This is a genomic window from Arthrobacter sp. BL-252-APC-1A (assembly GCF_009696625.1).
Classification (GTDB): domain Bacteria; phylum Actinomycetota; class Actinomycetes; order Actinomycetales; family Micrococcaceae; genus Arthrobacter_B.
Genome location: NZ_VULS01000001.1, coordinates 225963 through 282750, shown reverse-complemented (window position 1 = coordinate 282750; position 56788 = coordinate 225963). Strand labels below are relative to the sequence as shown.

The 56788-nt window shown below is 65.4% G+C and carries 50 protein-coding genes, 1 tRNA gene, 1 pseudogene and 1 riboswitch (1 of these 53 running past the window's edge); of the genes and pseudogenes, 19 read left to right on the top strand and 33 right to left on the bottom strand.

Going from position 1 to position 56788, the window contains the following annotated elements; translation table 11 throughout:
- Both FYJ28_RS01355 and FYJ28_RS01350 read right to left on the bottom strand, forming a co-directional pair.
- On the bottom strand, positions 1–829 hold the 5' portion of the coding sequence (locus tag FYJ28_RS01355; protein ID WP_154578021.1) for a methionine ABC transporter ATP-binding protein. Its footprint begins 200 nt before the window's first position; the window shows 829 of its 1029 coding nt (coding positions 1–829); the start codon lies at positions 827–829; its stop codon lies off the left edge, out of view.
- A gap of 69 nt (positions 830–898) precedes the next feature.
- On the bottom strand, positions 899–1774 hold the full coding sequence (locus FYJ28_RS01350) for a MetQ/NlpA family ABC transporter substrate-binding protein (RefSeq protein WP_055241353.1): 876 nt from the start codon (positions 1772–1774) through the stop codon (positions 899–901).
- A 73-nt stretch (positions 1775–1847) separates the two neighbouring features.
- Positions 1848–1966: riboswitch (SAM riboswitch) on the bottom strand.
- 116 nt (positions 1967–2082) lie between these two features.
- Between FYJ28_RS01350 and FYJ28_RS01345 the strand changes: the two genes are divergently transcribed.
- On the top strand, positions 2083–2991 hold the full coding sequence (locus FYJ28_RS01345; RefSeq protein ID WP_154578020.1) for a macrolide 2'-phosphotransferase: 909 nt from the start codon (positions 2083–2085) through the stop codon (positions 2989–2991).
- A 25-nt stretch (positions 2992–3016) separates the two neighbouring features.
- Here FYJ28_RS01345 and FYJ28_RS01340 read toward each other — a convergent pair whose 3' ends face one another.
- From FYJ28_RS01340 to FYJ28_RS01330, 3 genes are all read right to left on the bottom strand, one after another.
- Complete coding sequence (locus tag FYJ28_RS01340; RefSeq protein WP_154578019.1) at positions 3017–3511, bottom strand: hypothetical protein; 495 nt, start codon at positions 3509–3511, stop codon at positions 3017–3019.
- Positions 3512–3598: 87 nt separating this feature from the next.
- On the bottom strand, positions 3599–4855 hold the full coding sequence (locus FYJ28_RS01335; protein WP_154578018.1) for a sensor histidine kinase: 1257 nt from the start codon (positions 4853–4855) through the stop codon (positions 3599–3601).
- Positions 4852–5520: a response regulator transcription factor gene (locus tag FYJ28_RS01330; RefSeq protein WP_154578017.1), complete on the bottom strand. Its 669-nt coding sequence runs from the start codon at positions 5518–5520 to the stop codon at positions 4852–4854. Before FYJ28_RS01330 ends, FYJ28_RS01335 begins: the two co-directional genes overlap by 4 nt.
- A 122-nt stretch (positions 5521–5642) precedes the next feature.
- On the opposite strand from FYJ28_RS01330, the gene FYJ28_RS01325 reads away from it, so the two are divergent.
- Both FYJ28_RS01325 and FYJ28_RS01320 read left to right on the top strand, forming a co-directional pair.
- On the top strand, positions 5643–6365 hold the full coding sequence (locus FYJ28_RS01325; RefSeq protein WP_326831428.1) for a TetR/AcrR family transcriptional regulator: 723 nt from the start codon (positions 5643–5645) through the stop codon (positions 6363–6365).
- Complete coding sequence (locus FYJ28_RS01320) at positions 6349–7092, top strand: SDR family NAD(P)-dependent oxidoreductase (RefSeq protein WP_055241363.1); 744 nt, start codon at positions 6349–6351, stop codon at positions 7090–7092. Before FYJ28_RS01325 ends, FYJ28_RS01320 begins: the two co-directional genes overlap by 17 nt.
- Here FYJ28_RS01320 and FYJ28_RS01315 read toward each other — a convergent pair.
- The 4 genes from FYJ28_RS01315 to FYJ28_RS01300 are packed head-to-tail and all read right to left on the bottom strand — an operon-like array spanning position 7079 to position 10182.
- The gene (locus tag FYJ28_RS01315; protein WP_154578015.1) at positions 7079–8176 is read right to left on the bottom strand and encodes a sulfate/molybdate ABC transporter ATP-binding protein; all 1098 of its coding nucleotides are present in this window, start codon (positions 8174–8176) and stop codon (positions 7079–7081) included. The two genes, FYJ28_RS01320 and FYJ28_RS01315, sit on opposite strands and share 14 nt — an antisense overlap.
- Positions 8176–9018 carry an ABC transporter permease gene (locus FYJ28_RS01310; RefSeq protein WP_326831427.1) on the bottom strand — a complete coding sequence of 281 codons (843 nt, stop codon included), beginning with the start codon at positions 9016–9018 and terminating at the stop codon, positions 8176–8178. Before FYJ28_RS01310 ends, FYJ28_RS01315 begins: the two co-directional genes overlap by 1 nt.
- Positions 9008–9775 (bottom strand): molybdate ABC transporter substrate-binding protein, encoded by a 768-nt coding sequence (modA, locus tag FYJ28_RS01305; protein WP_326831426.1) that lies wholly within the window; start codon positions 9773–9775, stop codon positions 9008–9010. The genes FYJ28_RS01310 and modA overlap by 11 nt, the downstream gene beginning before the upstream one ends.
- Complete coding sequence (locus FYJ28_RS01300; protein ID WP_055241372.1) at positions 9772–10182, bottom strand: TOBE domain-containing protein; 411 nt, start codon at positions 10180–10182, stop codon at positions 9772–9774. Before FYJ28_RS01300 ends, modA begins: the two co-directional genes overlap by 4 nt.
- A 115-nt stretch (positions 10183–10297) precedes the next feature.
- Here FYJ28_RS01300 and FYJ28_RS01295 point away from each other — a divergent pair, with 115 nt between their 5' ends.
- The gene (locus FYJ28_RS01295; RefSeq protein WP_154578013.1) at positions 10298–11089 is read left to right on the top strand and encodes a putative protein N(5)-glutamine methyltransferase; all 792 of its coding nucleotides are present in this window, start codon (positions 10298–10300) and stop codon (positions 11087–11089) included.
- Here the strand turns inward: FYJ28_RS01295 and FYJ28_RS01290 are convergent.
- From FYJ28_RS01290 to FYJ28_RS01280, 3 genes are all read right to left on the bottom strand, one after another.
- On the bottom strand, positions 11086–12378 hold the full coding sequence (locus tag FYJ28_RS01290; protein WP_154578012.1) for a pyridoxal phosphate-dependent aminotransferase: 1293 nt from the start codon (positions 12376–12378) through the stop codon (positions 11086–11088). The genes FYJ28_RS01295 and FYJ28_RS01290 overlap by 4 nt on opposite strands.
- An 81-nt stretch (positions 12379–12459) precedes the next feature.
- On the bottom strand, positions 12460–13887 hold the full coding sequence (locus FYJ28_RS01285) for a YhgE/Pip domain-containing protein (protein ID WP_154578011.1): 1428 nt from the start codon (positions 13885–13887) through the stop codon (positions 12460–12462).
- Positions 13888–14035: 148 nt separating this feature from the next.
- On the bottom strand, positions 14036–14500 hold the full coding sequence (locus FYJ28_RS01280; RefSeq protein WP_154578010.1) for a MarR family winged helix-turn-helix transcriptional regulator: 465 nt from the start codon (positions 14498–14500) through the stop codon (positions 14036–14038).
- 118 nt (positions 14501–14618) lie between these two features.
- Between FYJ28_RS01280 and FYJ28_RS01275 the strand changes: the two genes are divergently transcribed.
- Positions 14619–14939: a hypothetical protein gene (locus FYJ28_RS01275; protein ID WP_154578009.1), complete on the top strand. Its 321-nt coding sequence runs from the start codon at positions 14619–14621 to the stop codon at positions 14937–14939.
- Here the strand turns inward: FYJ28_RS01275 and FYJ28_RS01270 are convergent.
- On the bottom strand, positions 14936–15418 hold the full coding sequence (locus tag FYJ28_RS01270) for a GNAT family N-acetyltransferase (RefSeq protein ID WP_154578008.1): 483 nt from the start codon (positions 15416–15418) through the stop codon (positions 14936–14938). The genes FYJ28_RS01275 and FYJ28_RS01270 overlap by 4 nt on opposite strands.
- Positions 15419–15603: 185 nt before the next feature.
- On the opposite strand from FYJ28_RS01270, the gene FYJ28_RS01265 reads away from it, so the two are divergent.
- Positions 15604–17460, top strand: coding sequence for an ABC transporter ATP-binding protein (locus tag FYJ28_RS01265; protein WP_154578007.1), 1857 nt, complete (start codon positions 15604–15606; stop codon positions 17458–17460).
- A 61-nt stretch (positions 17461–17521) separates the two neighbouring features.
- On the opposite strand, the gene FYJ28_RS01260 is transcribed toward FYJ28_RS01265, so the two are convergent.
- Entirely contained in the window at positions 17522–18034 is a 513-nt protein-coding gene (locus tag FYJ28_RS01260; RefSeq protein ID WP_154578006.1) for a MarR family winged helix-turn-helix transcriptional regulator, read from the bottom strand.
- Positions 18031–19698: an MFS transporter gene (locus FYJ28_RS01255; RefSeq protein WP_154578005.1), complete on the bottom strand. Its 1668-nt coding sequence runs from the start codon at positions 19696–19698 to the stop codon at positions 18031–18033. The genes FYJ28_RS01260 and FYJ28_RS01255 overlap by 4 nt, the downstream gene beginning before the upstream one ends.
- A gap of 190 nt (positions 19699–19888) precedes the next feature.
- On the opposite strand from FYJ28_RS01255, the gene FYJ28_RS01250 reads away from it, so the two are divergent.
- The 3 genes from FYJ28_RS01250 to FYJ28_RS01240 all read left to right on the top strand — a co-directional run bounded on the left by FYJ28_RS01250 (position 19889) and on the right by FYJ28_RS01240 (position 24214).
- Entirely contained in the window at positions 19889–20683 is a 795-nt protein-coding gene (locus FYJ28_RS01250) for an IclR family transcriptional regulator (protein WP_154578004.1), read from the top strand.
- A gap of 124 nt (positions 20684–20807) precedes the next feature.
- Positions 20808–22730, top strand: a complete 1923-nt coding sequence (locus FYJ28_RS01245; RefSeq protein WP_326831425.1) for an FAD-binding monooxygenase — start codon at positions 20808–20810, stop codon at positions 22728–22730.
- Between the two features lie 77 nt (positions 22731–22807).
- Positions 22808–24214, top strand: a complete 1407-nt coding sequence (locus tag FYJ28_RS01240; RefSeq protein ID WP_326831424.1) for a cryptochrome/photolyase family protein — start codon at positions 22808–22810, stop codon at positions 24212–24214.
- On the opposite strand, the gene FYJ28_RS01235 is transcribed toward FYJ28_RS01240, so the two are convergent.
- The gene (locus tag FYJ28_RS01235; RefSeq protein WP_154578001.1) at positions 24211–25308 is read right to left on the bottom strand and encodes a tartrate dehydrogenase; all 1098 of its coding nucleotides are present in this window, start codon (positions 25306–25308) and stop codon (positions 24211–24213) included. The genes FYJ28_RS01240 and FYJ28_RS01235 overlap by 4 nt on opposite strands.
- 227 nt (positions 25309–25535) lie before the next feature.
- Between FYJ28_RS01235 and FYJ28_RS01230 the strand changes: the two genes are divergently transcribed.
- The gene (locus tag FYJ28_RS01230) at positions 25536–27164 is read left to right on the top strand and encodes an SLC13 family permease (protein ID WP_055241406.1); all 1629 of its coding nucleotides are present in this window, start codon (positions 25536–25538) and stop codon (positions 27162–27164) included.
- A complete protein-coding gene (locus FYJ28_RS01225; RefSeq protein WP_154578000.1) occupies positions 27154–28524 on the top strand; it encodes an LssY C-terminal domain-containing protein in 1371 nt (456 codons plus the stop codon). Before FYJ28_RS01230 ends, FYJ28_RS01225 begins: the two co-directional genes overlap by 11 nt.
- Here the strand turns inward: FYJ28_RS01225 and gap are convergent.
- The gene (gap, locus tag FYJ28_RS01220) at positions 28521–29531 is read right to left on the bottom strand and encodes a type I glyceraldehyde-3-phosphate dehydrogenase (RefSeq protein ID WP_326831423.1); all 1011 of its coding nucleotides are present in this window, start codon (positions 29529–29531) and stop codon (positions 28521–28523) included. The genes FYJ28_RS01225 and gap overlap by 4 nt on opposite strands.
- A gap of 110 nt (positions 29532–29641) precedes the next feature.
- Between gap and FYJ28_RS01215 the strand changes: the two genes are divergently transcribed.
- The 3 genes from FYJ28_RS01215 to FYJ28_RS01205 all read left to right on the top strand — a co-directional run bounded on the left by FYJ28_RS01215 (position 29642) and on the right by FYJ28_RS01205 (position 32844).
- Positions 29642–30874 carry an ROK family protein gene (locus tag FYJ28_RS01215; RefSeq protein WP_229780077.1) on the top strand — a complete coding sequence of 411 codons (1233 nt, stop codon included), beginning with the start codon at positions 29642–29644 and terminating at the stop codon, positions 30872–30874.
- 36 nt (positions 30875–30910) lie between these two features.
- Complete coding sequence (locus tag FYJ28_RS01210) at positions 30911–32020, top strand: winged helix DNA-binding domain-containing protein (protein WP_154577998.1); 1110 nt, start codon at positions 30911–30913, stop codon at positions 32018–32020.
- An 89-nt stretch (positions 32021–32109) separates the two neighbouring features.
- Entirely contained in the window at positions 32110–32844 is a 735-nt protein-coding gene (locus FYJ28_RS01205) for an SDR family oxidoreductase (protein ID WP_154577997.1), read from the top strand.
- Here FYJ28_RS01205 and FYJ28_RS01200 read toward each other — a convergent pair.
- The 3 genes from FYJ28_RS01200 to FYJ28_RS01190 all read right to left on the bottom strand — a co-directional run bounded on the left by FYJ28_RS01200 (position 32841) and on the right by FYJ28_RS01190 (position 35282).
- Positions 32841–33314, bottom strand: a complete 474-nt coding sequence (locus tag FYJ28_RS01200) for an NUDIX domain-containing protein (protein WP_154577996.1) — start codon at positions 33312–33314, stop codon at positions 32841–32843. The genes FYJ28_RS01205 and FYJ28_RS01200 overlap by 4 nt on opposite strands.
- A 93-nt stretch (positions 33315–33407) precedes the next feature.
- Complete coding sequence (locus tag FYJ28_RS01195) at positions 33408–34232, bottom strand: SDR family NAD(P)-dependent oxidoreductase (RefSeq protein WP_326831422.1); 825 nt, start codon at positions 34230–34232, stop codon at positions 33408–33410.
- A gap of 81 nt (positions 34233–34313) precedes the next feature.
- Positions 34314–35282 (bottom strand): bile acid:sodium symporter family protein, encoded by a 969-nt coding sequence (locus FYJ28_RS01190; protein WP_154577995.1) that lies wholly within the window; start codon positions 35280–35282, stop codon positions 34314–34316.
- Positions 35283–35387: 105 nt separating this feature from the next.
- Here FYJ28_RS01190 and FYJ28_RS01185 point away from each other — a divergent pair, with 105 nt between their 5' ends.
- Complete coding sequence (locus tag FYJ28_RS01185) at positions 35388–36320, top strand: 5'-3' exonuclease (RefSeq protein ID WP_055241420.1); 933 nt, start codon at positions 35388–35390, stop codon at positions 36318–36320.
- Positions 36321–36414: 94 nt separating this feature from the next.
- On the opposite strand, the gene FYJ28_RS01180 is transcribed toward FYJ28_RS01185, so the two are convergent.
- Positions 36415–37365 (bottom strand): zinc-binding dehydrogenase, encoded by a 951-nt coding sequence (locus FYJ28_RS01180; RefSeq protein ID WP_154577994.1) that lies wholly within the window; start codon positions 37363–37365, stop codon positions 36415–36417.
- A gap of 188 nt (positions 37366–37553) precedes the next feature.
- Here FYJ28_RS01180 and FYJ28_RS01175 point away from each other — a divergent pair.
- A pseudogene (locus tag FYJ28_RS01175) lies at positions 37554–38723 on the top strand (MFS transporter); the annotation flags it as partial.
- A gap of 71 nt (positions 38724–38794) precedes the next feature.
- Here the strand turns inward: FYJ28_RS01175 and FYJ28_RS01170 are convergent.
- Positions 38795–38879 (bottom strand) — tRNA-Leu (locus tag FYJ28_RS01170).
- A 130-nt stretch (positions 38880–39009) separates the two neighbouring features.
- Between FYJ28_RS01170 and FYJ28_RS01165 the strand changes: the two genes are divergently transcribed.
- Positions 39010–39615, top strand: a complete 606-nt coding sequence (locus FYJ28_RS01165; protein ID WP_055241428.1) for an ANTAR domain-containing response regulator — start codon at positions 39010–39012, stop codon at positions 39613–39615.
- Positions 39616–39689: 74 nt separating this feature from the next.
- Here FYJ28_RS01165 and pyk read toward each other — a convergent pair whose 3' ends face one another.
- The 11 genes from pyk to hisI all read right to left on the bottom strand — a co-directional run bounded on the left by pyk (position 39690) and on the right by hisI (position 54722).
- Positions 39690–41201: a pyruvate kinase gene (gene pyk / locus FYJ28_RS01160; protein WP_154577993.1), complete on the bottom strand. Its 1512-nt coding sequence runs from the start codon at positions 41199–41201 to the stop codon at positions 39690–39692.
- A 106-nt stretch (positions 41202–41307) separates the two neighbouring features.
- Complete coding sequence (locus tag FYJ28_RS01155; RefSeq protein ID WP_326831421.1) at positions 41308–42765, bottom strand: glutamate synthase subunit beta; 1458 nt, start codon at positions 42763–42765, stop codon at positions 41308–41310.
- Entirely contained in the window at positions 42758–47344 is a 4587-nt protein-coding gene (gene gltB / locus FYJ28_RS01150; RefSeq protein WP_154577992.1) for a glutamate synthase large subunit, read from the bottom strand. The genes FYJ28_RS01155 and gltB overlap by 8 nt, the downstream gene beginning before the upstream one ends.
- Before the next feature lie 254 nt (positions 47345–47598).
- Positions 47599–48651: a prolipoprotein diacylglyceryl transferase gene (gene lgt, locus FYJ28_RS01145; protein ID WP_154577991.1), complete on the bottom strand. Its 1053-nt coding sequence runs from the start codon at positions 48649–48651 to the stop codon at positions 47599–47601.
- A 2-nt stretch (positions 48652–48653) separates the two neighbouring features.
- Entirely contained in the window at positions 48654–49454 is an 801-nt protein-coding gene (trpA, locus tag FYJ28_RS01140) for a tryptophan synthase subunit alpha (protein ID WP_055241435.1), read from the bottom strand.
- Positions 49451–50803: a tryptophan synthase subunit beta gene (trpB, locus tag FYJ28_RS01135; RefSeq protein ID WP_229780075.1), complete on the bottom strand. Its 1353-nt coding sequence runs from the start codon at positions 50801–50803 to the stop codon at positions 49451–49453. Before trpB ends, trpA begins: the two co-directional genes overlap by 4 nt.
- Positions 50804–50879: 76 nt before the next feature.
- Positions 50880–51713 (bottom strand): indole-3-glycerol phosphate synthase TrpC, encoded by an 834-nt coding sequence (gene trpC / locus FYJ28_RS01130; protein ID WP_082413558.1) that lies wholly within the window; start codon positions 51711–51713, stop codon positions 50880–50882.
- Positions 51714–52004 carry an HGxxPAAW family protein gene (locus FYJ28_RS01125; protein ID WP_055241437.1) on the bottom strand — a complete coding sequence of 97 codons (291 nt, stop codon included), beginning with the start codon at positions 52002–52004 and terminating at the stop codon, positions 51714–51716. It lies immediately after the preceding gene.
- Between the two features lie 100 nt (positions 52005–52104).
- Positions 52105–52725: a Trp biosynthesis-associated membrane protein gene (locus FYJ28_RS01120; RefSeq protein ID WP_055241439.1), complete on the bottom strand. Its 621-nt coding sequence runs from the start codon at positions 52723–52725 to the stop codon at positions 52105–52107.
- Positions 52722–54308, bottom strand: coding sequence for an anthranilate synthase component I (locus FYJ28_RS01115; protein ID WP_154577990.1), 1587 nt, complete (start codon positions 54306–54308; stop codon positions 52722–52724). The genes FYJ28_RS01120 and FYJ28_RS01115 overlap by 4 nt, the downstream gene beginning before the upstream one ends.
- Before the next feature lie 30 nt (positions 54309–54338).
- Positions 54339–54722, bottom strand: coding sequence for a phosphoribosyl-AMP cyclohydrolase (hisI, locus tag FYJ28_RS01110; protein WP_055241443.1), 384 nt, complete (start codon positions 54720–54722; stop codon positions 54339–54341).
- A gap of 91 nt (positions 54723–54813) precedes the next feature.
- Here hisI and FYJ28_RS01105 point away from each other — a divergent pair, with 91 nt between their 5' ends.
- Together FYJ28_RS01105 and FYJ28_RS01100 are read left to right on the top strand one after the other, a co-directional pair.
- On the top strand, positions 54814–55458 hold the full coding sequence (locus FYJ28_RS01105; protein WP_154577989.1) for a TIGR03085 family metal-binding protein: 645 nt from the start codon (positions 54814–54816) through the stop codon (positions 55456–55458).
- A 115-nt stretch (positions 55459–55573) separates the two neighbouring features.
- Complete coding sequence (locus FYJ28_RS01100; protein WP_154577988.1) at positions 55574–56761, top strand: serine hydrolase domain-containing protein; 1188 nt, start codon at positions 55574–55576, stop codon at positions 56759–56761.
- Positions 56762–56788 lie beyond the last annotated feature (27 nt).

Sequence of the window (56788 nt, the reverse complement as noted above, 5' to 3'; positions counted from 1 at the left end):
CACGGAAGGAAAGAGTCACCATCCGCCCCTCGTGCCGGGAACGCAGCGTACGCACCTCCTCAGCTGACGGAATCCCCCGGACCACGGTGGAGACGAACCGGCGCGAGGACTCTTCCCGCGGGTTGGAGAAAACCTCGAACACGCCGCCCTGTTCAACGATCCTCCCGGCGTCCATCACGGCGACCCGCGTGGCGAGGTCCTTGATGACCTCCATCTCGTGGGTAATCACCACAATGGTGATCCCCAGCTCCCGGTTCACCCTGCGGAGCAGGGCCAGGACTTCCTGGGTTGTTTCGGGATCCAGCGCCGAGGTCGCTTCGTCCGCGAGCAGAATCTTCGGGGAGGCTGCCAGTGCCCGGGCGATGCCCACCCGCTGTTTCTGCCCGCCGGAAAGCTGTTCAGGATACCTGCCGGCTTTATCCGTGAGCCCAACGAAGGCCAGGAGCTCATTGGTCCGGGCAGTGATCTCGTCTTTGCTGCGCCCGGCAACACGAAGCGGGTACGCGATGTTGCTGCGAACGGTCTTGGAGTTGAAAAGGTTGAACTGCTGGAAGATCATTCCAATGTCCAGCCGCAGGCTTTTAAGTTTGCGCTCGGGCACACCGGATACCGCGCGGCCATCCACTGTGATCTCTCCCCCGGTGGAAGCCTCCAATCCGTTGATGAGCCTAACCAGGGTGCTTTTGCCTGCTCCGGAATACCCGATGATGCCGAAGATCTCCCCGGCTTCTATTTCAAGGCTGATGTCCTGCAGCGCCGTAACCGGGGGCTCGCCCCGGCGGGCAGGCGGATAGGTCTTGGAGACGTTCCGCAGTGAAATGAGAGCCATTGCTGTTCCTTGTCCGACAGGCTGCGCGGGCCGGTCCGGCAGCGCCGAACCGGCCCGCGGGCGGATTGCCTACTGTTCTTCGATGTCCTTCTGGACGTCGGCCAGTGAACTGCGCAGGTCTTCGACCGGCACCTTGAGGAACTCAGCGGTGTTGCCTGAAGCCTTCTGCACTCCGTCCTGCACGGCCTGCGTGTTCTGGTAGATCTCCACCAGCTTCAGGTAGGTCTCGTTGTTCTCTTCCCCGGAACGTGCAGCGAAAACGTTCACATACGGGATCGCCTTGGGATCGGAGGGATCGTCCTGGGCAATGGCGTCAGCGGCACTGAGCCCGGCATCCTCGACGAAGTCGTTGTTGATGATCGCCGCGGCGACGTCCGGAAGCGACGTCGGTGTGAGGGATGCTTCGAGCGTAGTGACCTTCACCTTGGACTTGGCCTCATCGACGTCATCGAGCGTGGAGAAGGCGCTTCCGCCGTCGGCCAGGGTCACCAGTCCTGCGGACTGCAGCACCAGCAGCCCGCGGGCCAGGTTGCTCTCGTCATTGGGCACCGCCACAGTGGCGCCGTCGGGGATCTCCTCCACCGAGTCGTATTGCGTGGAGTACAGACCCAGCGGGTAGATGGCGGTGGATCCCACCGGAACCAGGTCCTCCCCGGCAGAGACGTTATACCGGGCAAGGTAGATGATGTGCTGGAACTGGTTCAGGTCCAGTTCGCCCTCGGTGAGAGCGGGGTTGGGCTGGGTGTATTCCGCGAAGTCGATGATTTCGACGTCGATGCCTTCCGCTTCGGCAGCTTCCTCGTAGGTTGCCCAGTACGGATCACTGGCACCCACGACGCCGATCTTTACGGTTCCTTCGTCACCTGCTGCAGAGCCGCAGGCTGCGATGCCCAGGACTAAGAGGGGTGCAGCGGCCAGAGACAGGAGTTTCCTGCTGATTTTCATGGTTCGGTTCTCTCCGGTGGGTTCACGGCGGGCCGTGAACGATGGGGCGCAGGCCGCTGTGAGGGCAGTGCCGGCGCCGTACTTGCCCCGCGGGGATGTCCGCGGCAGGGCCGAATCTTCACCTGGAGCACCCCGCTACGACGAGAGGGTTGCTGTCCAGCCGGCCAGGGCCGATGGCTGGAGCTCTTGATTCTTCCCCCACAGTAGGGACCGGAAGATACGATGGCCACCGGCGCGACATCCGGCGTCGTGCGGCGTCACACGGTGAATTCCAGCGAAATGCAACGTCTCACAGGAGAGAAGGAAAAATGAGCCAGCTGCCCGAAACACAGCCGAGCCCCGGGGATATCTTCGACTTGGCCGCCTCTCATGGCCTGACGCTGGATCCGGGCAGTGTCAGCTTCAATGAAGCCGGCCTGGATTACCGCGTCGCCTTCGCCACGGAGGCCGGCACTGGCCAGGAGTGGGTACTGCGGCTCCCGCGACGCCCCGACGTCGCAGCAAACCAGGCGCGTGAACAGGCAATCCTGGACTTTGTGCGTCCGCGGCTGGGTGTCGCCGTGCCGGACTGGAAAATCCAGGAATCCGATCTGGTGGCCTACCCTCTGCTGCCTGGAACGCCGGGCCTCACTATGAACGCGGAGAACCAGCCGAACTGGCATTTCGATCCGACCTCCGCGAAATACCTTGAGTCCCTGGCAGCGCTGATAGCTTCCCTCCACACGATGGATCCCGCTGCCGCCGCGGCAGCGGGTATTCCGTCAGAGAATCCTGAGGCAGTCCGCGGGTACTGGGCTGAGAACCTGGAAAGGGTGGAGGGCGAATTCCGGATCGATTCTGCCCTGCTCTCCGGCTGGCGGCGGTGGCTGGACGAGGACGGTCTGTGGCCGCAGCGGGTGGTCCTGACCCACGGGGAGCTGTACCCGGCGCATCTGCTGCTCGATGAAACAGACCGGATCGTCTCCGTTCTGGACTGGACCACGGCCAAGGTCAGCGATCCGGCACTGGAGTTCATGTACGTCCAGCTCATCTCGCCGGACTCTTTCGACGCTGTGGCGCGCGCCTACCAGGACGCGGCCGGCGTTGCCGAGCCGCGCCTGGCAGAACGCTGCACCGCTTTGATCGCTGCAGGGCCGCTGAACTATGCAATGTTTGCGCTGACCACCGGTCAGGCCGAACATCGGGAAGCTGCCCAGGCCCAGCTGCTGCAGGTCTAGGAACCGCAGCTGCCGGGCACGGCACCTAGCTCCGGGCCGGAGCATCCTCAGCCGGTGCTTCGCCTTCGCTCTCGGGGAGCCCGTGGTGCGGGCCGTGGCCGCCACGTTCCCCGTGGCCGTCTTTGCTGTTCCCCTGGCCGGCGTCTTCCTTGCCGGAGCCGTCCTTGCCGGACCTGCCGTCATCGTCCGGCCCGCCGTCACGCTCCGGCCGGTCCGGCCGCGCCGAGCCGCTGTCCTGCGAGTCCTCGTCCTGAATGTCCTCGTCCTGAATGTCCTGGCTCCCTGAATCCTTATTTTGGGAATCCCTGCCCTCAGTATCGTTGTCCTGCGGCAGGTCTCCGTGATCGCCGTGCTTAGGACGCTCCGGACGCTCGCCGTCGAGTTCGGACGTGACCGACGCAGGTTCCGTGTTATCCGCAACGGCCATACCCGTGAAGAAAGTGCCGGTCAGCAGGCCGGCAGCTGCCAGGCCACTGGCACTCCAGACAATGATCTTCTTGGCTTTGCTGCCAATCTCCATGGTTGCTTTCACCTTCGCAAACAGAGTGTGGATACCTACGTTTTCTATCCAACCGGGTCTTTCTTCGAAGTTTCTTAGAAGTCCGCCTTAGTCCAGCGGAAGGCGAACCGTCAGCGAGGCGCCCATGCCGTGGCCCGGTTCAGCCTGCACCGTCCCGCCGAACCTGCCGGCAATCTCAGCGACCAGGGCAAGGCCAAGTCCATAGTGGCGGGTATGCCCGCCGGAGGTCTCCCGCACAGAGGCGAAGCGTTCAAACACCCGCCCGCGGAGTTCGCTGGGCAGGCCCGGGCCGTCGTCGGAAACCCGGAGGACACCTTCGCGCCCGCTTGCCGATACCTGGACCCAAACGGTGGAACGGGCGTAATCGGACGCGTTGGCCAGCAGCGCAGTGATTACCCGCTGCACCGCTGCCGGCGCGGCACGGACTCGAACCGGCGTACCTGGGACATCAAGCTTCAGCTGCAGGCCGTTGGCCCTTAACGCGGTGGCGAATGTCTCGGCCCCCTGCCGCGCCGCGGCGCCCAGGTCAACGGGCTCCGGCGGGCCCGCCCGGCGGGGATCGGCGGACTCGAGCAGATCCTCCAGGATTTCGGTCAGCACTCCCGTGTCCGCGATAATTTCATCCAGGCCGGACTCCACGAACTTCTGCTCAGGCGGTTCGAACCGTTCCGCCGGACCACCTTCCGCAGGCCGGGCGCCCAGACGGCGCCGAAGCAGCTGCGCCCGGGTACTGAGCAGAGTTAGGGGTGTGCGCAGTTCATGGCTGGCATCGGAGACAAACCTGCGCTGCAGCGCCAGCGCCTCCACCAGCGGACGCATCGCAGCCCGTGCCGCCAGGCCGGAAAAGAGCGCCGCAACCACTGCAGAAAGCAGGACGGCTGAAACGAGGGCGAGCACCAGCCGGTCCAGCTGCCCGCGGGTTTCGGAAGTATCAATTGCCGCCTGGACTACGTCCCTGCCGTCAGTCCTGGTCAGCACACGAAACGTAGTACCCGACGCGTCGACTGTTTCCTCGACTTCCCCGCCGCCGGCAGCCACGGATGCAAGTGATGTTTCAACCGGAAGGCCCTCGGGCATGTCCCTCGATACGCTCAGCCGGCCACGGTCATAGACAGCAAGGAAGATGTCCAGCGGAGCATCCCGCGGGTTCTTCAGGGCTGCCGCCGATTCAAGGCGGTCCTGCAGCGCCCGTTCGGCACCGGCGGCCGCCAGATAGTAGACAACCGCTCCGGCCAGGGAGAGGAGTACAACTGTCAGTGCCGTGAACTGCAAAGCCAGACGGCGTGCCGCCCGCCGCGGATCGGCGTCGTTCCCCCGCTCCGTCCGGAACCAGCGCCGCGTCATGCTGACTTGCCCAGCCGGTAGCCGATTCCCCGTACCGTCAGGACCGAGGCCCTGCCGAGCTTGCGGCGCAGGTAATGGACGTAGGTATCCACAACGCCGTCGTCATCGGCGTCCGGGAACACAAGGTCATGCAGGTCCTCACGGGGAAAGACCTGCAGGGGGCGGCGCGCCAGCACTTCCAGAAGAGCTGCCTCCCGCTCGGAAAGCACTGCCACCGCTCCATCGCTTTGCGTCACAGTCCTGCCGCCGGTATCAAACATTCCGCCGGGTACAGGCAGCACGGGCACCTGCGGCGCTGTGCGGCGACGCAGCGCGCGAAGGCGGGCCAGCAGCTCGTCGACGTCGAACGGTTTGCCCATGTAATCCTCTGCCCCGCGGTCCAGCCCTTCGACCCGGTCGGAAGGGTTTCCAAGGGCGGAAAGCACCAGGGCCGGCACAGCAACTCCCCTGCTGCGCAGCCGCGCCAGGACATCCAGGCCTTCGATCGCCGGCAGGCCGCGGTCCAGCAGAAGTACGTCAAAGTCCTGGGTGAGGCCCACGTGAAGGGCCCGCTGCCCGTCATAGGCTGCAGTTACTGAATAACCCTCTGACTCAAGGATCTCCGTAAGCATCTGTGCCAGGCGCACGTCATCTTCCACCACCAGGATCCGCGGTTGGCCCTCCATTGCGCGAGTATATGAGCGGGCAGAACCGGATGTACGCGCCCTTGCGTGTTTACACTGTAAACAACCCGGATTCCGCGAGTGGTTCCGGCAGTAACTCAACACCACCGTTCGGAGGAAGTTCCGTGGCAGCAGACCAGTCGCTAAGTTCGGCAGTGATTGCCCGTACTGCTGCCCGGATCGCGGATAACGAAGGGCTGGAGGCCGTCAGCATGCGCCGGGTCGCCGGTGACCTGGGCGTTTCGGCGATGGCTCTCTACCGCCACGTGGCCGGCCGGCAGGAACTTCTCCTGTTGATGGCCGACGCCGTGAAGAGCTACTCCCTCCTGCCGGAGGGAGAACACCGGTGGCAGGACATGCTGGCGCACATGGCCGGCTCCCTGTGGCATACCTTTACCACCCACCCCTGGCTGCTGGGCATCATTCTGAGTCCGCGGCGCCTGGTCAATCTGGCTGACCCGGCAGATGTGGAACGCCTGCTCTCCAGTCTCTGTGCTGCCGGCCTGACGGAAGACGAAGGGTTCGACTGCCTGCTGGGAGTCTCAGCTGCAGTCATAGGAACCGTGTCCGTTGCCGCGGCGGCTGATTCAACGCCGGCAGTTCCTGCCACGCCTGTTTCCGGTCCCGACGGGTCAAAGCGGGAATCCGGCAGCCTGCAGCCGCACAACCCGGAACCCTATCCGCGGGCAGAACGCTTCCAGCACCGCCGCATCAATGACGAGGTTTCCCGGCAGTCCCTGGACTTCCTGGTGGCCAACTTCATCCGCGGCATCGAATTCAGCGCCCAGGCACCGGGTCCTTCCCGGGAGCCGGTTTTACGGAAGGAAGATCATGCAACTGAAGAATAAGACCGCGATCGTCACCGGCGGTGCAGGAGGCATTGGCCGGGGAATCGTCCGGCGGTTCCTCGCCGAAGGGGCAAGGGTCGCCGTCGTGGACATTGACCAGGATCAGGGTGAGAAGCTGCTGGCTGAGCTCGACGGCGAGGCGATTTTCATTGCCAGGGATATTTCGGTCGAGGCGAACGCCGCTGCAATCGTCGCCGAGACGGTGGAGCGCTTCGGCGGCCTGGACATCCTGGTAAACAATGCGCACGCTTCCAGGCAGGCCTCCATCCTGGAAACCACCAAAGAGATCTGGGACTTGTCCTTCAACACCGGAACGATGGCCACTTTCTACCTCATGCGCGCCGCCTATCCGGAACTGAAAAAGACCCGCGGCAGCATCATCAATTTTGCTTCCGGAGCCGGTATGAAGGGCCTGCCCAACCAGGTGGCCTACTCCGCGGCGAAGGAAGCCATCCGCGCCATTACCAGGACGGCCGCCACCGAGTGGGCAGCTGACGGCATCCGGGTCAATGTAGTTTCTCCCGTTGCCCTGACTCCGGGAATCGTGCAGTGGAGCAAGGCATTCCCGGACGCTTACCAGGAAGTCCTCGACGGTATTCCGCTCGGCCGCCTCGGTGATCCGGAAACGGACATTGCCCCCGTCGTTGTGTTCCTGGGCAGTGAAAACTCCCGCTATATGACGGGACAGACCCTGATGGCAGACGGCGGCTCCATCAAGCTGTACTAAGCGGCTGCCAGCCCGGCACCGCCGTCGCCGCATAACTGGTCACCGCTGAGGTATCGAGAAGGAACTCCGCCTGCTCTCCCACGCCCAGGGACAGTTCGGCTGCGGCGGCCGGGCTGATGTCCGCAGCCAGGCCCGCGCCCCGCACCCGAATCCGGTCCCCCTGCGGTTCAAGATCCGTTACGGTAACGCTCAGGACTTCCCGGCCCGGGTCAGCAGTGCCGGGTGCGCCCGGCCTTCGGACCGCAACGGCCGACGGCGGGAACGCCGCCAGGAGCGCGCCGGCGGCCTGCGCTGCAGCACCGGCGTCCGGAACTGTGATCTGCAGTCCATCGGCGGTCACGAGACGGCCGCCGCTAACCCCTCCACGGATTAGATTGAGTCCGGCAAGGCTGGCTGTGAAGGGATTCTGCGGGCGCCGCAGCACCTCGGCGGGCGGGCCGGATTCAACGATCCGTCCTTCCTGCATCACCAGGACCCGGTCCGCGAGGGTGAGGGCATCGAGCACATCGTGGGTGACGATCAGTGCGCTGCGCCCGGCCAGGACACGCTTGAGCAGCCTGCGCATCACTGGAACCGTCTCAACGTCCAGGGCCGCCATGGGTTCATCCAGCAGCAGCAGGTCCGGTTCCGCCGCCAGGGCGCGGGCCAGGGCCACCCGCTGCGCCTGGCCGCCGGAGAGCTCACCCGGCCGTTTGGAGGCGAATGCAGCGGCATCCGTTTCGGCGAGCCAGCGCCGGGCAGCTGCCCGGGCCGCCCTGCGTGAGGTGCCCGTGCTGCGCGGGCCGAAGGCAACGTTCTCCTTGGCACTCAGGTGCGGAAACAGGAGCGCTTCCTGGGCGAGGAGGGACGTTCCGCGGCGGTAGGCCGGGAGGGACAGTCCTTTGCCGTTGGAGAGGCTGAAGAGGATGGTGCCGTTCAGCTCCGCGCGGCCGTTCCATGCCTGCACCAGGCCGGCCAGCAGCGATACAACGGTCGATTTCCCGGCCCCGTTGGGACCGAGCAGAGCCACGGTCTCCCCGTCCCCGATTTCGAAGGCGACGTCCACCCCGCGGTCCGGAAGCTCCGCCTGGATTCGCAGTGCCATCAGCCCGCTGCTCCTGCCGGTGCTGAACGTCCCGCAGCGGACCGGGTGGAAGCGGAGCGTCCCGGCGCAGACCGGTAGGACAGCCCCACCACTGCCACAGCCACCACGACCAGTACGAGCGAGAGTGCCACCGCGGCGTCGGCGTCGGCCTCCCGCTGGAGGTAAATCTCCAGCGGAAGGGTCCGGGTTACACCCTGCAGGCTGCCTGCGAAGGCCAGGGTGGCACCGAACTCACCCAGGCAGCGGGCAAAGGAAAGCACTGCCCCGCTCGCCAGTCCGGGCAGAACCAGCGGTACGGTGACCCGGCGGAGGACCGTCCAGGGGCGGGCGCCGAGCGTTGCAGCAACGGCTTCGTAGCGGGTTCCTGCAGTCCGGAGGGCTCCTTCAAGGGTCAGGACCAGGAAGGGCAGTGCCACAAAGGTCTGAGCCAGGATCACCGCCGTGGTTGAGAAAGCGACCTGAATGCCCAGCAGGTCCAGCGTCCCGCCAAGCAGCCCCTGGCGTCCAAAGGTATACAGCAGGGCGATGCCGCCCACCACCGGAGGCAGCACCAGAGGAAGCAGCACCAGGGACCGGACGAGCCGCTTTCCCGGGAACCGCGTCCTGGCCAGGACCAGGGCCAGCGGTACGCCGAGCAGGATACAGAACAGGGTGCTCGCGGCTGCGGTGCGCAGGCTCAGCGACAGGGCAGCGAGCGAGGCGTCCGACGTCACCAGGGGGATGAACTCTGCCCAGTTGACCTCAGCGGTCACCGCGGCCAGCGGCAGCAGCAGGAACAGCGCTCCGGCGACGGCGCCGGCCAGCACCCAGCGCGGCAGCGGCACCGTACTGCTAGGGGGCACCAAAACCGGCCTCCTCCAGCGCCGCCTGGCCTTCGGCGCCCCGGATGAACCGGACAAACGCAGCTGCCAGGTCTGCATCGGCGGGGCCGGCGAGCTGAACCAGCGGATACCGGTTCACGGCCTGCTGCGCCTCGGGAAACGGTACCTCCTGGACACTCTCTCCAGCCGCAAGGACGTCAGTAACGTAGACCAGCCCGGCATCGGCTTCTCCGGAAGCCACCTTGCCCAGTACTCCCGTTACCGAAGTCTCTTCACTGACCGGCGAAAGGCGAAGGCCGGCGGCTTCTTCCAGCTCTGCCGCAGCAGCGCCGCAGGGAACCTGCACGGCACAGACCACCACCTGCACACCCGCGCCGGCCAGATCGGCAAATCCAGTGATGCCCGCCGGATTTCCCTTTGGGACGGCGATGGTCAGGGTATTCGTTGCGATGTCCCGGGGTTCACCGGCCGTGAGCCCTCCGTCCACCACTTTGGCCATGTTGGCCTCATCAGCGGAAGCGAAAACGTCCACCGGTGCACCGGCAAGGATCTGGGCGGCGAGGTCTGCGGACCCGGCCACGTTAAGCCGCACCGCAGTCCCGGGATTAGCCGCCTCGAAGTCCTCCGCCAGCCGGGTGAAGGGAGCGGACAGGGACGCTGCAGCAAACACGGTCAGTTGACCGCTTTCCCTCTGCTGCGCGGCCGTGTTGGAGCACCCGGCCAGCACGCCGACGACCAGTGAGGCCTTAATGACCGTACCGAAACGGCACCGGCTCACGGAAGCTTCTTTCCCGGCGGCGTTTCGACGATGACGTTGGTTGCCTTCACCACCGCCGTTGCGGTGGAACCGGGTTCGAGTCCCAGTTCGCGGACGGCCTCGGTGCTCATGAGGGAGACAACGCGGAACGGTCCGCACTGGATCTCGACCTGGGACATCACCTTGTCCGAGATGATCTCGGTAACCAGTCCCACGAACCGGTTGCGGGCGGAGCTCGCGATTTCCGTTGGATCCTCGGGCAGCTGGGACTGCCGGCGGGCAAGCTGGGCCAGTTCCAGGCTGTCGATGACCTGTCTGCCACTGGCGTCCCGGTGTCCAGTCAGGGTACCGTTCTCAATCCAACGGCGCACAGTGTCGTCACTGACACCAAGAAACCGTGCAGCTTCGGCAACTCTTAGGCTAGGCATGCAACGACAATAAACCGCAGACGCGTTCATTTCCATTCAGTGCGGAGATATTTGCGGCATCACATCCGGTAGGAGAGCTGGGTCAGTGGCCTACGCAAAGGGAAGGAGCGGCGGCATGGAAGCCGACCAGCAGTTCCGATTCGCGGCGCAGCTGCAGCAGGCTGGATGCGTCTTTGCACTGGAAGAGGCGGACCTGCTTCTACGCGGTGCTTCCTCAGCGAGCGAGGCAGAGAGCCTGCTTCGGCGGCGGCTCACGGGCGAACCGCTTGAATATGTGCTGGGCTGGGCAGAGTTCCTGGGACGGCGTGTGCACGTGTATCCGGGTGTCTTCATTCCGCGCCGGCGCACGGAGTTCCTCGCCGCTGCGGCACTCGAGTCCGCGAACCGCCGGAACGCCCCTGTAATCCTGGATCTGTGCTGTGGCAGCGGCGCACTAAGTACCGTCTTTGCCGCGGCCATCCCCCAGGTGGAACTGCACGCGGCGGATCTTGCGCCGGAGGCCGTCGCCGCCGCCCGCACGAATCTGGGTGTGCAGGCGCAGGTGTACCAGGGGGACCTGTTCGATGCCCTGCCCCGGCACCTGCGCGGGAGGATCGACGTCGTTGTTGCCAATGCTCCCTACGTTCCTACGGAGCAGCTGCCCTTCCTCCCCCGGGAGGCCCGTATTCATGAACCCGCCGCCGCGCTGGACGGCGGCAGGGAGGGGCTGGAACTGCTCCGCCGGATCGCTGCCCAGGCACCGCAATGGCTAAGCCGGGGCGGGGAACTGCTGGCTGAGTGCAGCGGCGGCCAGGCCACGGACCTGGCTGAGGATTTCGCCGCCGCCGGGTTTGACGCAGCAGTCCGCACCGACACGGACACCGCCACAGCGGTGGTGTCCGGCACGCTGAAGAACCGTTACGTCTAGGCTGCGGGCGCGGCCTGTCCGGCTTCGTTCCCGGCATCGGCCACAGTCCCGGTGCCGGCATCCATTGCTGCATCCGGCACCCGGTGTCCGGCGAGGAACTCGGCAATCCGGTTGACTGCGTCGCGGATGTCTTCCTCGGCCGGCAGGATCACGAACCGGAAGTGGTCAGGGGCAGGCCAATGGAACGCAGTGCCCTGCGAGACCAGGATCTTCTGTTCCTCCAGCAGGTCCAGGACAAACTTCTCGTCGTCGTCGAACGGATACATGCCCCGGTCCAGTTTCGGAAACAGGTACATGGCACCGGACGCGGGCACACAGCTGACGCCGGGGATCTGATTGAGGAGCCGGCAGGCGAGGTCGCTCTGCTCAGCGAGGCGGCCGCCGGGCTTCACCAGGTCATTGATGCTCTGGTATCCGCCCAGGGAGGTCTGAATTGCATGCTGTGCCGGCACGTTGGGGCACAGGCGCAGGGACGCCAGCAGGTCCAGTGACTCCCGGTAGCTGGCGGTGTCCGCCCGCTTTCCCGTGATCGCCACCCAGCCGGCCCGGTAGCCGGGCATCCGGTAGGCCTTCGACAGTCCGGAGAAAGTCAACACCGGAAGGTCACCCGCCAGCGAGGCCGTATGGATGTGTTCTGCACCCCGGTAGAGGATCTTTTCGTAGATCTCGTCCGAAAAAAGCACCAGGTTGTAGCGGCGGGCCAGGTCGACGAACTGCTCAAGGATGTGCCGGGGGTAGACCGCGCCGGTGGGGTTGTTCGGATTGATGATGACGATCGCACGGGTGCGGTCGCTGATCTTGGCTTCGAGGTCGGCCATGTCCGGCCACCAGTTGTTCTCCTCGTCGCAGGCATAATGAACGGCTTCTCCGCCGGAGAGCATCACCGAGGCCGTCCACAACGGATAGTCCGGTGATGGAATCAGCACCTGGTCGCCGGCCTCCAGGAACGCCTGCAGAGTCATTGAGATCAGTTCACTGACCCCGTTGCCAACCCAGATGTCATCGACGCCAATCTGCATCAGTCCGCGGGTCTGGTAGTACTGCGAGATCGCGGTCCGGGCTGAGTAAATGCCCTTGGAATCGCTGTAGCCCTGAGCTCCGCGCAGGTGGTGGATCATGTCAACCACGATTGATTCCGGAGCTTCGAGTCCGAACGGTGCCGGATCACCGAGATTCATCTTCAGGATGCGCTGCCCCGCCGCCTCCATCTGCTTGGCGACGGCCTGTACCGGCCCCCTCAGGTCGTAGCGGATGTTCTGCAAACGGCTGGAATTCTGCATCAGGGGCATGATCGGATTTTCCCACCGCGGCGGCTCCGAACCAAACCGGCACAGGACAAAGCGGTTCCAGGCACCCCACGGCCTGAGGTGTTAGGCGGCGCGGGGAGCGTGCTTTTCCACGTCCGCCGCCGCTTCGCGGACTCCGCGCATCCGGTCGTAGAGGAACGAGAACAGCAGGGCCAGCACCACGGCGATCAGAATGATGATTCCCATCCCGATCAGCCCTGCCTGCAGGCCGGCGGAGGCTTCGGCGTCGTAGTAGAGGATCGCTTTGTTGGCGATAGTCATCTGGTACAGCGGCTCGCCGCGGGCAATAAAGGCGAAGAATCCGGGGAGCGTTTCCAGCGGCACCACACCGGTAGCAGCCGGAAGGCCCATGAACACCACGTAGATCAGCGACAGCACCATGCCTGCGCTGCCGAAGATCGTGATCAGGGCAAAGGTCACTGCGGACACCGTGACGATGGACAGCCAGGTGCTGAAGAAGAACCACCCGCCGTGCGGGATGGGCATGCCCACGGCGTTCGCCACCCACATCATCAGTCCCGCCGTGGGAAGTCCGGCGACGACGGCGATGCCCCACTTGAGCAGGAAATCCACCCAGCGTGCCGGGAGCAGCCTTGGGCCCAGGACGTAGCGCGGCCCCAGCTCCACGGGAAGGACGCCCACGCGGGAGTCCACCAAAAAGTGCAGCGTCACGGACCCGCTGAGGCCCACCACCATCAGCAGGACCGAGTAGAAGAAGGCACCCATGCCCAGCGCGGCGCCGTCGGGAGGTTGCTGGAAGGCCGTTTCGGTGATTTGGATCGGATCCCGCAGCACCTCGGCGGAGGTTCCGTCGATCTTCGGTGCCAGCTGTTCCTGCACCTGTGTCGGGACTCCTGCCTCGGTCAGCTCGGCGTCCTGGCGTTCGGTTGCCTCACCCTGGGCCTGGCGGGCGGTTTCCTCCAGCTGTTCGCCCACACTGGTGCTGGCCTGCTTCAGCGCCGGTTCGACGGCCTCGGCCGCGAGCTGGCTCGCCAGCGGGCTGGCCAGCGGATTGGTGTAAAGGGTGATCTGAGGGCGGCTGGCGTCGCCGTCGGTCAGCGAGGAGGAGACGAGTGATACTGCGGCTTCGGAGAAGTCCTCCTCCACCACCACCGCAGCAAAGACCTGCCCGGAACGGAGCTGGGACTGCGCCTCATCCCAGCTCAGCGGGCGCAGCTCAATTTCATCCGACGAGGAGAAACCATCCTCCATAGTCCTGGTGAGGTTCTCGCCGAAATTCTCCTGGCCGGTGGGGGTGTCCGCACCCTGGTCGCGGTTCACGACGGCGACCGGCAGGTGGTTGAGGTTGCTCTCCGGACTGCCCAGCCCGCCGATGTACAGCGCGGAGCCGGCTCCGCCCAGGACCAGCAGGACCAGCAGCGGGAGCAGCCAGGTGCGCGGGGAGAAATAGGCTCCTGCGCGGCTGCCGTTGTACTGGGGGCGCGCGCTGGGTTCTGTGCCGCGGCGTGAGCGTGGTTCGTGTGCGGGCATGGGAACTACCTCCAGGGATGCCGCGCGGTGTTACCGCACGTGCCGAACGTTGGGGGAAGCGCTATCCCTATGAACGGTACGTGCAGCCTTAGCCGGCGCACAGGTCCAAGGCTGCCCCCGCGGCGTGTGCGGCAGAACTTTCCCCGGGTTAACCGCTGTGGTGCCGGCTGCCGTGCGGCTTCTCTTGTGCCAGCTGCGCCAGGATTCGTTCGAGTTCGGTACGGTCTTCCTCGGAGAGAACGGCAAAGTATTCATCGGCCTGCCGTGCTCTGTCCTCGCGCACTTCGGAGCGCATTTTTATGCCTTCGTCCGTCAGCGAGATGAGGGTGGCGCGCCGGTCGGAGGGATCCGGTCCCCGCTGCACCAGGTTCTTGGATTCCAGCTGATCCACGACTTCCGTGGCCGACCGCGGCGCTATGCGAAGCATCTCTGCCAGGTCTTTGAGCCGCAGTCCGCCCTCGCCTCCGCTGCGTGCCACGGCGTTGAGCGCGCGGAACTGGTGCGGAGTGAGGTCAAACGGTGCCAGCTGCTTCATCCAGCGGCCGCGCAGGCCCCGGAAGGCAGCGTGCATCAGTTCGCCCAGGGCGGCGGAGTCGGCGTCGGGGTGCGGCATGTCCCCAGTCTAGCCATTCAATGTATAACCACACTTTGAGGTAGCCGCCGTACTTGTGTGCGGATGTAGACTCCGGCAGACCAGCCAAGCCCAGCCAACCGACTGAGGATAGGACACCGTGCGAGAATTCGTGAAGCTCCCCCGGATGGTCTGGAGCATGGTTGGGTTTACTATCGGGTGGCTGATCCCCTTGGGCATCATGCGGCTGGTCGAGGGCGCCGGGCCGCGGCCGGTGGCACTGGCTCTCCTCCTGTCCGGGATCGCGCTGGCTCTGATTGCGTTCATTCATCGGGCCCAGTGGCGCTCCTCCGTGCGGCTTGCCGATAAACGACGGGAGGACGAGGAACGGCGCCGGCAGGCAATGGCCTACCAGGAAGAGCTCGAGGCTCGAAAGAGAGAGTATGAGGCGTTTCGGTGCCGGAATAGCCCGGAGCCCTAGGCGGGACCGGACGGCGCAGGAAGCGCCAGACTCAAATACACGCTGTTCGGATCCTCGTTGTACCTGCCAAAGGGAGGGCACGCAACGAACCCTGCACTTTCATAGAGCCGACGCGCAGGAGCGAAGAAGTCCACGCTTCCGGTCTCCAGCGAGATCCGCTGAACCGAGCGGGCAGCTGCGTCCTCCAGCAGATGCTCCAGCATCAACCGGCCGACGCCGCGGCCGCGCGCTGCGGGGGCTGTCCGCATTGACTTGAGCTCCTCGTGCCCCGGCTCCAGGACGGCAAGGGCACCCGTCGCGGCAATGGACTCGCCGTCCCAGGCTACCCACAGTCGAACGGAGGAATGGCGGAGGGCGTCCAGATCCAGGGCATGCCGGCTCTCAGCAGGTGCTGTGGGACGCAGCTCATCCAGGTGGGCCTGCAGGAAAACTGACAGGCGCGGATCCGAGAAGTCCGCGCGGCGCAGCGAAATCGTCATACGGTTCAAGCTACGGGCCGGCACGTGGTGTATGCCTACTGTGACAAGGCGCCCACATATACCCGTAAACCACATAATGAGGTAACCTCTACATATCCGCCGGCAGTCAACCCGCCCGCAGCGGACATCCCGCAGGAGGAACCTTGGCAACAACCCACAGCACCCGAGAACGCCCAGGCGCCGGCATGCCCGACGGACCTGGCGCAGTCCCCGGAACCAGCGGCCCCGGCGGAGGCGGCGGAGGACGCGGACCGGCGCGCCTGAACCCTGCCGATAAGAAACAGCTCACCCGCCATCCGGTCACCCTGCGCCGCATCGCAGCCCTGTTCGCACCGCACACGCGCACCATCGCCGTCGTTGTGCTTCTGATCTCCGCAGCCTCGGTGGTCAACCTGGCCCAGCCATTCCTGGTACAAGCCGTCATCGATGACGCGCTGCCCAACCAGGACCTGCGCCTGCTGGCCATCCTCACCGCCTCCATGGTTGGTGTAGCGGCCCTGACCAGCGTGATCGGCGTGGTCCAGACCTGGCTTGCCACCGCCATGGGCCAGCGGGTCATGCACACCCTGCGGACCAAACTCTTCACCCATCTGCAGGCGCAGTCGCTGGGATTCTTCACCAAAACCCGCGGCGGCGAAGTCCAGTCCCGCCTCACCCACGACATTTCCGGCATGCAGTCCGTCGTCACAACCACCGCAACCGGCGTAGCCTCCAACCTGACAACCACCATTGCCACGGCCATCGCCATGGCTGCCCTCTCCCCCGGACTGAGCCTGATTTCATTGGTGGTCCTCCCGCCGGCCATCTGGCTGTCCCGGCGCGTAGCCAAGCTGCGGCGGAGCATCACCGACGAACGGCAGCGCGAACTCGCCGCCCTGCACACACAGGTTGAAGAGGGCCTCTCCGTGTCCGGCGTCCGGCTGGCAAAGACACTGGGCACCGTCCCGCGCGACGCCGAACGCTTCACCGCACGTTCGGAGAACCTGGTGGGCCTGGAACTGCGCAGCCAGCTTGCCGGCCGCTGGCGGATGGCCACCATGCAGATTGTCTTCGCCGCCATTCCCGCTGTGATCTACCTGGCCGCCGGCTTCCCGGCGACGAGCGGAGGCATGACCATCGGGACCCTGGTCGCGTTCACCGGACTGCAGGCAGCGGTCTTCCGGCCCGTAATGGGCCTGCTGGACATCGGCGTGCAGTGGGTGACCGCACTGGCCTTCTTCAGCCGGATCTTCGAGTACCTGGACCTCGAACCGCAGCTGAAGGCACCGGAGGATCCGGTGCGTCTGGAATCGGGCCGGGTGCGCGGCGAGGTTCGCTTTGAGGACGTGGATTTCGCGTACGACGGCGGCACACCGGTGCTGCGCAACATTAAGCTGACGCTGGCATCGGGAACAACCACCGCGGTGGTGGGAGCGACCGGGTCCGGCAAGTCCACTCTGGCTTCACTGATCCCGCGGCTGAACGACCCCGCCGCGGGACGGGTCACCATTGACGGAGTTGATGTTCGGGATATCCACCCGCAGGACCTGTCCCGGATCGTGGGCGTCGTTTCGCAGGAGACCTACCTGATTCATGCCTCGGTGCGGGAGAACCTGCTGCTGGCTGCCCCTGAGGCTGCTGATGATGAACTCTGGCAGGCACTGCGTGCGGCCCAAATCTCGGCGGCCATCGATTCACTCCCCGAAGGCCTGGACACGCTGGTCGGAGCCCGCGGCCACCGCTTCTCCGGCGGGGAGCAGCAGCGCCTGGCCATCGCGCGGACAATCCTGCGCAATCTCCCGGTGCTCGTACTGGATGAGGCGACCTCAGCCTTGGACAACACCACCGAGGCACAGGTGCAGCTGGCTCTGGAGCAGCTCTCCGCAGGACGCACCACGCTCACCATCGCGCACCGGCTTTCCACGGTGCAGAACGCAGACCAGGTGGTGGTGCTCGACGCCGGGCAGATCGTTGAACGCGGAACTCCGGCCGAACTGGCAGCGGCCAATGGACCGTTTGCCCGGCTGGCCGCACGCCGGGCCGAGGCGCCCGCGTTGAGCTAGAACAGCGGAAAGCCAGCCCGATGATGGGGCCGCCTTCCGCTGTTTACGTCGGGACGTGCGCCTAGGCAGGTTCCTCCAGCACCGCCGTCGTGCCCTGTGCCTCCTGGCGGGTCAGGGAATCGCTGATCCCTGGACGTCCACCGCCGAGCCGGGCAAGGTACCCGGCGAAGCGGTGCAGGTCCTCGGTGGACCAGGAGCCCAGCACAGCCGGATCGAGCATGATCCCCGTCTGCACGGCCGTCACCCGTTCGGCGGCGGCTGGTGTCAGCACCAGCACCCGGACCCGCCCGTCCGCAGGATCAGGCTGGACCTCGATCAGGCCCAGGACCTCGAGCTGGCGCGACTGCCGGCTGATGACACTCTTATCCACCATCAGCAGTTCAGCCACAGCACCTGAGTGCAGCGGCCCGAACCGCTTGAGCAGCTGGAGCACTTTCAGTCCGAACAAGGACAGCGACGGATCCACGCCCCGGGCGGCTTCACGCATCCGGGAGCGGACAACCTCGGTCAGCAGGCGCAGATTCTGTTCAACCTCGCGCTGCGCCTGCTCACGGGAGAGCTCCTGGGAAGTCACTTTCCGGCGTGTTCGCCGCCCGGCTGCCCGGCCGGTGAGGACGGGTCAACCAGGCCAACAGACCCGGTGGCAGCAGCAGAAAGAGCGTGTTCGGCGGACTCCACCTCCGCAGCGGCGGGACCTCCGGCGGCTGCCTTGGCAGCGGCGGCCTTCTTCAGCTGCACGGCGTTCTGCCGGCCCAGTTTGGCGTTCGGAACGAAGATAACGGCAATCAGTGTCACGACAGCCAGCGGAACGCTGTACATGAACACATGCCCCACGCCGACTCCGTAGGCACTTTCCACCAGGGCGGCGATAGCAGCGGGCAATTCGGAGATCTTGGGAATGGTGCCGCTGCCGAGGGCGACGGCCGCAGCCGCCTGGTCCGCGGGAGCCAGGGCGCTGATGCCGTCCTTGATGTGGCTGGACACAATAGTGCCAAGCACCGAACCGAGCACCGACACACCCACGGTGCCGCCGAGGCTGCGGAAGAAGGTGACGGCACTGGTCGCGACGCCGAGGTTCTTCACTTCAATGGAGTTCTGGACCACCAGCACCAGGTTCTGCATAAGCATGCCAAGCCCGGCGCCAAGTACGGCCATGTAGACGCCCACCAGCACCAGGTTGGTTTCGTACGTCAGCGTGCCCAGCAGGATCGTTCCGAGGACGGTGAGGACCCCGCCGGAGACCATAATGGCCTTCCACTTGCCCGTCCGGCTGATGACACCGCCAAACAGGGTGGACGCGATGAGAAGGCCGGCCATCATGGGGATGGTCAGCAGCCCGGATTCAGTGGGCGTGGCGCCGCGGGCGAGCTGCATGTACTGGGCCAGGAACACCGAAGTGCCGAACATTGAAACGCCCACCGAGATGCTGGCCACCACGGCAAGCGTGAACGTGCGGTTCCTGAACATGGACAGCGGGATGATCGGTTCCGGGGACTTGAACTCCACGATCACGGCTGCGATCAGCAGGAGGGCGGAACCGGCGACCATCAGGAAGGACGCCAGGGATGCCCAGCCAAACTGGTTGCCGGCAAGGGTCACCCAGATCATCAGCAGCGATACCCCGCCGGCGATCAGGACGGCGCCAAGGTAGTCGATGTGGACTTTGCGCTTGGCATGCTTGGGCAGGTGCAGGGTGAGCTGCAGCAGGATGATCGCTGCAATGGCTACCGGAAGGGCGATGAAGAAGTTCCAGCGCCAGCCAAAGGCATCAGTTACGACGCCGCCCAGCAGCGGCCCGCCGACGGTTCCAACAGCCATCACGGCTCCGAAGAGTCCGGCGTACTTCCCGCGGTCCCGCGGGCTGATGATGTCCGCCATGATGATCTGGCTCAGCGCAGCAAGGCCGCCGGCGCCCAGGCCCTGCAGCACGCGGAAGACGATGAGCGTGCCGGCGTCCTGCGAGAAGCCCGCCAGGGCCGATCCGAGCACAAAGATGCCCAGTGCAAGCTGGATGAGGAGCTTGCGGTTGAACAGGTCGGCAAACTTGCCCCAGAGCGGCGTCGAGACGGTCGTCGCGAGCAGCGTTCCCGTAACCACCCAGGTGTAGGCGGACTGGTCGCCGTCGAGGTCCGAGATGATCAGCGGCAGCGACGTGGACACCACGGTGCCCGCGAGGATGGAAACGAACATGCCCAGGAGCAGTCCGGACAGGGACTCCAGCACCTGGCGGTGAGTCATGGTTCCATCGGGCGAAACCGTCCTCTTGGGCGATTTCACCTTACTGGGCTTCTCGGGCGGGATTGTGGCGCTTTTGGCTGCGGGGGGCATCGGACTCCTGCTGATAGTTGATTCATGTCAACTATACAAGTGGTTGCCTTAGACAACTACTTTCGTGCTGAAGAACACAGTGCCGCATTAGGATTCTGCTGTGCAGAACATTCGAATCGTCAAGAAGCCCGGTTATGCCGTCGACTCGGCAGACCGTGCCCTGCAGCTGATCCTCCTGCTGCAGGAGAACAGCTGGCTGCGGATCGCCGACGCAGCGCGGGCCCTCGACGTAGCCCCGTCCACTGCACACCGGTTAATGTCCACGCTGGTCTACCGCGGATTCGCCCTCCAGGACGACCAGCGGCGGTACTGCGCCGGCCCTGCCCTGCGCAGCGGCACGGCAGCCGGCCCCGACCGTGCACTCATCGCCGCCGCGCGTCCTCATCTGGAAGCACTGGCCCTCGGCCTCCAGGAAACAGTCAACCTCGTGGAACGCGTTGGCACTACCGCCAGATACCTCTTCAGTGCAGAGGGACCGCAGCTGCTCCGGGTGGGCAACCGCGCGGGAACAGTCCTTCCAGCCCATTTGTCCTCGGCCGGGAAAGCGATCCTGTCCACCCTGTCCGACTCCGCCGTCGGCCACCTCTATGCCCGCCAGCCCCAGCCCGGGACGTCGGGCACCGTCCGGGTGCCGGAACTGCTGAACGAACTCCGGGAGGTCCGCAGACTCGGCTACGCCGTGAACATCGGAGGCACGGAGGCGGGACTTGCCGCCGTCGGAGTCCCCGTCTCTGCATCCCCGCGGCACCAGGCAGTGCTGGGCATCTCGGTCAGCGCTCCCCTGGACCGCGCCGAACGAATCCAGGAGACAGCCACCCTGAGGACACTCATGACCGCAGGCCGGGACCTGGTCCGTGGCCTCGACACGGGCGGACTGATCCCCGGCGCTTCCTAACATTCTGCTGTGCAGAATCCTGTACTCCATGTGTTCCGTGCGTCACTACTGTTGGCCGGAGCGCCCCGCGGCGCCAGCAACGTTTCCGGCCCCCGCAGCGGGCCGCCCAACCGCAGGAGCAACAGTGCAGTTCTATTCCGACGGCTACCGTCCCGGCGACCCCGATGTCCGGCCCGCAGCCCCCGGCCGCGAAAACGGGCAAGGCCCCCTGCCTGAGGAAGTCGACGTCCTTGTGGTGGGAACCGGCCCGGCGGGTGTGGTCCTTGCAGCCCAGCTCGCCGAGTTTCCAGGTATCACCGCTCGCATTGTCGAACGCCGGGAAGGTCCGTTGGCGAAAGGCCAGGCCGACGGCGTCGCCTGCCGGACCGTGGAAATGTTCGAGGCATTCGGCCTCGCGGACAGGCTGGTGCGCGAAGCTTACTGGGTTAACGAGACCACGTTCTGGGGTCCCGCAGCCGCCGGAACCGGAATTGAGCGCACGGGCAGAGTTCAGGACGTTGCCGACGGGCTCTCCGAATACCCGCACGTGATCGTGAACCAGGCCCGGATGCAGGACTACCTGCTCGAGCACATGCGCAACTCCCCCACCCGCCTGGAACCGGACTACGGGCTGGAAGCCACAGCTGTCACCGTGGGAAACGGGGGCGGGTATCCCGTCACCGTGACGCTCCGCCGCACCGGAGGACCGGACACCGGTGAGGAAGTGACGGTGCGCGCCAAGTATGTGGTGGGCTGCGACGGCGCCCGCTCGGCTGTTCGCAAGTCCCTCGGCATCCAGTTGCGCGGCGACGCGCGGAACCACGCCTGGGGAGTCATGGACGTCCTGGCGGTTACCGATTTCCCGGACATCCGGCTGAAATCGGCCATCCAGTCCGCGTCCGGCGGCAGCATCCTCATCATTCCCCGCGAGGGCGGCTACCTGGTGCGCCTGTATGTGGACCTCGGCGACCTTGACCCCGGCGACCGGGACGCACGGAACCGCTTCACCGCCGAAAGCATCATTGAGGCAGGCCGCAGGATTCTCGATCCCTACACGCTCGAGGTCCAGGACATCGCCTGGTGGTCAGTGTACGAAGTCGGGCAGCGCGTTGCAGACCGGTTCGATGACGTGCGGCCGGAGGAACGCGGCAGCCGCTCCCCCCGCGTGTTCATTGCCGGAGACGCCTGCCATACCCATTCGGCGAAGGCCGGCCAGGGGATGAACGTGTCCATGCAGGACGGCTTCAATCTCGGCTGGAAACTTGGAGCGGTTCTTCAGGACCGAAGTCCAGCGTCGCTGCTGGACACCTACTCAGCTGAACGGCAGGTGATCGCGCAGAGGCTGATCGATTTCGATCTGCTCTGGTCCAGCGCCATGGCGGCGAAACCCAGGGACCCGGCCAATCCCGACGGCGGAGGCATGGATCCGGCCGAGCGGCAGGCAATCTTCACCCAGGGCGGGCGCTTCACTGCCGGCTTCGCGACGGAGTACCCGCAGAACCAGATCACCGGTACCGCTGACTACCAGGACCTGGCCAAGGGCTTCCCGGTGGGCGAACGTTTCCACTCCGCCCCGGTCATCCGCCTTGCAGATGCGAAACCGCTGGAGCTGGGGCACCAAGCGCAGGCCGACGGGCGCTGGCGGCTCTATGCCTTTGCCGACGCCGCAGCCCCGGGGGATGCGGACTCCCGGCTCGCCGGGCTCTGCCGTTACCTGTCCGGGGATCCGGCTTCCCCCGTGCGTCTCTATACCCCCGCGGGCGCCGACCCCGACGGGGTCTTCGACATGCGTGCTGTCTACCAGCAGGGACACCGGAGCTTCAGTGTGGCTGACCTACCTGCCTTCCTGCTTCCCCGGAAGCAGCCCTTTGGACTGATTGACTACGAGAAGACGTTCACACCGGACCCGCGTGCCGGGGACATCTTCGACGAGCGCGGCATCGATCGCAGCGGCGGAGCCCTGGTGGTGGTGCGCCCGGACCAGTACGTGGCCCATGTCCTGCCATTGGACGCCCACGGGGAACTTGCAGACTTCTTCGCAGGGATCATGCTGGAGCCTGCGAACTAACCCGCGGAACGCGCATGCAGGTTCCGCCGCGGGTAGGGTCGTACTACCCGGTGCACCACCCGTGAAAGGACCTGCACGTGGTCTCCATTGCCTGGCTGCGCGATGACCTGCGCACGGCGGACAACCCCGCCCTTCTGGCCGCCGTACATGAGGGTGATGCCGCAGCCCTCTACGTCCTGGACGAAGAGACGGAGGGGATCCGCCCCCTCGGTTCGGCGGCGAAGTGGTGGCTGCACCACGCACTGCTGGCTTTGAAAAAGGATCTGTCAGCGCTCGGTATCCCCCTGGTGCTCCTTCGGGGACCAGCGGCCCGGAGCGTTCCCGGGTTTCTGCGCCAGTCGGGTGCCGACCGGATCTTCTGGAACCGGCGCTACGGCGGTCCCGAGCGTGAAGTGGACACCGCCATCAAACAATGGGCCGCCGCCGCCGGACTCCAGGCAGAGAGCTTCCAGGCCTCTCTGCTCCACGAACCCTGGACTGTTCGCACCGGGCAGGGCGCTCCTTACCGGGTCTTCACTCCGTTCTGGCGCACGGTCTCGGCACTGGATTTCCGTGCACCGCTGGACACTCCGGCCAGGTGCGCCGCACCGCCGTCGGGCCTGCCTGCCGGTGAGGACCTCAACGACTGGAACCTTCTGCCCCGCAACCCTGACTGGTCCGCGGGCCTCTCCAAAGCCTGGACTCCCGGTGAAAGGGCTGGACTGGCCTCTCTCCGGGAGTTCCTCGACGGGCCGGTGCAGGATTACGAGGACGGCCGGAACCACCCTGCCACGCCCTGGACCAGCAGACTCTCTCCGTACCTGCGGTGGGGACACCTCAGCCCGTTCCAGGTCTGGCATGCGCTCTCCCGGGTCCGGGGGAACGGCCCGGGTCCGGACGTGTTCGGCACTGAAATCGGCTGGCGCGAGTTCTGCTGGCATCAGCTCTTCCACAATCCGGACCTGGCAACGAGGAACCTCCGCCCGGCCTTCGATGCTTTTCCCTGGGAATGTCCGGAGGATGCCGGTCCGCAGACTCCGCCCATCCTGCGCGCCGGCCGCGCGGCGGATCCGCTGCAGGATCTGGACCCCTTGGATGCCTGGAAGGCCGGACTCACCGGAATTCCGCTGGTGGACGCCGGCCAGCGCCAGCTGTGGGAGATGGGCTGGATGCATAACCGCGTTCGTATGGTCGCCGCCAGCTTCCTGGTCAAGAACCTTGGCGTCCACTGGCGCGTGGGCGAGGAATGGTTCTGGGAAACCTTGGTGGACGCGGATCCGGCCAGCAATCCCGCCAACTGGCAGTGGGTGGCAGGTTCCGGGGCAGACGCAGCTCCCTTCTTCCGTATCTTCAACCCCGTGACCCAGGCCAAACGCTTTGATCCCGACGGCGCCTACATCGCCAGATGGGTTCCGGAAGCGTTGATGCCGTCCTATCCGGAGCCGCTGGTGGACCTCGGGGAATCCCGGCAGCACGCCCTCGACGCGTATGGAAGCATCCGCTAGCCCGCTCCGCCTGCTGCGGTGGCACGAAGCGCAGCGATGACGGCCTCAGTGACTTCCGCCGTTCCGGCGCTGCCGCCAACGTCGCGGGTCCTTATGCCCGACGCCGTGACGGCCTCAATCGCCTGCTCCAGCCGGCGGGCTTCCCCCGGCAGTCCCAGATGGTCCAGCATCAGGGCGCCGCTGGCGATCGCTCCCACCGGGTTGCTGATTCCCCGCCCTGCGATGTCCGGCGCGGATCCGTGCACCGGTTCGAACATGGACGGGAAGCGCCGCTCGGGGTTGAGGTTGGCGCTGGCGGCCAGCCCGAGGCTGCCCGCCAGTGCGGATCCAAGGTCGGAGAGGATGTCTGCAAAAAGGTTGGACGCCACCACAACGGACAGGCTCTCCGGCTGCAGAACGAACTTTGCGCTCATGGCATCAACCAGGATGCTCTCGGTTTCCACGCCGGGATAGTCCGCTGCCACCCGGCGGAACACTTCGTCCCAGAGGACCATCCCGTACTGCTGGGCGTTCGACTTGGTCACCGAGGAAACCTTCGGCACAGTCCGGTCGAGAGCCAGGTCGAACGCGAACCGGATGATCCGTTCGCAGCCGGCCTCGGTAAAGAGCGCTGTCTGGACGGCGACCTCGTTGCCGGGCCCGCGGCCGGCAAGGTTCCGCCCACCCAGCCCGGCGTATTCTCCTTCGGAGTTCTCCCGGACCACTATCCAGCCCAAATCGGCAGTGTCTGCCCGGCGAAGGGGGGACTGGATTCCGGGCAGGAACTTCACCGGACGGATGTTTGCCCACTGGTCAAAGTTCTGGGTGATGTTCAGCCGCAGGCCCCACAGGCTGGTGTGGTCGGGCACGTTCTCCCAGCCCACTGCGCCGAAGTAGATCGCATCCGTGTCCTGCAGGAGCTCCAGACCTTTGGGGTCCATCATCACACCGTGCCCGGCATAGTAGGCGCTGCCCCAGGGGTACTCGATCCACTCGAATCGACAGGTTCCCCCTGAGCCGCGCGCCAGCGCCTCCAGCACCTGCTGACCGGCAGCGATTACCTCTCCCCCGATCCCGTCTCCGGGAATTACCGCAATCCGAAAACTCTGTTCCATCTGGTCCTGCCGTCCTGAACACTTCGCCGAATGCGCGAGCCTATCTGCCCCGGCCGGCGGAATGCCACCCCTCTGCCAGGCAACACACATGCCCCGCCCCCCAAAGAACGGGACTGGTGCGCCGGAAGTTCAGCCTGCCCGGGCCGTCCGCATCCCGCCGCTCTTCCGGGCCGAAGTGCGCGGGGCTACCTTTGTCTGCACGTCACCCACCGATACGGAGGACAAGGATGTCCCAGGATCTATCCCCCTCACGGACCAGCGGCGGAGAACCGGTCCGAACTGACGTTGAAGCGGCACTGCTGGGCGGACGCACGTTCCGGACCCTGAGCGAACAGACACTTTCGCCGCGCGAGGAGCGTTTTGAACGAGCCCGCCAAACCATTGGGTTCTTCCTTGCCCCGGCGGTCACCATCGTGTTCGCGCTGTGGCCCTCAGACATGGACCAGACCCAGCAGCTGCTCGCGGCGATCCTGCTGGGGGTCATCGTGCTGTGGATCTGTGAGCCTGTACCCATCCCGGTCGGTGGCCTTATTGGAGTCGCCGCCGTCGTGATCCTGGGCGTAGCCCCATCCACGGCCGTGCTGGCGCCGTTCGGGTCGACCACCATTTTCACGTTCATCGGGGCGTTCATCCTGGCCCAGGCCATGCTCAAACACGGCCTGGCGCAGCGCCTGGCGTTCGCCGTCCTGTCACTGCCGGGAGTCGGGCGCTCAACCTACCGGGTGATCATCGCCTTCGGTGCGATCACCTGCCTGCTCTCGGCCTTTGTCTCCAACACCGCCACGGTGGCAATGCTGCTGCCCACGGCGCTGGGGATCCTGGTGGTGATTGCCAAGCTGATGCAGGACCGCGGCGAAGTGAGGCCGGACTTTGATCCGCTCCGACTGCGGGTTGGCGCGGCCCTGATGCTGATGCTTGCCTACGGCGCCAGCGTGGGCGGGCTGCTCACCCCGGTTGGTTCCCCGCCGAACCTGATCGGCCGCGGGCTTATTGAAGAAGCCACTGGCGAGCGGATCTCCTTCGCCCAGTGGATGGCCGCCGCCGCGCCGCTGTGCCTGGGCATGTTCGTCATCCTGGCCCTGGTTATGTTCCTGCTGAACCGTCCCGAGGTCCGCCGGATCGAGGGCGTGGAGGAGTACATCCGCGAGCAGAAGGCCGAGCACGGGAAGATGAGCCGGGCCGAGATCAATACGCTTATCGCCTTCGGCGTCACAGTCGTGCTGTGGCTGACCCCCGCAGTCGCTTCGCTGATAGCGGGGACCGACTCGGAGGTTTATGCCTTCCTCGATGACCGGCTGGATGAAGGGATTGTGGCAGTGCTGGGGGCGTCGCTCCTGTTCATCCTGCCCACGAACTGGAAGGAACGGAAGGCAACCCTGACATGGACCGATGCTGCCAAGATCGACTGGGGAACCATTCTGCTGTTCGGCACCGGCATCATCTTCGGGGCCCTGCTGGCAGAAACCGGGCTCGCTGAGACCATTGGCAACGCCGCGTCGGACAGCTTGGGGATCACCAGCATCGTTGCGATCACGGCCTTCTCCACGCTCCTGGCGATCCTGATTTCGGAGACCACCAGCAATACCGCCTCCGCCGCCGTCGTGGTTCCCATTGTCATACCCCTGTGCACCGCCATGGGACTGGACCCGTTTGTTCCGGCCTTGGCTGCCACCTTCGCAGCGTCGTTCGGCTTTATGCTCCCGGTCTCCACACCGCAGAACGCGATTGTGTACGGGTCCGGTGCCGTCCCGATCATCCGCATGATCCGCACCGGCCTGGTGTTCGACATTCTTGGGGCGGCGCTGATCATCGCGCTGCTGCCGCTCATGGTTGGCCTGGTGGGGATTGGCGGCTGACCAGGACGGACAGGCCCGGACGCGCCGGGCCGCCGTCGAGGCAGGCTTCGACTGGGGGTTCTTCGTTTTCGGCGGGGTGGCAGCCATCTGGTTTGCCGTCCTGCTCCTGGACGAAAGCCTGAGCCTCAGGCGCCTCTGGTTCCTGGTGTTCTTCTGGGCTGCCCTGGCCTATCTGGTACTGCCCCGGCTGCACAGGATCCTCACCAGCATTTACGTGCCCGACTATTTCATGGGCCGCACCCGGACCAGCGACGGATTGTTCGGCGACCCCGTGAACCTGGCGTTCAACGGGAGCGCCGGGCAGCTGCATGCCCTCATGCGGACGGCTGGCTGGACGCAGGCGGGCCCCGTAGATTTTGAGAGCAGCTGGAAGATCGTCACCTCGACCCTCCTCCGCCGCAGCTACGATGCGGCTCCGGTTTCTCCGCTGTTCCTTTTCGAACGCCAGCAGGACTTCGCCTATCAGCAGGAAGTGGACGGCAATCCCGGGAAACGGCACCATATCCGGTTCTGGAAGTGTCCGGACGGGTGGAAGCTGCCGGGAGGGATCGCCGTGGACTGGCTGGCCGCAGCGTCCTACGACCGGGCCGTGGGACTCTCCTACTTCACGCTGCAGGTGACCCACCGGATCAGCCCGGACGTGGACCATGAGCGCGACCACGTTGTTGAATCCGTACTCGGAGCATCCGATGAAGTATCCCTGACAGTCATCCAGGACTTTTCCTCGGGCTACCACTCACGCAACGGCGGCGGTGACAGCATCCGCACGGACGGAAACCTGCCCATCCTCGACGCCGGCGCCGTGCACGGGGCTTATCAGGACCAGCTTGGCGGCAGGCGGGGACGGCACCGCGCGGGGCGTCCGGCACCGATTGTTGTTGGCGCGGTGCTGATCCTGCTGCGCGTGGCTGCCGCCCTCGCGGTTGCCGGGCTGCTCTTTACCGGCTCGGCCGAACGGACGTGGGTGGCTGACCTTGCCGGGAATGACCGCGAACTGTTCGCCGCAGCAGACGTGTACGTTCCGGCCGGGATTGTGCTGCTGGCCTTCTCGGCCTTCGAAGGCACCCTGGCGCTGCTGGTCCTGAGGGGAACCAACTGGGCGCGGATTACGGCCATGGCCCTGAGCTCGGTGTCCATCATCCTTCAGGGGGCAACGTTCATTGCAGGGGACCCGGACCAGGTCCTGCAAAGCGAGCGGCCGGCCTATGCGCTGGACGTGCTCATTCTCCTGGCCCTCTCCAGCGGCCGGGCGCGGAAGTTCTCCCACCTTAAACGAAAGGGCAGAAACGGCTCGTTTCAGCGTTCAAACGAGCCGTTTCTGCCCTTTCGGCGGGGAGAAGGGATCCCCGGACGGAACTAGCTGAGCTTGGAAGCCACCAGCGAGGTCAGGTCCACCAGGCGGGAGGAGTAACCCCACTCGTTGTCGTACCAGCCAACGATCTTGACCTGGTTGCCCTGGACCTTGGTCAGGCCGGAGTCAAAGATGCAGGAGGCCGGGTCCCCGACGATGTCCGAGGAAACGATCGGGTCCTCGGTGAAGGTCAGGATCCCGGACCAGCGGTCCGAAGCGGCCGCGGCGCGGAACGCCTCGTTGACCTCTTCCACGGTGGTTTCGCGGCTGACCGTGACGGTCAGATCCGTGGCCGAGCCGGTGGGGACCGGAACGCGCATGGCGTAGCCGTCCAGCTTGCCCTTGAGTTCAGGAAGGACCACGCCAATGGCCTTGGCTGCGCCGGTGGACGTGGGAATCACGTTCAGCGCGGCGGCACGGGCCCGGCGAAGGTCGCGGTGCGGGGAGTCCTGCAGATTCTGGTCTGCCGTGTAGGCGTGAATAGTGGTCATCAGACCCTGCTCAATGCCGAATTCACGGTTGAGCACGTCGGCCATCGGTGCCAGGCAGTTGGTGGTGCAGGAAGCGTTGGAGATGATGTTGTGCTTCTCGGAATCGTAATCGCCGTCGTTCACGCCCATCACCACCGTGAAGTCCTCGTCCTTGGCGGGAGCGGAAATCAGGACCTTCCGGGCGCCGGCAGCAATGTGCTTCTCAGCGTCTGCTGCCTTCGTGAACAGGCCGGTGGATTCGATGACGATGTCCACACCAAGGTCGCGCCACGGCAGGCTGCCCGGATCGCGCTCGGCCAGAACCTTGATGGTGCGGCCCCCTACCAGCAGGTTGCCGTCGCTCACGCTGACGTCCTTGGCCAGGCGTCCTGCGACCGAGTCGTACTTGAGCAGGTGGGCCAGCTGTTCCGGGTCGGCCAGGTCGTTGACGGCCACGACGTCGAAACCGCTTCCCTTCTGCAGGGCGGCGCGGAGGAAATTGCGCCCGATGCGGCCAAAACCGTTGATTCCAACTCGGATACTCACGAGGGCCTCCTGAAGGCTAGGGGTTAGAGTGTCATTAGATTTAGAGACTAAATATATGAACTAGTACAATTATGCTGTTATTCCCGCCACTCGTCAAAGGGGCCCTAACTTTGGACACCTCCGCCAGCACGCCGCAGCTGCTCCGCCGCACCAACCTGCGCTCTGTCCTTGACGTGCTGCGCGGCGTACCGTCGGCCACCGGGACGGATCTGATCGAAGCCACCGGCCTCACCCGGGCCACGGTAATTGCTGTGTGCGACGACCTGATCGCCCGCGGATGGGCGCGTGAAGCCCCCTCCCCGCGCACGGGCGGACAAAAGGGCCGCCCGGCCCGCCGGTTTGAGTTCAACGAGAGCGCCGGGTTCGTGCTGGGGCTCGACGTCGGCCTGGCCACCGTCCGGGTTATGGTCTCCAACCTCGCCGGGACCGTGGTTGGCGGTACCGAGTCCCGCTTCCCCCACCGCGGCGGTACGCCCGCAGACCGCCGCTCTGCGGTCATAGCGGCCGCACGGAAGGCACTCTCGGATGCCGCGGTCCAGGAGTCCAGCGTGCTGGGGGTCGCACTCGGAATCGCCGCGCAGGTGACGCCCGCAGGCGGCATCGCCCCCGGCCAGGAACTGGCACCAATGTTCGACCTTGGCCTCACCGAAGAGTTCAGCAAGGGCTTCGGCTGGCCCGTGCTCGTCGAAAACGATGCGAAGCTGGCGGCACTCGCCGAGCGCTGGCGCGGGGCAGGTGCCAATGAGAAAAACCTTGCAGTGATCCTCGCCGGCGAACGGCTGGGGACAGGTGTCATCGAATCCGGACGACTGGTCCACGGCGCGCGGGGCCGCGCCGGAACCATGGGAGGACTTGAACTGGTGGAGGGTGTGGGCAACCAGGACGGCATTGCCAAACTGGCCCGTCTTTGGGGCACCGCCGCGCTGGATGCGGGACACACCGGAATGATCCGGGAACTGGTGGGCACTCAGACCAACCGCGTTTCAGCACGCTACGTGTTCGAGGCAGCCGCAGCAGGAGACGGCACTGCCGCGGAGATCCTTGACCGGATTGCCCGGCGGATGGCCCGGGTTGTGGCACTCGTCTCCACCTTCTTTGACCCGCGCCTGATCGTGATTGGCGGTGCTGTAGCAGCTTCCGCCACCGCCCTGCTGCCGGTCATGACCGAAGAGCTGGCACACTATGTTCCGGATCCGCCCCGCCTTGCCGTCTCCGAGCTCGGCGAGATGCTGGTTGCCACCGGTGCCGTCCGGCTGGCACTCGACTACGTGGAGGCCCGCCTGCTTGATTTGCGCCCCGGCAGCGTGCCTGCCGTCTCACCCGAGGCGGAGAACCCGGCTTAGACTTGCGGTTCATGGTTCCCGGCACCGGAGGGTGGAATGAAGTCCATTACGCGGACCGAACTGCTGCGGCGGCGCCGACATAGCCACGGACTCCCCCTTTCCGCTTCTCCGTCAGGGGATCAGGCCGGTCCGGAAGCAGCAGGCACCAGGATGTTCGCCCTCCAGGGCCAGGACCTGCCAGGCGTCCTGTGGTCCCTGGGACTGCGCACGGACGCCACGCTGGCTCAGGTCAGGGAATCCTTCGACAATGCGGCATTGGTTCGCACCTGGCCCTTCCGGGGCACCCTGCACGTGATGCGTGCCGAAGATGTTCACTGGATCCTGGCTCTTACCTCCGAACGCACGCTGCGTTCGGCAGCCCGCCGCCGGGAAGAACTCGAACTGGACCCGAGAACCTTGGATCGGGCCAGGGAAACCGCCGTGGAATCCCTGTCCGGCGGAACGGCGCTGGGCAGGAAGGACCTGCTGGCACGGTTCGAGACCGCAGGCATCTCCACCGCAGGACAGCGCGGTTACCATCTGCTGTGGCACCTCGCCGTCGCCGGCACCACGGTTCTTGGACCGTTCAACGGCGCCGAGCAGCAGTTCGTCCTGCTCGATGAATGGATACCGCAGCGCAGGAACCTTGAAGGGGACGCCGCCCTGGCCGAGCTGGTCCACCGGTACCTGGCCGGCCGCTCACCCGCCACGATTGCTGACATGGCATGGTGGACCAAGCTGCCCGTCACCGCTGTCCGGCGCGGCATCGCGGCCTGCGGCCGGGAGGTGGAAGAGATCGAATACGACGGCGCCGTCCACTGGCAGCTGGCCGCGCCTGCCCCTGCAGCACAGACTGCACGGCTGGAATCCGCCGTCCTGCTTCCGGGATTCGATGAATACCTGCTCGGCTACAAGGACCGCAGCGCCGCACTTACCGCCGAACATGCGCCGTTGACGGTCCCGGGCAACAACGGGGTCTTCAAGCCCACCCTGATGCTGCACGGACGGGTAGCCGGGATTTGGTCGCGGAAGACCACCCGGAACGCCACGGCGGTTTCGGTCCAGCCGTTTTCGCCGGTCAGTACCCGCGACTGGAACGCCGTCGAACGCGCTGCGGACCGCTATGCCGCCTACCTGGGCACACCGGTGACAGTGAAGCGGGCCTGAAGGCTGCGGAAAGCCCTGTTGGGCCACGGCCCGCGCGGCTAGCGTGGATGGGACCAATCCACGGCAGGACTGACCGGAAGGTTACCGTCATGGGCACTGAGGAGATCAGCGGAAAGGCTGCCGTCATAACGGGCGCTTCTTCCGGAATCGGAGCGGCAACTGCGCGGACCCTGCATGCCGCAGGATTCAGCGTTGCCCTGCTCGCCCGCAGGAAGGACCGTTTGGACGCCCTGGCCGCTGAACTTGGGCCAGGCACCCTCGCCCTTGAAGCGGACGTTACCCGGCGGGATGATCTGCTCCTGGCTGCACAGCGGGTAGAAACCGAGCTCGGAGGAGCAGACGTGCTGGTCAACAACGCCGGAGTCATGCTTCTGGGCCCGTTTGGGCCCGAACACGACGCGGAGTATCAAACGATGGTCAACGTCAACCTCCTGGGGGCCATCACTGCGACGGAGGTTTTCCTGGATCAGCTGCGTGAGCGCAGCGGTGACCTGGTCAATATTTCATCCGTCGCGGGCCGGACTTCCCGGCCCGGTGACGCAGTCTATGCCGCCACCAAATGGGGCCTAATCGGATTCTCCGACTGTCTGCGCAAGGAACTCCTTCCGGACGTGCGCGTCACCGTCATCGAGCCCGGCGCGGTCGCTACGGAACTGCCAGGTCACATCACGGACCCGGAAACCAGGGCACAGACTGAAGCGTCCTACGCCGAAGTTTCGATTACCGCGGAGGACGTCGCAGCAGTGGTGGCCTTCGCGGTCGCACAGCCGCCGGGCGTCGGGCTCAATGAGGTCACGGTGCGGCCCCGAAAGCAGCTGCATTAGTCCAGTCTGGCCAGAAGGGCGTCAAGCACCTGGATCTGGCCTTTGACCAGTTTGGCCCGGGCTTCCTCTGCGGTGAACCAGCCGGCGCGGTCAACTTCCGGAAAGTCTCTAAGGTTACCGGAGCCGGCAGGCCATTCAAGAACAAAAGTGTTGCTGCGGATTTCCCGTCCGGGGAAATCCGCAGCAGCCGCAAAAACCGTAATCGACTTCGCTGAGGACTGCCGGAAGGTTCCCAGCAGTTCATACTCGCCCCCTGGCGCCGGCCAGCCCATCTCTTCGGCGAACTCGCGGAGGGCTGCGGTGAGCGGCGGCTCCGGAGCAGTGAATTCACCCTTGGGAACGGACCATGCGTGATCCTCTTTGCGCGCCCAGAAGGGGCCGCCCATATGTGCGATCCAAACCTCGACGGCGGCGCCGGCGGCTTCCTCCGGGGTGCGACGGTAGAGCAGGATTCCGGCACTGGTGCGCATGCAGTTGTGCTCCTTATTCGTTCGATCAGCCAGCCAGCCAGGGAACAGACAGGCCTGCTGGAGGACTTCGTGAACGTCTAAGCGGACACGTGCCTACCCCTCCAGCATGGCCACGGAACGGTTCCACAGGTCCAGCGCCAGCAGGTGGTCACCCGCCAGTTTGTTGGCCCGGGCCGGCTTGGACCGGACGAAGTACGTGCCGGTTGGGTAGTCAGCTCCTGGAGTGCCTTCGGCGAGGAACACCAGTGTCTTCGCCCCCTTCTCCGGACTCTGCAGGAACCGGCCAATGATCCCCTGGTAAACCGAGCGCATGGCGGATCCCTCGGCACTTGAGAAACTCGAACCAATGACTCCCGGATGGAAGGCTGTGGAGGTTGCCCCTGCAGCGCGGTAGCGGCGGTCGAACTCCTCGGTGAAGAGGATCTGCTCCAGTTTCGAATTCCCGTAGGCCTTCTGGGGGGTGTAGTCCTTTTCCTCTTCCAGGTCGGTGATGTCCAGTTTGGCGAACAGGCGGTTCGCGGCGCTGGAGGTGTTGATGACCGTTCCCTTTGATTCGAGCAGCCGGTTGGTCAGCAGCCGTGTCAGCAGGAACGGTGCAAGGTAATTCACCTGAAACGTCATCTCATGTCCGTCGACCGTAGTCTGGCGCTCCTTGCCGAAGATTGCTCCGGCGTTGTTCGCCAGGACATCAATTTCCGGATAGCGCTGAAGGAGGTCCGAGGCCAGGCTGCGGACCTGGCCCAGGTCCGTAAAGTCAGCGGTGAAGTACTCACTGCCGATTTCCTCCGCGACCGCCGCCGTTCTCTCCAGGGACCTCCCCACCGGAACGACGTGGTGCCCGTCTGCGGCGAGCCGCCGCGCGGCCGCTGCGCCCACGCCGTCGGACGCACCGGTTATCACAATGGTTTTGGGAGCCACTGGGGCCTGCTTTCCTCGAAATACCGGGACTGCCTCACCCTAGCGGCGCCCCGCCGGCAGGGAAAGTGGCCGGCCCGGGTTTCAGGAGCTCGGACGACGCCGCCAGTACGAAGCCACAAGCGCTCCGGAGACGTTGTGCCAGACCGAAAACACCGCCGCCGGCAGGGCTGCTTCGGGACTGAAGTATTCCCGCGCCAGGCCGGCAGCCAGCCCGGAGTTCTGCATGCCCACCTCCACTCCCATGGTGCGGCGGGAGGGCACCGGCAGCCGGAACAGCCGGCCGGCTCCGTAACCGAGGGCCAGGCCCAGGCCATTGTGCAGGACTACGGCCAGCAGGATCAGCCAGCCTGCGGTGAGGATCGCTGCAGCGCTTCCCGCCACTACCGCTACAACCACGAATGTGATCGCCAGGACCGAGATCCAGGGCAGCGCGGGGAGGACCCGGTCCACGGCCCGTGGTGCCACGGAGCGAATAACCAGTCCCAGGATGACGGGGATCAGCACGATCTGGACGATCGTGAGCGCCATGGAACCGGCGTCTACAGACATGTACCGCCCGGCAAGCCACAGGGCCAGCAACGGTGTGAACAGCGGAGCCAGCAGCGTTGACACCGAGGTCATGGCAACCGACAGCGCAACGTTTCCACGCGCCAGGTAGGCCACAACGTTCGACGCCGTGCCGCCGGGCGCACAGCCCACCAGAATGACCCCGGCAGCCAGTTCCGGAGGAAGCTGCAGGGCCCAGGCGATGCCCAGCCCCAGCAGCGGCATGATTAGAAACTGGGCGATGACGCCCAGCAGTACCGGTAGGGGCTGCCGTACCACCAGGGCGAAATCCGGCAGGGTCAGGGTCAGTCCCATGCCGAACATGATCACCATGAGCCCGGGGTTGATCAGCGGGCCAAGGCCGGAGAACGGCTCCGGAAACACCAGGGCGACCGCTCCTCCGGCAAGGATCAATAGCGGGAAGACAGTCACCGCTATCCGGGCGCTGCGTTCTTCAGCTGCCCGAACCGGCTGGGGAACGGAGGTACCGGGAGTCCTGGCCATGCCCCAAATGCTGGCACAGCCTGCCCTGCGGGAGCAGTCCGACGCGCCGCAGCTGGGCTTGATACACCGCTGCAGAGGAGGTGGATTCATGCAAGGATCAGCCGTATGTCCGATCGCCTAATGCTGCTCGACACCGCTTCGCTGTACTTCCGTGCCTTCTACGGGCTTCCGGACTCACTGCGCCGGCAGGACGGCACCCCGGTCAATGCGGTCCGCGGACTCGCGGATATGATTGCCCGGCTGGTGACCGAGTTCAAGCCGACCCACCTGATCGCGTGCTGGGACGAGAACTGGCGGCCGCAGTGGCGGGTTGACCTGCTGCCGACCTACAAGGAGCACCGCGTGGCCCGCGTGGTGGACGGCGGGAGCGACGTCGAAGAGGTACCGGACGCGCTTGAGGCACAGATCCCGATGATCCAGGAGGTCCTTTCCCTGGCGGGGATCGCCGTCGCCGGCGTTCCGGACCACGAAGCCGACGACGTGATTGGCAGCTATGCCGCCCAGGCCGGGATGCCGGTGGACGTGGTGACCGGGGACCGTGACCTGTTCCAGGTCATCGACGACAGCCGCGGCATCCGGGTCCTCTACACGGCGGGAGGCATGAAAAACCTCAAGGAAATGGACGACGCCGCCGTCGTTGCCAAATACCGGGTGCTTCCGGAACAGTACGCGGACTACGCGACCCTGCGGGGCGACAGCTCGGACGGTTTGCCCGGCGTGTCCGGCATCGGCGAGAAGACCGCCGCATCCCTGCTTGCCGAGTTCGGCACCCTTGATTCCCTGCTGGCGGCCGCCGGGGACAAGGGCAGCACCCTCTCGGCAAACATGCGGTCCAAACTCGACGCTGCCCGGGAATACCTCGAGGCCGCGCCCGCCGTGGTTCGGCTGGTGCGCGGCCTCGAGGTGCCGTCACTGAAGGATGCCAGGCTGCAGCCGGTCACCGGGGACCGGCGGGCCCGTCTTGAGACCCTGGCCGGGGACTGGAACCTGGGTGGTTCGGTCCGCCGGCTCCTGGCGTCCCTGGACTCAGCTGCCTGAGCCCGTGACCCGCAGTCCTGCGGGTCTCAGTACTGCGCGATCCTCAGCACTGTGCGGTCCTCAGTACTGTGCGGTCCTCAGTACTGTGCGGCTCTCAGTACTGCGCGATGAAGCGGCCGATCACGCCGCCGGCGCGCAGCTTGTCGATGGCATCCGGAATCTCTGCGTGCGTGATGATGTTCATCGGCGGGTTCAGCTTGCCGGACTTCATCAGCTCGTACAGGGCTTCGAGATCTTCCTTGGTCCCGGACTTTGAACCCTTGATGCTCAGCTGGTTAATGATGATCGGGTAGGTGTTGATAGTGGCCTCAAGACGGCCCATGCCTACCTGCACAAGCGTTCCAAACTCGGCCAGGGTTTCGATGGCCTGTGACGTGGTGGTGCCGAAACCGGCGTAGTCCACGATCAGGTCCAGTCCCTTGTCCTTGAACTCGGTGATGGACTCGGCAACGCCGGCCAGGCCGATCTCATCGGCGAGCTTGCGCGTCTCGGCGTTGATTTCCGCGCCGTAGACCTCTGCGCCGGAGAGTACTGCCACGCGGGCGCCGATGTAGCCGAGCCCGCCAAGCCCAATGACGCCAACCTTCATGCCGGCCTTGGCGCCGCCCACGGCCATGATCGCATGGTAAGCGGTGAGGCCTGCGTCGGTGGCCATGGCAGCGAGGTCGAACGGGACTTCGTCGGGGAGCTTCACCAGGTTGTCATCGGTGGCAACGAGCTTGGGCGCGAATCCACCGTCCCACTTGCCGTAGCCCAGCGCATCGCCGTCGCTCATGACCGGGGCCAGGCCCACACGGTCTCCGACCTTCCAGTGCTCCATGCCCGGGCCAACCTCGATGATCACACCGGCATTCTCGTGGCCCATCGTGCGCGGGAGTTCGAAGAACAGGGGCATCCATCCCGGATCGTCCAGGGCGGTGACATCGGAGTGGCAGACGCCTGCTGCCTTGACTTCGACGACCACCTGTCCCGGGCCTGCGTGGGGTTCGGGTACTTCATTGAGTTCCAGGGGCTTGTTTGTGCCGGTGAACTGCCATGCCTTCATGGGGCATCTCCTTTTCATTTGGCTCAGTGGAGGCCCTGGTCCAAGCGCCCTCCATATTTTCACCCTACGCCCGGCCCGCCCCGTAAAAAGGCCGTTTGGGATGTGAAGAACAGCACGTCAGGGCCAACTTTTGGGTGCGGACCGGGATATCCTGCCAGCAGAACCAATCACGCACGGACGGGGGTACAATGCACGATCAGCCCAGCACCCCGGCAACGGGTTCCCAGGCCCCTGCACATCTGTCCCAGCGCCGCGTACTTGCCGTCCTGGTGGCGGGGCAGATCCTGGGCGGAATAGGCATGGGAGCCACGCTTTCCCTCGGTGCGCTGCTGGCCGCAGCCCTGTCCGGCTCCCCGGCCTGGTCCGGAATGGCAGCGACCATGAGCACCCTGGGTGCAGCTGCGGCAGCGGTTCCGCTGGCCCGCCTTGCCCAGGCACGCGGACGCAGGGTGTCCCTCTCGGTTGGTGCACTGGTCTCAGCTGCCGGGGCGGTCACCGCAGTCTCCTCCGCCGTCGCCGGCATTTTCCCGATCCTCCTGGCGGGCCTGGCGCTGCTGGGAGCCGGAAGCGCCGTCAGCCTGCAGGCCCGCTTCGCGGCCGCCGACCTTTCAACCCCGGGCAGCCGCGGGCGGGACCTTTCAATAGTGCTGTGGTCAACAACCATAGGGGCAGTGCTGGGGCCGAACCTCTTCGGGCCCGGAGAAGTACTGGGAAGCTCGCTGGGCCTGCCGCCGCTAACCGGTGCGTTTGTCTTTTCGCTCGCCGCGCAGCTGGCAGCCGCCGCCGTTTACCTCACGGGGCTGCGGCCGGACCCGCTGCTGGAACTGAAGCGCCTGCGCGCCGCAGGTGCAGGGGATGCATCTCCGGCTTCGAAACGGTCGGGGTTCAGGATCCTGCGGACCAACGCGCAGGCGCGGTACGCGGTGGCAGTCATTGCCCTGAGCCATGCGGTGATGGTGGCGCTGATGTCGATGACCCCGGTGCACCTGAGCAGCCACGGCGCGTCGATCAGTCTCGTTGGGTTCACCATCAGCCTGCACATTGCCGGGATGTACGCGTTGTCTCCGGTCTTTGGCTGGCTTTCGGACCGCGCCGGACGCCACCGGGTGATCCTGTTGGGACAGGGGCTGCTGCTGGCGGCTTTGATCGTGGCCGGAACAGCTGCGGATTCCGGTGCAGCAGTGACGGTGAGCCTTGTTCTGCTGGGACTGGGGTGGTCTGCTTCGGTGGTTTCGGCGTCGGCACTCGTCTCCGAAGCGGTTGAGGTTCCGGAGCGGCCGGCGGTCCAGGGGGTATCCGATTTGGGGATGAACGCGGCCGGTGCGGCCGGAGGTGCACTGGCAGGTCCGGTGCTCACCGCTGTCGGCTACTCAGGACTGGGCTATGCAGCAGTGCTCCTGGTCGCAGTCATACTTGCGTGGACTGCTGCTGGTGCCCGAAGTGGGACTCGAACCCACACACCTTTCGATACTGCATTTTGAGTGCAGCGCGTCTGCCAATTCCGCCATTCGGGCAGGCCCTGTGACGTTGATCAAGCGGATTGATTCCCCGTGTTGGGCGCGAAACCACTCTACATGCAGATAGGCTGTTTTCGTGAACTACCGGCAGCCACCGGTAGTGCTGTCGTCTTTCCAAGGAGCATCTGTGTCTGAGTCATCCGAGTCCGTACCGTCCAATAGTCCCGCGCGGCGCGTCCTCGTTGCAGAGGATGAAACTCTCATCCGTCTGGACATCGTCGAGATCCTCACCGGTGAGGGCTATGACGTCGTCGGTGAGGCGGACAACGGCGAGAAGGCCGTGCAGATGGCCAACGAGCTCAAGCCCGACCTGGTGCTGATGGACGTCAAGATGCCGGTTATGGACGGCATCAGCGCAGCCGAGGCCATCGTGAAGGCCCGGATCGCCCCTGTGGTCCTGCTGACGGCGTTCAGCCAGAAGGAACTGGTGGAGCGTGCCCGCGAGGCCGGCGCCATGGCATACGTAGTCAAGCCGTTCACGCCCGCTGACCTGATCCCGGCCATCGAAATTGCGCTGTCCCGCCACGAGGAAATCAAGGCACTCGAAAACGAAGTAACGGACCTCAAGGAACAGTTCGCTACCCGCAAGCTGGTGGAGCGGGCCAAGTCCCTGCTGACCACCAAGATGGGGCTCACCGAGCCAGAGGCCTTCCGCTGGATCCAGAAGACCTCCATGGACCGCCGCCTGAGCATGCGCGAGGTTGCCGAGACCATCATCAACCAGGTCAACTAGCTCCTCCCAGACCCAATAGGAAGAACCCCCGTCCGGATCTCCGGACGGGGGTTCTTCCTATTACGGCAGGGGTCCTAGATGGACCGGGCCTTGCCCTTGTTGGCTTCCTTGACCGGCCACGGACCGACCTTCTCCTTCTCGCGGCGGCGGCCGTCACCGGACTGGCCGGTGTCGGCGGCATCGCCAACACGGTGGACCTTGATCAGGTTGGTGGAGCCGGCCTGTCCGGGAGGCGAACCGGCAGCGATGACCACCATTGCGTCCTCCTCGACAATGCCCTTTTCCAGCAGGGTCTGGTCAACCTGTTCCGTCATCTTGTCCGTGTGCTCCACGAACGGCACGAGCATGGGCTGGATACCCCAGAACAGGGACATGTAGTTCAGGGTCGACTCCACGGGGGTGAAGGCGAACACCGGCTTCTTGGGGCGCAGGCGGGAGAGCCGGCGGGCTGAGTCACCGGACTGCGTGAACGTGCAGATGCAGGCCGCGTCCAGCTGGTCGGCAATCTCCACGGCGGCACGCGTGATGGCTCCGCCTCGCGTGCGCGGCTTGCTGCCCAGCGGGGGAACCCGGTTCAGGCCGTGTTCCTCGGTGGATTCAATGATCCTGGCCATGGTCTTCACGGTGTCAATCGGGTACTTGCCGACGGACGTTTCACCGGAGAGCATGACTGCGTCTGCGCCGTCGAGTACCGCGTTGGCGCAGTCGGAGGCCTCGGCGCGGGTCGGCCGGGGGCTGTCGATCATGGATTCCAGGACCTGGGTGGCCACGATGACGGGCTTGGCCCAGCGGCGGGCCAGCTCAATGGCATTCTTCTGGACCAGGGGAACGTCTTCCAGCGGCAGTTCGACGCCGAGATCGCCGCGGGCGACCATGATCGCGTCGAATGCGTCGATGATTTCCTCGATCGCAGCGACTGCCTGCGGCTTCTCGATCTTGGCGATGACCGGGACGCGGCGTCCCTCTTCGTCCATAACCTCGTGCACCCGTGCCACGTCGACGGCGTTCCGGACGAAGGACAGCGCAACCATGTCCACTCCGCGGCGGATGGCCCACCGCAGGTCTGCCTCGTCCTTCTCGCTCATGGCCGGTACGTTCACAGCCACGCCGGGAAGGTTGATGCCCTTGTTGTTGGAAACCGGTCCGGGCACAGTCACTTCGGTGACGACCTTGGTGTCGTCTACGGCAGTGGCCCGCAGGCCCACCTTGCCGTCGTCAATGAGCAGGGTGTCCCCCACGTTCACGTCACCGGGAAGGCCCTTGTACGTGGTGGAGCAAATCTCTGCGGTGCCGGGAACGTCTTCAATGGTGATGGTGAAGACGTCACCGCGGTTCAGGTGATGCGGTCCGTCCACGAACCGTCCCAGGCGGATCTTGGGGCCCTGCAGGTCGGCGAAAATGCCAACGGGCTTGCCCAGCTCCGCGGACGCCCTACGCACGTTCTCATAGGTGTTGTTATGGACAGAATGGTCCCCGTGGCTCATGTTCATACGGGCGACATCCACCCCCGCACGCAGCACGGCTACGGTGTTTTCGTAACTGGCGATAGCGGGTCCGAAGGTTGCAACGATCTTTGCGCGTCTCATATGTCCTACCCTAGTCTTCCGTTGGCTTTTCCGCAGGCCGAAACGTGCTGTTCCGCCTGCGCCAAGGGCGCCGGACGGTGGTCCGGCGCCCTTGGAATTCGGTCTGTTACAGCGGTGCGATAGCGCGGTCACCCGGAGCCACAGGGGCAGGGAGCCGGGTGGAACCTTCCAGCCACAGGTCCACCGCGGCAGCACAGGCACGCCCCTCCGCGATGGCCCAGACGATCAGTGACTGGCCGCGTCCGGCATCACCGGCAGCGAATACACCGGGCGTCGCCGTCATGTAATACCCGTCGCGCTTCACGTTGGAACGCTCGTCAAACTCGGTGTTGACCTGCTCGGCCAGCCCGGCAGGCTCCGGACCAGTGAAGCCCAGTGACAGGAACACCAGGTCAGCGGGTATGACCCGCTCCGTCCCGGCCTTCGGCAGCCGCTTCCCGTCCACGAACTCGGTTTCCGCAACCTTCACGCCGGTGAGCTTTCCGTCCTCGCCTACGAACTCAACGGTGGAGGCAAGGTAGGTCCGCTCGCCGCCTTCTTCGTGGGCGCTGGCCACTTCGAAGAGGGTCGGGTACATGGGCCACGGCTGGTGAGCGGCACGCTCTGCCGGCGGCTGCTTGCCGATTGCCAGGGTCGTCACGGACGCCGCCTGCTGCCGGTGGGCCGTGCCGATGCAGTCGGCTCCCGTGTCGCCGCCGCCCAGGATGACCACGTGCTTGCCTTCGGCATGGATCTGGTTCTTGACCTTCTCCCCCGCAACGGCCCGGTTGGACTGCACCAGATAATCCATCGCGAAGTGGACGCCGGACAGTTCCCGCCCCGGGATTGGCAGATCGCGCGGAACCGTGGCACCGGTGGCAATCACCACCGCGTCATACCGGCGGCGCAGCTGCTCCCAGGAGATGTCCTTGCCAACCTCAACACCGGTGCGGAACCGGGTGCCCTCGGCACGCATCTGTTCCAGGCGGCGGTCCACCTGCAGCTTTTCCATCTTGAAGTCGGGGATGCCGTACCGGAGCAGGCCGCCGATCTTGTCGTCACGCTCATAGACGGCAACGGTATGGCCGGCCCGCGTGAGCTGCTGGGCCGCGGCCAGTCCCGCCGGGCCGGAGCCTACGACGGCGATGGTCTTGTCGGTGAGCCGTTCCGGAGCGTGCGGGTGGACCCAGTTCTCGTCGAAGGCCTGGTCGATGATGGAGACTTCGACCTGCTTGATGGTTACCGGCGGCTGGTTGATGCCCAGCACGCAGGACGCTTCGCACGGCGCCGGGCAGAGCCTGCCGGTGAACTCGGGGAAGTTGTTCGTGGCGTGCAGGCGCTCGATGGCTTCCTGGCCCTTGTCCCGCCACGTGAGGTCGTTCCATTCGGGGATCAGGTTCCCCAGCGGGCAGCCCTGGTGGCAGAACGGAATGCCGCAGTCCATGCAGCGTCCGGCCTGCTCCTTGAGGACTCCCTTTTCCTGCCGCTCGTAGACTTCCTTGTAGTCCATGATGCGGACGGAAACGGGCCGGCGGGGCTGCGTTTCGCGCTCCCGTACTTTCAAAAATCCGCGTGGGTCAGCCACCGGTTACCTCCAGAATCTTGGTCCATGCCTCGGCGCCGTCGGGGTCCAGCCCCGCTTCGGCCGCGGAGGCACGGGCGTCGAGCACAGCTGCGTAATCGCGCGGCAGTACCTTGGTTATGCGGGAAACAGTGTTCTCGAAACCCTCCAGCAGGCCGGCGGCCAGCGTGGATCCGGTTTCCTCGGCGTGCTTGATGAGCAGTCCGCGGACAATGTCCACGTCCTCGGCGTCGGGCTGCAGAAGCAGCAGTTCGCCGTTCTCCAGTGCGTCCTTGTTCACCCGTGCGGGGTCCAGGTCCACCACGAACGCGGTGCCGCCGGACATGCCCGCACCGAAGTTCCGTCCGGTAGAGCCCAGGATCAGCGTCTGGCCGCCTGTCATGTACTCGCAGCCGTGGTCGCCGATTCCTTCCACAACGGCCGTGGCGCCGGAGTTGCGGACCAGGAAGCGTTCGCCCACCTGTCCGCGCAGGAACATCTCGCCGCTGGTGGCGCCGTAGCCGATCACGTTGCCCGCAATGACGTTGCGTTCCGCCGGGAACACGTTGCCGCGGTCCGGGCGGACGATGATCCGCCCGCCGGAGAGGCCCTTGCCCACGTAGTCGTTGGAGTCTCCGTAGAGCCGCAGGGTGATGCCGGCCGGCAGGAAGGCGCCAAGTGACTGTCCGGCCTGTCCGGTGAGGGTGATGTCAATCGTGTCGGTCGCCAGGACATCGGTGCCGAAGGTCCTGGTGACTGTGTGGCCCAGCATGGTTCCCACCGAGCGGTCAGTGTTGACGACGTCGAGCGCGATCCGGACCGGCTGGCGGCTGGCCAGCGCGTCAGAGCTCATTTCGATCAGCTTGTTGTCGAAGTGCGCATCCAGTTCGTGGTTCTGCGGCACCAGGCTGCGCAGCGGCGCACCGGGGTCCACTTCGTGTCCGCGCAGGATCGGCTCCAGGTCCAGTCCGTCGGCCTTCCAATGGTCCACGGCGGCACGGGTGTCCAGCATTTCGCTGTGCCCGATCGCCTCTTCCAGGCTTCGGAAACCGAGTTCGGCGAGCAGTTCCCGTACTTCCTCTGCCAGGAACTCGAAGAAGTTCACCACGAATTCAGGCTTGCCCGTGAAGCGGGAGCGCAGTTCAGGGTTCTGAGTCGCGACGCCCACGGGGCAGGTGTCCAGATGGCACACGCGCATCATGATGCAGCCGGAAACTACCAGCGGTGCGGTGGCGAACCCGAACTCCTCGCCGCCGAGCAGGGCCGCAATCACAACGTCGCGTCCGGTCTTCAGCTGGCCGTCCACCTGCACCACAACGCGGTCGCGCAGGCCGTTGAGCATCAGCGTCTGCTGGGTTTCGGCGAGGCCCAGCTCCCAGGGAGCGCCGGCGTGCTTGAGCGAGTTCAGCGGTGACGCGCCGGTGCCGCCGTCGTGGCCCGACACCAGCACGACGTCGGCCTTGGCCTTGGTCACGCCCGCTGCCACAGTGCCGATTCCGGCCTCGGAGACCAGCTTGACGTGGACCCGGGCGGACGGGTTCGCCCGCTTGAGGTCGTAGATCAGCTGGGCGAGGTCTTCGATCGAGTAGATGTCGTGGTGCGGAGGCGGTGAAATCAGGCCGACGCCGGGTGTGGAGTGCCGGGTACTGGCCACCCACGGGTAGACCTTCTGCGCCATCAGCTGGCCGCCTTCGCCGGGCTTGGCGCCCTGCGCCATCTTGATCTGCACGTCGTCCGCGTTGGTGAGGTAAAGGCTGGTGACGCCAAAGCGTCCGGAAGCCACCTGCTTGATGGCCGAGCGGCGCTCCGGGTCCAGGAGCCGGTCCACGTCCTCGCCGCCTTCACCGGTGTTGGACTTGGCGCCCAAACGGTTCATTGCAATGGCCAGGGTCTCGTGGGCTTCCTTCGAGATGGAGCCATAGCTCATGGCACCGGTGGAGAAGCGCTTCACGATGCTGGAGACGGGCTCGACTTCTTCCAGTGGAACCGGCGGGCGTTCACCGGTCTTGAAGTCCAGCAGTCCGCGCAGTGTCATCAGGTTCTTCGACTGGTCATCCACACCCCGGGTGTAGGCCTTGAACACGTCGTAGCGGCGCTCACGGGTGGAGTGCTGCAGACGGAACACCGTCTCCGGGTTGAACAGGTGCGGCGGGCCCTCGCGGCGCCACTGGTACTCACCGCCGTTCTCCAGGCTGCGGTGCGGCTCCTCGATCTCATCCGCGGGGTAGGCGTGGGTGTGGCGGGCAGCGGCTTCGGCCGCAATGACGTCCAGGCCGACGCCGCCGAGCTGGGTTTGGGTGCCGTGGAAGAACTCGTCCACCAGTTCCTGGCCCAGGCCAATGGCTTCGAACGTCTGCGCGCCGCAGTAGGAAGCGACGGTGGAGATGCCCATCTTGGACATGATTTTCAGGACGCCCTTGCCAAGGCCCTTGATCAGGTTGGCAACTGCCTGTTCCCGGGTGACACCGGTGATATCACCGTTGCGAACCAGTTCCTCGCAGCTTTCCATCGCCAGGTACGGGTTCACGGCGGAGGCGCCGTAGCCGATCAGCACGGCCACATGGTGCACTTCCCGCACATCTCCGGCCTCCACGATCAGGGAGATCTTGGTGCGGTTGGCGCTCTTGAGCAGGTGGTGGTGCACTGCCGAGAGCAGCAGAAGGGACGGGATCGGTGCCCACTGGGCGTTGGAATCACGGTCGGAGAGCACAATGTACTGGACCCCGCGGTTGACTGCACCGGAGACCTTTTCACAGATCTCGCTGATGCGGGCCCGCAGTTCCGATTCGCCGCCGTCGGGCCGGTAAAGGCCGCGGACCTTCAGGGCGACCTTTTCGCCTTCAACATTCTTGAGGTTGGCGATCTTGGCCAGCTCGTCGTTGTTGATCACCGGGAACTTCAGCGCGATCTGGTGTGTCTTGACCTGACCCAGTGCCAGCAGGTTGCCGTTCGGGCCGATCGAACTCTGCAGGGAGGTGACCAGCTCTTCGCGGATGGCATCCAGCGGCGGGTTGGTGACCTGGGCGAAGGACTGCACAAAGTAGTCAAAGAGCAGCCGGGGCCGCTTGGAGAGCACGGCAATGGGGGTGTCCGATCCCATGGCTCCCAGGGGCTCGGCACCGCTGCGGGCCATCGGGCCCAGCAGGATACGGAGTTCTTCCTGGGTGTAGCCGAAGGTGCGCTGACGCCGGTTGATGGATGCCTTGGTGTGCAGCACGTGCTCGCGCTCGGGCAGTTCCTCCAGGGACACCTGGTTCTCACGGACCCATTCCGCCCAGGGGTTGGCGGCAGCGATCTCCGCCTTGATCTCCGAGTCCTCCACCAGGCGGCCTTCGGCGGTGTCCACCAGGAACATCTTGCCCGGGGAGACACGGCCCTTGCGGACCACCTTGGCCGGATCAATGTCCACCACGCCAACCTCGGAGGCAAGGACAACCAGGCCGTCTTCGGTGATCCAGTAGCGGGCCGGACGCAGGCCGTTGCGGTCCAGAACGGCACCCACCTGGTCGCCGTCGGTGAAGGAGACTGCTGCCGGTCCGTCCCACGGTTCCATGAGCATGGAGTGGTACTGGTAGAAGGCACGGCGGGCGGGATCCATGGTCGCGTGGTTTTCCCAGGCCTCGGGGATCATCATCATCACTGCATGCGTGATCGGACGGCCGGAGAGCATCAGCAGCTCCGCGACCTCGTCAAAGGAGGCGGAGTCGGAGGCACCGGGGGTGCAGATGGGGAAGAGTTCCTCGGGGGTCTCCCCCAGCAGCGGGCTCTTGAGCTGGGACTGCCGGGCGCGCATCCAGTTCCGGTTGCCTTTGACCGTGTTGATCTCGCCGTTGTGGGCGATGGTGCGGAAGGGCTGGGCCAGCGGCCAGGACGGGAACGTGTTGGTGGAGAACCTGGAGTGCACAATGCCGAGCTTGGTCTTGAACCGCGGATCAGAGAGGTCCGGGAAGAACGGCTCAAGCTGGGCCGTGGTGACCATGCCCTTGTAGACCATGGTCTTGGAGGACAGGGACGGGAAGTAGACGCCGAACTTGTTCTGCGACCGCTTCCGGACGCGGAAGGCCCGGGCATCGAGGTCGGTGCAGTCCTCGTCGTCCGGGGCGAGGAAAACCTGGACGAAGTACGGCATGCAGGCCCGGGACATGGCGCCCACAAGGTCAGCCACAACGGGTACTTCACGCCAGCCCAGGACTCTCAGGCCCTCGGATTCGGCAATGGCTTCAACACCTGCGCGGGCGGTTTCCTGCTCGCGTTCCTCGGTGGGGAGGAAGGCGGTGCCGACGGCGTATCCGCCCGGCGCGGGAAGTTCGAAACCTGCAACGGCACGGAAGAACTCGTCGGGAACCTGGGTCAGGATTCCGGCGCCGTCGCCGGTCCCTTCATCGGCACCAACGGCACCCCGGTGTTCAAGGTTGCGCAGGGCTGTCAGCGCGGCGTCGACGATGTCGTGTCCGGGTTCCCCGCGAAGGGTTGCGATGACGGCCAGGCCGCACGCATCCTTCTCGTATTCCGCGCGGTACAGTCCTGAATCTTCCGGATAGGCCGCGAACCGCTGGAACGGAGACACCACCTGGGCGGCCTGAGGGGACATTGCGTCAGTCATAGGGTAAGTCCTTCCCCCTGTTGAGCGTTGGGAGGGGACGACGTTGGCCCCACGCCGGCAGCATGTGCCGGCCGGCGTGTCAGATGATTACGGTTAAGCCGGTGAACAGACCCTGCATGCTGTGATGGGGGCCGGTTCACAATGGCCGGAACCGTCCGGTGTCCTGCCGGGGTTGTCCCCGGCACGGTTACCGCTAGCCGCCACCGCAGTGTGGCATCCGAACCAGCCGCGGGTGGTAACCCGGGGAACTGGTCCTAGGTGGCTGGGCCCGAATCTCCGGGCCGCTGAGGCTTGGCTGCCTCGTTTTTTGTCTCTGCGACATTAGCACGCGTGTCACTCGATTGTGACGCAGATTTCACATTCCGGGAATCTGTTTCGCTCTTGTTATCAACCGGTGAATTGTTACTCCCGCCAGCAGTTTCGCCGGCCGGCGGGGTATAGCCGGGCAGGTACGGGGACGGTTCGGGAACCTTGCGGGCCCGCAGGGACAGGAAGATGAACATGCCGATCGAGAAGACCAGCAGCGCTATCGAAGTCCACACGTTCAGGCGCTGGGTAGTGCCGAACAGCGTGACCAGTTCCGCGTCGTCGATGCGCAGCATCTCGATCCAGACCCGGCCAGCGGTGTAGAAAGCGGCGTAGAGCCAGAAGAGCCGTCCGCCGCGCAGCCTGAACCGGCGGTCCAGCGCCAGCAGGAGTGCCACTCCGGCAAGGTTCCACAGCGATTCATACAGGAAGGTGGGGTGGAACAGGGTGCCCGGGGCGGTGCCGTCGGGGAAGTTCGTGTTGTTGGGGTCGATTTCAAGCCCCCACGGCAGGTCCGTGGGACCGCCGAAGAGCTCCTGGTTGAACCAGTTTCCCCACCGTCCCACCGCCTGCGCCAGCAGGATGCCCGGTGCAGCGACGTCCGCAAACGTAGAGAGTTTGATGCCTGCCCGCCGGCAGGCGATCCAGGCGCCGACGGCGCCCAGTGCAATCGCTCCCCAGATACCGAGCCCGCCGCGCCAGATCTGCGGAATGAGCGCCAGGTCTCCGTTCGGACCGAAGTACGCGTCCGGGGAGGAGATGACGTGGTACAGCCGGCCGCCGATGATGCCGAAGGGTATGGCCCAGATGGCGATGTCCCAGACGGTGTCCTGCGGCAGTCCGCGGTGCTTCCAGCGGGCGGAGGTCATCCAAAGGGCCAGGATGATGCCGGCCAGGATGCACAGGGCGTACGCGTGGATGGTCAGCGGCCCCAGCGAGAAGCTGCTGAACTCGGCGGGCGGGCTGGGAATTGCGGCCTGGACCGCCTGGGACATCGGCATGGTCAGTTCTTTCCGGTTCCGGTACTGAGTTCTCGGGCCAGTTCCCCGACTGCGGCGGGACCGCCGTCGCGGAGCGCTGCCACCAGGGCGGTGCCTACAATAACGCCGTCAGCGTAGGCGCCGATTTCCCGGACATGGTTCGAGGTGGACACTCCGAGTCCGACGCAGACGCGGTCCGCTCCGGCAGCGCGGGCCGCGCTGACAACGCCCTCAGCGGCGTCGGACACCTGGGTGCGGGTGCCCGTGACGCCCATGATGGACACCGCGTACACAAAGCCGCGGCTGGCCTGGACGGTGGACTTCATCCGTTCGGGCGTGGAAGACGGAGCGACAAGGAAAACACGGTCCAGTCCGTACTTGTCCGAGGCTTCGATCCATTCACCGGCTTCGTCGGGAATCAGGTCGGGGGTAATGAGTCCTGCTCCCCCGGCTTCAGCCAGGCGGCGGGAGAACTCATCCACTCCCATGCGCATAACCGGGTTCCAGTAGGTCATGACCAGTACGGCGGCGTCGGTTTCGGCGGTGATGCCGGCAACGACGTCGAACACTTCCTGGACGCGGAACCCGGCTTCGAGGGCCTGGCTTGTGGCAGCCTGGATGACTGAACCGTCCATGACCGGATCCGAATACGGGATACCGATTTCAATCAGGTCGGCTCCGCCGCGGGCCAGTTCAATGCCGGCTTCAATGGTTTCCTTTACGGACGGGAAACCTGCCGGGAGGTAGCCCACCAGGGCTGCACGGCCGTCGGCGCGTGCCCGGTCAATTGCGGCGGCGGACTTGCTGGCGGTTGAGAGGCTCACAGCTGTTCTCCTTCTTTGCCGATTTCGGCTTCAGCTGACTTCTCGTCGAGCAGGTTGAACCATTCGGCAGCGGTGGCTACATCCTTGTCCCCGCGACCGGAGAGGTTGACCATCACGATCTTCCCGGAAGGATCGCCCTCCGCGGCCAGGCGCTGGCCCACCTTTATGGCGCCTGCCAGGGCGTGGGAAGACTCGATGGCGGGAATGATGCCTTCGGTGCGGCAGAGGAGCTTGAAGGCCTCCATCGCCTCGCTGTCGTTGATGGGTTCGTAGGAAACCCGTCCAATGTCCGCGAGGTAGGCGTGTTCGGGGCCCACACCGGGGTAGTCCAGGCCGGCGGAAATCGAGTGGGACTCGATCGTCTGCCCGTCCTCGTCCTGCATCAGGTAGGTGCGGGCGCCGTGGAGGACGCCGGGACGGCCCAGGGTGATGGTGGCTGCGTGGCGCGGTGTGTCGACGCCGTCGCCGCCGGCTTCGAAACCGTAGATAGCGACGGAGGGGTCATCCAGGAAACCGTGGAAGATGCCGATTGCGTTGGAGCCGCCGCCCACGCAGGCGCACACGGCGTCGGGCAGCCTGCCGGTCTGCTCCAGGATCTGTTCGCGTGCCTCTTCGCCGATGACTTCGTGGAAGTAGCGGACCATCGCTGGGAAAGGATGCGCACCGGCAGCGGTACCGAGCAGGTAATGGGTGTTGGATACGTTGGCCACCCAGTCCCGCAGGGCTTCGTTGATGGCGTCCTTGAGGGTCTGTGATCCGTTGGTGACCGGGATGACCTTTGCGCCCAGCAGTTCCATGCGAGCGACGTTCAGCGCCTGCCGGCGGCAGTCTTCGGCACCCATGTAGACAACACATTCAAGCCCCAGCAGGGCGGCCGCGGTGGCGCTGGCGACGCCGTGCTGCCCGGCACCGGTTTCAGCGATGATTCGGGTCTTGCCCATGCGCTTGGCCAGGAGCGCCTGGCCAAGGACGTTATTGATCTTGTGGGAGCCGGTGTGGTTCAGGTCCTCGCGCTTGAGGAAGATCCGCACTCCCCCGGCATGCTCGGCGAACCGCTTGGCCTCGGTGAGCAGCGAGGGGCGACCGGAGTAGCTGCGGTTCAGCTCAGCGATCTGGGCGGTGAACTCGGGATCTGCCTTGGCCTTCTCAAAGGTGTCAGTGAGCTCATCCAGCGCCGCGATGAGGGATTCAGGCATCCAGCGCCCGCCGTATTCCCCGAAGTACGGGCCGGCGGCGTGGCGAAGCGACGGTCCCCCGGCAAGGAAGGACTCAGTCACCTGCCCGGTCACCGTCTGCTCTGGCGTGCCTGCCGCTGCGGCTGGGCTGCTGTTCTCCGGGATCCCGGTCATGGGGCCTGTCCTGTCCTGCTTATGTCCGTGGACCGCCGCTGTTGGCGGTTAACGGAAGGTTTGTCGAAAGTTGTCCTCAGCGTCCGCTGGCCTGCAGCCGGTCGGCGATGGCCGCGGCTCCTGTTTCCATGAACTCCGCAATGGTGGCTGCGGGATCGTCGTGCTTTACCAGTGCCTCGCCCACCAGCACCGCGTTGGCGCCGTGTGCTGCGTAGTGCGCGACGTCGGAGGCATCACGCACCCCCGATTCGGCCACTACGACCGCACCGGCCGGAATGGACTCGGAGAGGGAGGCGAAGACCGAACGGTCCACGTCGAGCGTCTTCAGGTTACGGACGTTGACGCCGATGATCCGGGCGCCGGCTGCACCGGCACGCTGGATTTCCTCCGCGGTGTGGGCCTCAACCAGTGCATTCATGCCCAGTTCATGGGTCAGGTCCAGGAAAGAACGGAGCTGGTCGTCGTCGAGGGCTGCCACAATCAGCAGCACCAGGTCGGCCCCGTGCGCGCGGGCTTCCCAGATCTGGTACGGATCAACCGTAAAGTCCTTGCGCAGCAGCGGGATGCCTACCGCGGTCCGCACGGCGTCGAAATCCGCCAGCGAGCCGTTGAAACGGCGCGCCTCGGTCAGCACGCTAATGACGGCGGCACCACCCTGTTCGTAGCGCACGGCCAGATCCGCCGGATCGGCAATCTCAGCCAGTGCACCCTTGGAAGGGCTGGAGCGCTTAACCTCGGAAATCACCCGGAGGGCGGTCCGCGGATTGTCGTTGCCGCCGAGGGCATCGAAGGCATCCAGCGCAGGAGCGGCCTGCGCGGCACGCTCCTGCACCGTTTCCAGCGGCTGGTTCAGCTTCCGCTGGGCCATGTCCTCGCGGACACCGGCAATGATGTCGTCGAGAACGGTCACTTAGTGTCCGCTGTTCTTCAGCTTCGAGCCGCCGACGCCGTAGCCGGCCTTCTTCATGACGCCGCCGACGACCAGGCCCAGGACCATAACGCCGAGGCCAATGCCGAAGATCAGCCAGCTGGCCATAACGAAGCCAATGCTGGAAACCAGGGCACCTGCCATCATGATCAGCACACAGGTCCAGGCGGCGGGGGTGTTGCCGTGGCCGATGGTCTCGTCATGGATGCTGGCGTGGGCCTCGGAATCGTTCTCGGGCTTGGTGTCCTGCTGGTCAAGGGCGTTTGTGCTCATGGTAAATCTCCTCGTAAACGGGTCTGTGGTCCATTCTGCCATTAGCTGGCAGAAACTCTCGTACTTGTTGCGCCGCGCGCTGGGCCGGGCACGGCCCGGCTTAGCGGAAATTCGTGGGGTCTTCGCCCTTGGTCAGGCGGTCCCAGCTGTCGATGTCATCGATCGGGGGCTGTGTTGACTCGGTTTTCTCAGCGGCACCGGTGGCCGGCTGGGCGGCGTAACGGCGGGAGACCGGCCAGGTGCGGGAGGCCACCGCCAGCCACACACCGGCCAGTGCGATCAGCACGCCGGCGGCAGCGGCGAGGTAGGGCATGGCGGTGAGGGTGACTTCGGCACCCGCGCTTCCGCTCACGCCCACAGCCTTGCCCACGGCGCCGGCCGCACCCTGCTCCGGATCGCTGATGACCGCGGCGCTTGCGTACGCCACACCGGTTCCGGCAACCAGCAGCACCACGGAAATGACCCAGCGGGCCACCTTCCCGGCGATGGACGCAGCAAGGGCTGCCGCCAGCGCCACAACGGCAAACGCCGTTACGGCGGTAGCTGCTTCACTTCCCGCCACGGCGATGTCGGGGGTTTCCACCGCGGCCTGCGGCAGCACGACGTCGAGCCAGGTCCGGGTGGTGGTACCGAACGCTGCTGCGCCGAGCAGTACCGTTCCCAGGACAACCGTTGATTTGCGCCGCCAGCGCGGAGCGCCGGAGGCTGGCCTTGTGCTCACTTGTTCTCTTCCTGACTGTTGAAAATCTGCCGGGCCACCAACTCGGTGACCGGTTCCAGACCCCCGGCGATCAACGCCGCACGCAGCGGGGCCGCCGCCTTGTTGACCGTCTCAAGGGCTTCGGCTTCAAGATCGGAATCCGCCACGATTCCGCCGCCGGCCTGGACGTAGGCCTTGCCGTCACGAAGCAGGGCCGAGCGGATTGCGATGGCCATGTCCATGTCCCCGGCGAAGTCCAGGTACCCGACCACGCCGCCGTAAATGCCGCGCCGGTGGGGTTCAAGTTCGTCCAGCAGCCTCAACGCGCGCGGCTTCGGCGCGCCGGAGAGCGTGCCTGCCGGGAACGTGGCTGAAAGCACGTCATACGAAGAGTGCTGCGGTGAGAGTTCGCCCACCACGGTGGAGACCAGGTGCATGATGTGGCTGAAACGCTCCACCTCCATGAACTGGGTGACGTCCACACTGCCCGGGCGGCAGACCTTGGAGAGGTCGTTGCGGGCCAGGTCCACGAGCATCAGGTGCTCGGCGCGTTCCTTCTCATCGGCGAGCAGCTCCTCGGCGAGGGCGCGGTCCAGCTCCTGGGTCTTCCCCCGCGGCCGGGATCCGGCAATCGGGTGAGTGATGACCTCGCGTCCGGTCACCGTAACCAGGGCTTCGGGAGAGGACCCAACAACGGCGAACGGGTTCCCGCGGGCGTCCTCAAAGTTGAAAAGGTACATGTAAGGGCTGGGGTTGGTGGTGCGCAGCACCCGGTAGACATCCAGGGCCTCGGCCCGGCAGTCCATTTCGAAGCGGCGCGAGATGACCACCTGGAAAACCTCGCCGTCGACAATCGCCTCCTTGCCGCGTTCCACGGCCCGCAGGTACTCCGGCTTGGGCCAGGACTCCCTGACGCCGGCGGTGAGCGCGGAAACGTCGACAGTTCCGCCCTCAAGTACGGTGACCGCCTGGGGCGACTGGGCCGCGAGGCGGTCCAGCATGCTGTGCAGGCGTCCGACGGCGTCGAGCCAGGCATCATCGACCCGCTCGTCGGAGCCGTCGAAGTTGATGGCGTTGGCCACCAGCAGCACTGTGCCGTCCGAGTTGTCGTGAATTGCCATGTCGGAGACCAGGTTCATGGCGATCTCCGGCAGGTCCAGGTCATCCACGGGCGGGGAAGTCAGCTTCTCCCAGTGCCGCACCGATTCCCAGCCCACAAAACCGACCAGGCCGGAGGTAAACGGGGGCAGTCCCTCGAACCGGTCTGTTGCCAGCAGCGCCAGAGTGGCTGCCATCGCTTCCACCGGGTTGCCATCCACCGGGACACCGGCCGGGGGCTCACCCAGCCAGAAAGCCTCGCCGTCGCGGGTGGTCAGGGTGGCGCGGGAGCGTGCCCCAATAAAGGAGTAACGGGACCAGACACCACCGGACGCCGCGGACTCCATCAGGAAGGTTCCGGGCTCTCCACCGGTCAGCTTGCGGTAAATGCCGATCGGCGTGTGCGCGTCAGCGAGCACCTTGAGCCGGACCGGAACAACACGCCGGTCCGCGGCCAGTTCGCGGAATTCCTCCAGCGAAGGGGAAATAACACCTAGATCCTGCATTTATCGGGCTTTCGGTTTGGAAGGGAGTGTTTAGGAAGAGACCGGAAGGCCACGGCCCTCAAAGCAGGTTCGAGTGCCCGTGTGGCACGCCGCACCAACCTGGTCCACGCGAACCAGGAGTGCATCGCCGTCGCAGTCCAGCGCCACGGATTTCACGAGCTGGACGTGCCCGGAAGTATCGCCCTTGCGCCAGTACTCCTGACGGGAACGGGACCAGAAGGTCACCCGGCCCGTGGTGAGGGTACGGTGAAGCGCTTCGTCGTCCATCCAGCCGAGCATCAGCACCTCACCGGTGTCATGCTGCTGGATGACCGCCGCCACCAGTCCCGCGTCATCGCGCTTCAGGGTCGCTGCTACTGCGGGGTCCAGTTCGGAGTCCGTATGGGGGGTCTGGGGGGTGGTGTCTGTTGCCATCCCTACGATTCTAGTGTGTTTAGCCGCACCGGGGCCGAATGGCCGCGTTCAGCGGGCAATGCGGGGGGGTTCCATGCTAGTTTCAGCAGTGATGCAATTCGTAGAACCCTCTCGTGAAGTCCTGGCCGAAACACTGCTCGCGGCCGGTCCCCACGCGCCCACGCTCTGCGAGGGGTGGGAGACCCGGCATCTTGCTGCGCACCTTTACCTGCGCGAACACCGGCCCGCCTCAGCGCTCGGCTTTTTCGTAAAGCCGTTCGCCGCCAAGACCGCCAAAGCCATGGACACCCTGGCCGCCAGAGTCTCCACTTCCGAGGGCTACGCCAAGCTGGTCAAGTCTTTCCGGTCAGGTCCTCCCCTCCTGTCTCCCATGCAGATTAAATCGGTGGACAACAGCGCCAACCTGGTGGAGTACTTTGTGCACACCGAAGACATCCGCCGGGCCGGCGACCGCTGGGCGCCGCGCGCACTGGATTCCGAATACTCGGAAGCCCTCTGGTCTGAGCTCCTCAAGCGTGCCGCACTGCTCTACCGCGGTGTCGACGTCGGAATCATCCTGGTTCGGCCTGACGGTCCCCGCCATGTTGCCAAGCGTGCCGCTGTGTCCGTGGCGATCGTCGGAGAGCCGTGCGAGCTCCTGCTGCATGCCCACGGCCGCACCCAGCAGGCCCTGGTCATGTTCGAAGGCCAGGCAGACGCCGTCGCGCTGCTTGAAAGCGCCGACATAGGCCTCTAGCCCTTTTTCGATTACGGGTCCGGCGTATTCGCCGGACCCTTTTTCGTTGCCCGGGAACGCGGGGACTGCCAGTGTTAAGCCGAATGCACTGACCGCCGGCTTCGGAGAGATCCCCATGGGCAGGAACTGCGTCTTTGCGTCTGTCACCCGGCTCGCGGCTGCGGGTACAGCCGCCGCGCTTCTGCTTGTCGCCTGCTCCTCCCCTGACACCGCCCGGGACTCCGAGACAACACCCTTTTCCTCGCCGTCTCCGGGGGTATCGGCCGAGGACGAGCTGCCCGATGCCCTGCAGGCTGAGTTGCAGGCGCAGCTGGAGCAGGTCATGGAACGCTACGAAGTGCCGGGCGCCGCAGCCGGGGTCTGGGTAGCCGGTGCGGGATCCTGGCAGGCCGTGTCCGGGACGGCCGACGCCGCCGGCGGCGCGGCGGTCTCCCCCGGCATGGAGTGGCCGCTGCGCAGCATCACGAAGTCCTACACCGTTACCCTGCTGCTCCAGCTCGCCGACGAGGGCCTGCTGAACCTCGATGACACCATTGGCGAGTATGTGGACGGAGTGACCAACGGCGACCGGATTACTCTGCGGCAGCTCGCGGAGATGTCCAGCGGCAATGCCGACTACACCGGCGATGCTTTCGCTTCAGAATATGAGCAGGATCCGGCACGGATATTCACCTTGGCAGAGCTCAACAGCTTTGTGCTCGGTGAGCCGGCGGAGTTCGAGCCCGGTGCGCAGCGCATGTATACCAACGCCAACACCAACCTGCTCGGTGCCGTTATTGAGAACGTCACCGGCCAGCCGTTTAGCCAGGTCCTGGGCGAACGCATCCTGCAGCCTCTGGCACTCACCTCCACCAGCTACGTCACGGATGCGTCGGATTGGGCCCAGCCGCATCCAACCGGGTACGTCGAGCAGGACGGCGTGCTGGAGCCCCAGCAGGAGAACCCATCCATTTTCGCGGCAGCCGGATCCTTGTTCTCGACCGTGGATGATGCGCGGGTATGGGCAGAGGCTCTGGCTACGGGATCGCTGCTGGAGGCGGATACACAGGACGAGCGCCAGGCAGGTGCCCCGCTCGAAACCGGTCCGCCCTATGACCAGTACGCACTGGGCATCGGTGAGACCGGCGGCTGGTGGGGCCACAACGGCGAAGGAATCGGGTTCACGTCCGCCGCATTCCATGACCCGGACAGCGGGGCAACCATAGTGGTGTTCATGAACGAATCGAACGTGCCGGGCGTGCACCCGGCGGACGAGGCTTTCCGGTCCTTCGCGGAGGTCCTTGCGGCGAATCCGGGCCGATGAGCCCGGATATCCTTGGAGGGCGAGTTG

What these genes read in the sequence shown, in the direction of transcription:
- FYJ28_RS01350 (WP_055241353.1), bottom strand. Translation starts at nt 1,774, where the DNA reads ATGAAAATCAGCAGGAAACTCCTGTCTCTGGCCGCTGCACCCCTCTTA.
- FYJ28_RS01345 (WP_154578020.1), top strand. Translation starts at nt 2,083, where the DNA reads ATGAGCCAGCTGCCCGAAACACAGCCGAGCCCCGGGGATATCTTCGAC.
- FYJ28_RS01340 (WP_154578019.1), bottom strand. Translation starts at nt 3,511, where the DNA reads ATGGAGATTGGCAGCAAAGCCAAGAAGATCATTGTCTGGAGTGCCAGT.
- FYJ28_RS01335 (WP_154578018.1), bottom strand. Translation starts at nt 4,855, where the DNA reads ATGACGCGGCGCTGGTTCCGGACGGAGCGGGGGAACGACGCCGATCCG.
- FYJ28_RS01330 (WP_154578017.1), bottom strand. Translation starts at nt 5,520, where the DNA reads ATGGAGGGCCAACCGCGGATCCTGGTGGTGGAAGATGACGTGCGCCTG.
- FYJ28_RS01320 (WP_055241363.1), top strand. Translation starts at nt 6,349, where the DNA reads ATGCAACTGAAGAATAAGACCGCGATCGTCACCGGCGGTGCAGGAGGC.
- FYJ28_RS01315 (WP_154578015.1), bottom strand. Translation starts at nt 8,176, where the DNA reads ATGGCACTGCGAATCCAGGCGGAGCTTCCGGACCGCGGGGTGGACGTC.
- FYJ28_RS01300 (WP_055241372.1), bottom strand. Translation starts at nt 10,182, where the DNA reads ATGCCTAGCCTAAGAGTTGCCGAAGCTGCACGGTTTCTTGGTGTCAGT.
- FYJ28_RS01295 (WP_154578013.1), top strand. Translation starts at nt 10,298, where the DNA reads ATGGAAGCCGACCAGCAGTTCCGATTCGCGGCGCAGCTGCAGCAGGCT.
- FYJ28_RS01290 (WP_154578012.1), bottom strand. Translation starts at nt 12,378, where the DNA reads ATGCCCCTGATGCAGAATTCCAGCCGTTTGCAGAACATCCGCTACGAC.
- FYJ28_RS01285 (WP_154578011.1), bottom strand. Translation starts at nt 13,887, where the DNA reads ATGCCCGCACACGAACCACGCTCACGCCGCGGCACAGAACCCAGCGCG.
- FYJ28_RS01280 (WP_154578010.1), bottom strand. Translation starts at nt 14,500, where the DNA reads ATGCCGCACCCCGACGCCGACTCCGCCGCCCTGGGCGAACTGATGCAC.
- FYJ28_RS01270 (WP_154578008.1), bottom strand. Translation starts at nt 15,418, where the DNA reads ATGACGATTTCGCTGCGCCGCGCGGACTTCTCGGATCCGCGCCTGTCA.
- FYJ28_RS01265 (WP_154578007.1), top strand. Translation starts at nt 15,604, where the DNA reads ATGCCCGACGGACCTGGCGCAGTCCCCGGAACCAGCGGCCCCGGCGGA.
- FYJ28_RS01255 (WP_154578005.1), bottom strand. Translation starts at nt 19,698, where the DNA reads ATGACTCACCGCCAGGTGCTGGAGTCCCTGTCCGGACTGCTCCTGGGC.
- FYJ28_RS01235 (WP_154578001.1), bottom strand. Translation starts at nt 25,308, where the DNA reads ATGGAACAGAGTTTTCGGATTGCGGTAATTCCCGGAGACGGGATCGGG.
- FYJ28_RS01230 (WP_055241406.1), top strand. Translation starts at nt 25,536, where the DNA reads ATGTCCCAGGATCTATCCCCCTCACGGACCAGCGGCGGAGAACCGGTC.
- FYJ28_RS01210 (WP_154577998.1), top strand. Translation starts at nt 30,911, where the DNA reads ATGAAGTCCATTACGCGGACCGAACTGCTGCGGCGGCGCCGACATAGC.
- FYJ28_RS01205 (WP_154577997.1), top strand. Translation starts at nt 32,110, where the DNA reads ATGGGCACTGAGGAGATCAGCGGAAAGGCTGCCGTCATAACGGGCGCT.
- FYJ28_RS01200 (WP_154577996.1), bottom strand. Translation starts at nt 33,314, where the DNA reads ATGCGCACCAGTGCCGGAATCCTGCTCTACCGTCGCACCCCGGAGGAA.
- FYJ28_RS01190 (WP_154577995.1), bottom strand. Translation starts at nt 35,282, where the DNA reads ATGGCCAGGACTCCCGGTACCTCCGTTCCCCAGCCGGTTCGGGCAGCT.
- FYJ28_RS01185 (WP_055241420.1), top strand. Translation starts at nt 35,388, where the DNA reads ATGTCCGATCGCCTAATGCTGCTCGACACCGCTTCGCTGTACTTCCGT.
- FYJ28_RS01180 (WP_154577994.1), bottom strand. Translation starts at nt 37,365, where the DNA reads ATGAAGGCATGGCAGTTCACCGGCACAAACAAGCCCCTGGAACTCAAT.
- pyk (WP_154577993.1), bottom strand. Translation starts at nt 41,201, where the DNA reads ATGAGACGCGCAAAGATCGTTGCAACCTTCGGACCCGCTATCGCCAGT.
- gltB (WP_154577992.1), bottom strand. Translation starts at nt 47,344, where the DNA reads ATGACTGACGCAATGTCCCCTCAGGCCGCCCAGGTGGTGTCTCCGTTC.
- lgt (WP_154577991.1), bottom strand. Translation starts at nt 48,651, where the DNA reads ATGCCGATGTCCCAGGCGGTCCAGGCCGCAATTCCCAGCCCGCCCGCC.
- trpB (WP_229780075.1), bottom strand. Translation starts at nt 50,803, where the DNA reads ATGACCGGGATCCCGGAGAACAGCAGCCCAGCCGCAGCGGCAGGCACG.
- FYJ28_RS01125 (WP_055241437.1), bottom strand. Translation starts at nt 52,004, where the DNA reads ATGAGCACAAACGCCCTTGACCAGCAGGACACCAAGCCCGAGAACGAT.
- FYJ28_RS01115 (WP_154577990.1), bottom strand. Translation starts at nt 54,308, where the DNA reads ATGCAGGATCTAGGTGTTATTTCCCCTTCGCTGGAGGAATTCCGCGAA.
- hisI (WP_055241443.1), bottom strand. Translation starts at nt 54,722, where the DNA reads ATGGCAACAGACACCACCCCCCAGACCCCCCATACGGACTCCGAACTG.
- FYJ28_RS01105 (WP_154577989.1), top strand. Translation starts at nt 54,814, where the DNA reads ATGCAATTCGTAGAACCCTCTCGTGAAGTCCTGGCCGAAACACTGCTC.
- FYJ28_RS01100 (WP_154577988.1), top strand. Translation starts at nt 55,574, where the DNA reads ATGGGCAGGAACTGCGTCTTTGCGTCTGTCACCCGGCTCGCGGCTGCG.